Consider the following 57,671-nt stretch of genomic DNA (forward strand, 5'->3'; position numbering starts at 1 on the left):
ATCAACACCAGCTTCTTTACGTTGCTGTGCAGTAATTGGTGCAGGAGCCGCTGTTAGCGGGTCAAAGCCGTTACCAGTCTTCGGGAAAGCAATAACATCACGAATAGAATCGGTACCACCCAAAAGCTGCAGCACACGATCCCAACCGAAAGCGATACCACCCATCGGAGGCGCACCGAATGAGAACGCGTCAAGAAGGAATCCAAACTTTTCGCGAGCTTCTTCTTCCCCAATGCCCATCACAGCGAAGACACGTTCTTGAACGTCGCGCTGGTGAATACGGATAGATCCACCACCAATTTCATTACCGTTACATACGATATCGTATGCGTACGCGAGAGCTTCACCAGGATTTTGGTCAAAGCTCTCTAAGAACTCCGGTTTAGGTGAAGTAAATGCGTGGTGTACTGCAGTCCATGAGGAGTTCCCCAGCGCTACGTCACCGGAGGCGGTAGCATCAGCTGCTGATTCAAACATGGGTGCATCAACAACCCAGACAAAAGACCATTCTCCGTCTTTAATAAGGCCGGTCCGATGCCCAATTTCGACACGTGCCGCGCCAAGCAGAGCACGAGAGGCTTTAGCTTCACCTGCAGCGAAGAAGATACAATCGCCAGGTTTCGCGCCAGTAGCTTCTGCTAGACCAGCACGCTCCGCTTCAGTGATGTTCTTTGCAACAGGGCCCGTAAGTTCACCGTCTTCTTGAATTAGGACATAAGCTAGTCCCTTTGCGCCACGTTGTTTAGCCCACTCTTGCCATGCGTCAAGAGTGCGGCGAGGCTGAGAGGCGCCACCAGGCATAACAACAGCACCAACATAAGGAGCTTTAAAGACTCGGAAAGTCGTGTCTTTAAAATAGTCTGTTAGTTCTGTTAGTTCCAGACCGAAACGCAAGTCGGGTTTATCTGAACCGTATTTTTCCATAGCGTCTTTGAACGTAATACGTTCAATAGGACGTGGAACTTTGACGTCAATGAGGTTCCATACGGCTTCAACGATGCGTTCACCAAGATCAATAATATCTTCTTGGTCAACGAAAGATGCCTCAATATCAAGCTGAGTGAACTCCGGTTGACGGTCTGCACGGAAGTCCTCGTCACGGTAACAACGAGCAATTTGGTAGTACTTTTCGATACCGCCGACTTGCAAGAGCTGCTTAAAAAGTTGGGGAGATTGGGGAAGCGCATACCAAGATCCAGGTGCTAGGCGGGCTGGAACGAGGAAGTCTCGGGCACCTTCTGGTGTGGAACGAGTCAGAGTGGGAGTCTCAACTTCAGTGAATCCATCTTCTGCAAGAACATTACGTGCAACACGGTTTGCTTCAGAGCGTAGGCGCATTAAGCGTGCTGGCTCGGGGCGACGCAGGTCAAGATAACGGTATTTGAGGCGAGCTTCTTCACCAACTTCTACGTGTTCGTCGATTTGGAAGGGTAATGGCGCAGCAGTATTGAGAACTTCGGTTTCTTTAACTTCAACTTCAATCTCGCCGGTAGTTAGCTGAGGGTTCTCGTTACCTTCTGGACGTCGGGTTACTTCGCCAACAACTTTAAGAACATACTCGTTACGGAGGTGTTCAAAGTCCTGTTCATCGTGGAAAACGCACTGTGTAACGCCCTCACGGTCGCGTAAATCAACGAATGCGACACCGCCGTGGTCGCGACGGCGTGCTACCCATCCGGTTAGGGTGACGGTTTGTCCAATGTGTTCGGCGGTTAACTCGCCGAGAGTATGTGTGCGTAGCACTCGATTCCTTTCCACGGGGTATCACCTAATATTCAGGTGATATGTTCACGAAGATGTGATAGTCATTCTAGTCGTAATCTTAATATTCCTCAGCGAATGAAGAACTGAAAAATATTCAAAAAGTTATTTCTATAGAAAACTTATAGGACGTACTGTATTTAAGCGTTTTCTGTGGCAATTACGCGTACTTTAAGGTCTTCATCCGCAGGGCTCCATTGCAGGGGATCTGCTGAAACTTGTTCTCCAGAGCGAATATCTTTCACTTCATGAGTCAGTTCACCATGTTCGGATTCATATGTGAACCAGACGAACGGGATGCCACGTTTTTCTGCGTATTTAATCTGTTTACCAAATTTGGTTGCTTGTGCAGAAACTTCGCAAGCAATGCCTCTTGAGCGTAGCGCCACAGCAACATCTTGAGCTTCAGACCACATCTCTTCATGGGTGAGAGCAACGAACACAGCAGAAGGAACTTTACGGGTTGGTTCTGCCATTTTCTCTGCGATGATACGTGAGACAAGGCGTGTAACACCAATAGAAAGTCCTACTCCAGGGAAGGTTCTCTTGCCGTTAGAAGCTAGCGATTCGTAACGCCCTCCAGAACAAATTGAACCGAGCTTTTCGTGCCCAACAAGAACTGTCTCATAAACAGTTCCGGTGTAATAGTCCAGACCGCGAGCAATCGATAAGTCTGCTATCACGCGGCCAGGGGCACGTTTTGTCGCTTCTCCAACAACTTGCGCTAATTCAGTAAGACCTTCTTCGAGAAGCTCATGGTCGACACCTAAAGCGCGCACTTGTTCAACGAATGATGTGTCTTCTGCGCTGATTTGAGCTAATGCTAAGGCAGCTTGTGCTTGTTCGTCGCTAGCGCCAAGCTCATCTTTGAGCAGCTGCGCTACTGCATCTGCACCAATTTTTTCGAGCTTGTCGATAGAGCGGAGCACCCCTGCTGTATCGTCAAGTCCGATACCACGATAGAAGCCTTCAGATAGTTTTCGGTTGTTGACCCTGAGCTTAAAGTCTCCGATATTCAGCTGCGATAGGGCGTCAACGACGACTAAAGCGAGTTCTACGTCGTAGCGGAAAGGTAGGGTACCGTCGCCTACAACGTCTACGTCAGCTTGGGTGAATTCACGGAAACGACCGTCTTGTGGTCGTTCTCCTCGCCACACTTTCTGCATCTGATAGCGCATAAAAGGAAAGTTAAGGTATCCGGCGTTCTCTACAACGTAACGAGCAAAAGGAACCGTGAGGTCAAAGTGAAGAGCTAGTTTCTCTTTATCTTTTTTTGTGCCGTTATTTGAAGCGTCATCTTCAAGAAGTCGAGAGATACCATAAACTTCTTTGTCGATTTCACCTTTACGTAGTAGCTGCTCCACAGTTTCTACCGAACGAGTTTCAATAGGCGAGAATCCATGAAGCTCGAAAGTGGCACGGAGAGTATCCAATACGTGATTCTCTACCAGGCGTTCTTCCGGAAGAAATTCGGGAAAACCAGATAGCGAAGCCTTGCGAGCCATGTGTTACTCCTATATATACGAGAAGATGAAGTCGGTGGTATTTGTTAGTTCTTCATTCTAGGGTACTCGGTTGTTTGCTATCCCCCAACATCAACAGGAGCCATCTGCCTAAAATGTAGTTTGAAACTCATTCTCATAGAGGTTTTTTCACGTGTTGCGTTGCTAGTTTTTAAAGCTGAAGGTATTCTAGAGAGGTACGCATTCGCGGTGATGTGCGCCTCTGATACGCAGAGGAACTAGCCGGAGAATGCGGCTTTTGTTTGTTTAACGCGCTTGTGCGCCTCATGTGAAAGAGTTATAGCGGTGACCACACAATCCGACGACAACACCCCAGTAGACCTCGATAAAGCACGCCAGTTTGGCCGAGTATCCGATGATGGACACGTTTTTGTCATTGTCGAGGGAGAAGAATACGCTGTCGGCCAGCTTCCAGAAGCTACCCCCGACGAAGCCCTCGCATACTTTGCTCGCAAGTTTGAAAATATCCAAGCTCAGATTTCACTTCTTGAAGCACGTGTTGAGCATGGTGCGGCTGTTTCTGATTTGCAGAAATCTGTAGAGCAGCTCGGCGCTCAGGTTGCTGTTCGCAACATGGTTGGCGATTATGCAGACTTGCAGCAGCGCCTTATTGCTATTACCGGAAAAATTGCTGAACGTGCAGTTATTGAAAAAGAAGAACAGGCAGCGGCACGCGAGGCTGCTCTTCAGGCTCGTGAAGAAATTGTGAGCGAAGCAGAGTCTATTGCTTCTCAAGATATTGAGAAGACCCATTGGAAGAACTCTCATGCTCGCATGAACGAACTATTTGATGCGTGGAAAACTACTCAGCGCACTCACCATCTACCCAAGAGTGTAGAAGATAGCTTGTGGACTCGTTTCCGTTCTGCTCGTACAACTTTTGACAAGCATCGTCGCGCACATTTTTCCTCTCTCGATGAGGCGAATGCTAAAGCTAAACGTATTAAAGAAGCGCTCATCGCAGAGGCAGAAGAACTTTCTACTTCTACCGATTGGGCAGCTACTGCAACAAAGTACCGTGACCTCATGGACCGTTGGAAGAGCTCCCCGCGTGCTTCTCGCCGTGAAGATGACGCTCTTTGGACTCGTTTCCGTGCCGCACAAGATCGTTTCTTTGAAGCTCGTAAAGTAGCTCATGCAGAACTAGATAAAGAGTTTGAAGCTAACCTTGAGGTCAAGGAGAAACTTCTAGAAGAAGCACGAGCCATTTTACCAGTCACTGATGTGAAAGCTGCAAAAGCTCAGTTCGAAGCTATTGCAGACCGTTGGGATGCGGCTGGTCGTGTGCCTCGCCATGCAGTACGTCGCATTGAAGGTGAACTTAAAAAGGTTCAGGACGCTATCTACAATGCGGAACATGCTAAGTGGTCTAAGAGCGACCCTGAGAAGAAAGCCCGTGCAAACTCCATGCTTGCTCAGCTAGAGGATTCTATCGCAGGTCTTGAAGAAGATCTGAAGAAAGCAGAAGCAACGGGTAATGCTCAGAAGATTAAGAAAGCTCAAGAAGCTCTCGACGCGCGTCGTACATGGTTGAGCACGTTACAGGCATCTTCTGCAGATTTTAACGCCTAAAAAATAGTTTTCTGTACGGGAGTAACGGGCACACAACACCTCCGAAAACCCATACCGAAAACATGCACCGAAAAGGCTCCCCAGTAAACATACAAGGGGAGCCTTTTCGCACGTGTTATCAAATGACACTATTAAATATCATTTATATGGTCTTATGGGCGATGGTGGGGTCTAGTCGTCACGTGTAGGCCCCACCATTACCCATAGGTAGAAAAGAAGATATCCACAGATCTTTTTCTACTCATAGTTTCGCTCAGAACCACCACATAATAAGTGTATGAGCAAATCACCGACCTCTTCTCAATCTTCTGTTTCCCTTCTTCAATCATTGCCCTGCCCCTTGTTCATCGAGAAACACCCACGACATGTTTTAGGAATAGAACATCAACAAGGTCTTAGACCTCCAACAACACCTATAGTTTGTTCTTCGCTAAGTTCTGAGCAACAAATGAAATTATATTGTTCTCAACTTCTCAATAAAGATACGTTTAACGGCACTCTGCAAGAGCTAAGGGTTTTCGCTCAGGAACATCGCTATCAGGAATTACTCCCCCATATTTACGCTCCTTCAGCTTTACGTCTCACCCCTTTATTGAGAGTTAGCGCGCTGAGCTTAAAAATCCCCCATCGATATTTTGCAAGAGGCAGAATATCTCGTTATAGTGCAGCCTTGGTATGGGGTTGTGTGCCCTCTCCTTGTCATGATATCTATATAGATTTTGATTGTCGTTCAAGAATCAATACTCGTAAAGCTCAAGAAGAGAACATTATCACTCATCAAAACCAGTTCTCGACCACCGACTACTTGGCTTTAGGACAAGTGCATGTCACTACCCCACTACGAACTGCACTAGATTTAACGATTCATCACCACGACGAGCCCATTGCCCGTCGCAGCGTTGAACAATTCTTATCTGCACCATCTTTTTCAGGGTGCACAGTCGAAGCCATGCACACGTACCTTGAGCATAAGAAATATCTTCCTCACCGTCGAAAAGCTCAACAGGCTCTTCAACAAATATCCCAGAACATCCCGACCTCACATCCTATGAAAGTTTAACTGGTAGAAGATTTTTCGTGTACGGGCTTTGCTCCTGTGAGACGATACACCTTATAGACTCCTTCAACATTCTTAAGAACATTAAGAACATGATCCAACATATACCGGTCACGTACTTCCACCGAAAAACGGTTAATAGCGAAGCGATCTTCACTTGTCATCACTCGAGCATGACAAATATTAATATGGTTCTCACCGATGGCTCTGGTCAGATCCATCAACAAGGATTTACGGTCTATCGATTCAACCTGAATATTGACCCGATAGACAGCCTGAGAACTTGACGCCCACTGAACCTCAGTTACTCGTGGTTCGTCCCCCATATTGCGCATATTAGGGCAGTCTGTTCGGTGAACCGATATTCCGCTAGTACGCGTGACGACACCAAGAATTTCATCCGGTGGGACAGGGTTACAGCACTTAGAAATTTTCGTCAAAATACCATCTGCACCGGGAACAACGATTCCGTTATCGCTGACTGTGCGACGAGAAGAGAACATATCTTCATCAAAATCGGATGGCAATACCTCAAGGTTATCGTCCTCATCGCCATAGTAGATATTTACGAGGTTTGAGATGACATCTTGAGCTTTGATATTTCCTTCGCCAATGGCATGGTACAAAGAAGCACCATCATTTTGGTGGAAAGTATGGGCTACTTGCATCAATAAATCTGCAGTCAGCATCTTTTGCAGAGGCAACTCATGCTGACGCATTGCCTTAGTTAATGCGTCGCGGCCTTTATCAATAGCTTCTAATCGACGACCTTTAGCAAAATACTGACGAATTTTTTGGCGAGCTTTAGAAGAACGCACAAATTTTAGCCAGTCTTCACTGGGCTCTTGCTGAGGGCTCTTTGACGTACGAATCTCGACAACATCGCCAGAGTTTAATCCCGTATATAAGGAAGCTATCTTTCCGTTCACGATAGCGCCAACAGTTTTCTCGCCAACCTCAGAATGGATAGCATAGGCGAAATCTACCGGTGTGGCTCCAACAGGTAAGATAATGCCGTCACCATTAGGGGTCATCACCACAATCTCGTCAGTCTCTAAGTGATAAGCTAACTCTTCAAAGAACGCTACAGGCTCTGGTGTTGAATTCGATATCTCTGCGATATTTTGTAAAATTCCAGCATTAAAAGTAGAAGATTTATTCTCTGATTTTTTACGACCAGAAGCATCAATTTTTCCAAGATCTTCACCACGAGAAGCAGCCTTATATCTCCAGTGTGCAGCAACACCATACTCTGCTTCTTCATGCATCTTATAGGTTCGTATTTGAACCTCGAGAGGAAGATTTCCTGGACCAACAAATGTTAGATGTATCGATTGATAATGATTATTTTTAGGAGATTTAATATAGTCCTTAAAGCGTCCCTGATCCGAGGTCCATAACGACATTACGTGCCCTAATACGCCATAACAAGTGTCTTCATCATCGACAAGGATACGAACAGCTAAGATGTCATGAATTTCGTCAAAGCTCTTATTTTTCGACTTCATTTTCTGATGAATAGAATAATAATGCTTAGGACGCCCATGAACAGTAGCTTTAATACCAACTTTGGCAAGACGCTGTTCAATCGTCGTTTTGGCTTCATCCAAATATTTTTCGAGTCTAGGTGTGCGGTCCCCCACCATGCGCACAATTTCACGATAAATCTCTGGAGACATCGCAGCGAAAGAAAGATCTTCTAGCTCCCATTTAAGAGCACTCAAACCAAGCCGGTGCGCTAAAGGAGCATAGATTTTTAGAGTCTCTTCAGCTTTTTTAGCTGCAGAGCCAGAGGGAACAAAACGCCACGTGCGAGCATTATGCAATCTATCAGCAAGTTTGATCAATAAGACGCGAATATCTTTACTCATAGAAAGCACTAATTTACGAATCGTCTCTATCGAGGCGTATTCCCCGTAAGTTACTTTGTCTAATTTCGTGACGCCATCAACAAGATAAGCAACTTCTTCACCAAAGTCTTCGATGAGTTGTTCTTGCGTATACGGAGTATCTTCTACGGTGTCGTGTAGTAGCCCAGCCACAAGAACAGGACCAGTGGCTCCCATCTCAGCAAGAATTGTGGTGACGGCAACGGGGTGAGTGATGTAGGGGTCACCGCTTTTACGTTTTTGCCCTTGGTGATATTTATCGGCAACGGTAAAGGCCCGTTGTATTACATCAAGATCCTCTTCGGGATGAAATTTTTTAACAGTGCGAATCACTGGAGCAAGTACTGGTGAATAACGTGTAGGACTTGTTCGTGAAGTCTGAACAGAACGTCCGAAAACATGACGAGTAGGAATACGCTCTGAGGCAGACATCACCCGATGTGATCCTCCAAGAGTCGTAGGAAGAAGGTTACCAACAACCTTTTGTGAAACAATATCTTGTGCTGTGTGTGCTGAATCCGCCATAGTGTTCATCCTTCCAAGGCTAGTATGGCTATTTTAGCCTTATATTGTTCGCACTATAACAAAAATAAAAAATCGGTAGCTATTTCTTTTCATAGCTACCGATTTTTAACAAAAACTATAGTTATTGTCTAATCAACGTTAACGATCCAATGAAATCGTGTTGACTTCAATGCGTATCTCGTTGAGAGAACTCTGCTCAGAAGTCTCAGAAGCATCTTCTGGTTCAATAACTTTTCCAGAACGAATATCTTCTACCATCTGTGTATGCTCACGAATTTCTTTCTCACCTAGACGCAACGCCGCATACATCGGTGCAGAAACATAGAGTGTTCCAATCGTTCCCACAATAATGCCGACGAATAAAGCTAACGAAAGGTCTTGCAGAGTTCCAGCACCAAGCATGAACGCACCAATGAAAAGAATTGCACCAACGGGTAATGCGCCCACAACAGAAGTATTAATGGAACGAACGAGAGTTTGGTTCGTTGCAAGGTTAATCTGTTCACCGTAGGTGAGGTCACGGCGTTTTTCAATGCCTTCGGTATTCTCACGAATCTTATCGAAAACTACCACAGAGTCATAGAGTGAGTAGCTCAAAATGGTTAAGAAACCGATGATTGCGCTAGGCGTCACTTCAAAGCCTACTAAAGCGTAAATTCCGATTGTCACGATTACGGTGAAAAGCAATCCCGCAATAGCAGATAGAGACATCTTCCACGTACGGAAGTATAAAGCCATACCGATAAGAGCAAGAAGGACGAACGCGACAAGTCCGTAAAGTGCTTGTCTGGTCACATCGGCGCCCCACCTTGGCCCGACAAAGGACGAGGTGACGTCGTCTGCAGAAACACCGTACCCCTCTTGAAGGGCAGTTTTTACCGCAAGAGTCTCTTCATCGTTAAGCTGGCTCATTTGCGCCCTGATAGTTTTCGCAGCGATATGAGTCACTCGAACATCAGAGGCTTCAGGGGCGTGCTCTGCAATAATTTTTTGCCCTACCGAAATATCGGTATTTGAAGTATCAGAAATCGTAAACTCTGAACCGCCTCGGAACTCAATACCTAGATTGAACCCTCCTTTGACGACGGGAATGAGAAGGGACAAAACAACGAGAACCATTGCAATGCTTAACCACAATCTACGTTTTCCAACAAACTGGTATGAACGCTGTCCAGAATGTAAATCGTTACCAAAACGAGCAAGTGCGTTAGCCACAATTACCCCTCCTTCTGTGTGCTCTGAGAAGCCTCTACTTCTTGAGCGTTTTCTTGGGCGCGAGCAGCAGCTCGACGACGTTCAGCGATACTCATATGCTCAGATTCTTCTGCAGTGCGCAAACGACCAGCGCCTCGATATAACGGTGTAGCACCAAGGGCAACAGGATCTAGGCCAGAGAATCGTCCACCCTCACCAAAGTATCTGGTGCGAGCAAGAAGCGTCAGAACAGGATGTGTAAAGAGGAACACAACGATGAGGTCGGCGATAGCGGTCAAACCTAAGGTGAACGCAAATCCACGAACCGAACCGACGGAGAAGATGTACAACACCACTGCTGCAAGGAGATTGACTGCTTTAGAAGCAAGAATCGTGTGTTGAGCACGACGCCAGCCATGATCTACTGCAGCGGGGATAGTGCGACCCCCACGAATTTCATCACGGATACGTTCAAAGTACACGATGAAGGAGTCAGCAGTCTGCCCAACAGCGACGATTAAACCAGCAATACCGGCAAGGGAAAGACGATAGTTAATAGACCACCCAAGCAAAATAATTGCCAGATAAGAGATAACACCAGCAACAATCAGCGATGCAATTGTGACAAATCCTAGTAAGCGGTATTGGAAAAGTGAATAGACGAAGACCAATAGCAAACCGATGACACCAGCAAGTAGTCCCATCTTGAGCTGGTCAGAACCTAATGTTGCAGAAATCTGCTGTTCGGATTGAATGGTGAAGCTAATAGGTAGAGCCCCGTATTTGAGCTGCTGGGCAAGAGACTGTGCACTTTCTTCTGTGAAGTTACCGGTAATTTGTGGGTTACCGTCGGCAATCACTGCTTGAGCTACTGGTGAAGAAAGAACTGCGCCGTCGAGCATAATCGCAAAACGGGCACGTGGGTCTTGCTGGTTTTTTCCGTAGATTCCATAAAGACGAGTAGTGATGTCTTTAAACTTTTCGCGGGCCTTTTCATCAAAGTTGATGTTAACGCCCCATTGTCCCGTTGATACACCATTACTATTGGTCACTTGAGATGCTGTCGCATTCGCAATATCTGAACCGCTCAATTCGACAGGTCCAAGAATATATTTTTCATGCCCAGATACTGCACAAGCCACAATAGCTTGGTGAGGGTCTTGGTGTTCGGCGTTAGGACTTTTCCCGCTTGTGCAGTCAGTTGCTTCATATTCACGCCAGAGTTCTGGGGTGACCCACCGTATATCGGAACCGTCTGTTGCTTCGCCTTCGGGGTGGGGAAGTTTATCGTCAGCGAGTTTCTTCTCGTCTGTAACAGGCTCTGGAGAAGTCGAGTAAATTACTGCACGAAAATCCATTTGTGCAGAGGCTTGGATGAGCTCACGTGTTTTCTGATCAATGGTTCCTGGTACTGAAACAACAACATTACGCCCAGATTGGGTCGTCACTTCTGCTTCGGACACACCGGATCCGTCAACACGTTGACGGATAATTTCAACAGCTTGTTCTAGTTGTTCAGCAGAAACTGTTTGGTCTTGTGCCCCGTTGACTTTAGGCGCAAGAATCATTTGTGTTCCGCCAGAGAGGTCTAAAGCAAATTTAGCTCGCCATGACCCTCCGTAGGATGTGCTAGCAAAGATTCCAGCACATAAAGCCACGACTATCACAGCCATGGCAATCAGCGCTCTACTCGCTTTAGCTCGTTGGCTTCGCTTAGCCATACCGCCCCTTTACTCTCCCGACCTACATGCGTTAACTTCTTGATACTCAGCAAACGATGTGCTTAACATATTTATTCGTATTTGGTAGAACTTTTCTTCTGATGGTGAGTATCTACAATGTTCGATAACTGTGCATGTCATCACTGAAACCAAGAGGTATTTATCAGAAAATACTTCTTGGCAGAAAAGTTTCCACGCTCTATCGTAGTTCACGAACGAATAATCCGCATAGGTTGATGAGTCTACAGGGCATAAATTCAGACATATTTATGAAGATATGGCACCATTCATCATTTGTAACTACTGGTGGATACAAACATATAGGAGCAAGGATGACAATATATCAACACTTACCACAGTAGAGTGATGACTACATGATGACCACTACGACAGTGATCAAGGCACCCATACTCGTAGAAAATCAGCCATACTGTAGCTCATGATATTTTGGAGGAATCATGGAAAATCACGAAGGTGATAACATACCAGTTCTGTGGCAAATGTCCGATATTGCTGATTATGCAGGTTTTACTCGTAAGAATGTGAGTGTTCATATGAAGGCTCGCCCGTTAAAAGCTGATTTCGTGTTACCTAACGGTAAAGCACTTTATTTGCCTGAAAATGCGAAAGAGTGGATTGATTCTCAGCCAAAACGTGGGAGCTATCGGCGATAATATTTTTTATTGTCCCTTTTACCATCAAGAAGACTAAATAGAAAAGTAGGTAACAAAACCCTCCCGCTCCTGAATACAACTACTACTCAGGGGCGGGAGGGCGTTACCCCCGACTCTATCACAAAGGAAAAACATCATGACAGATAAACAAAAAATTGCATTATTTGCAACCATCGGCACAGTAGCATTCCTCATCCCAGCCGTACTAGGTCACCCCTGGTATTTCCTCCTATCAGCCGTCATGGGAGGGGTCGCCTACACCGCCCTAAAAACCAACAAATAAAAAAGAGGCGGGGCTGAGCACCGCACAAAGGTGATATTCAGCCCCGCCTTATATATTAGCCAAGCTGAATAACAATAACCTGACCAACGTCAATTACATCGGGGGTAGCAATACCGTTAAGCTCAGTAAGGCAATTGGGTAAAACCACATATTTATCTTATGAGAGTTGTTCTGGAGGTTCTATCCCCAGATGCTCCCAAGCAGCTGAAAGCGCTACTCTGCCTCGGGGTGTACGACCAATCATCCCCTCACGGACAAGATAAGGTTCTGCGACCGTCTCTACTGTTTCAACTTCTTCGCCTACGGCAATAGCAAGAGTTGACAGCCCAACAGGACCACCACCAAACTTATGAATAAGAGATTCAAGGACGGAACGATCTAAGCGGTCAAGCCCCCGCGAGTCTACTTCATACATGTCAAGAGCTCGTCCAGCTTCTACGGCGCTGATATGAGGGATATCGTGCACTAATGCCCAGTCTCGTACACGACGCAGAAGACGATTAGCGATACGAGGAGTGCCACGAGAACGTCCTGCAATTTCCGCAAAACCTTCAGCGCTAATATTCATATCCATAAGTCCAGCGGACCGGCGCAACACTTTTTCCAGTTCTTCTGTTGAGTAATACTCTAAGTGTCCGGTAAAACCGAATCTGTCTCGTAGAGGCCCCGGCAAAAGACCAGCCCGAGTAGTTGCCCCCACTAACGTAAACGGTGGAAGTTCCAGAGGAATAGACGTAGCGCCAGCACCTTTCCCGACCACAATATCTACACGAAAATCTTCCATCGCCATATACAGCATTTCTTCTGCTGGACGAGACATACGGTGTATCTCATCTAAGAATAAAACTTCACCGGGAGTCAAAGAAGAAAGAATAGCAGCCAAATCTCCGGAATGTTGGATGGCTGGCCCTGAGGTAATACGCAAGGGCGCGTCCATTTCTGCGGCAATAATCATCGACAAGGTTGTCTTTCCTAAACCGGGAGGTCCAGATAACAGCACATGGTCTGCTGACTTACCGCGCAGTTTTGATGCTTCGAGAAGTAGTGAGAGCTGCTGTCGGACACGTTGCTGACCTACAAAATCATCTAATGATTGGGGACGCAAAGCGGCTTCAATCATTTTTTCTTCAGGTTCTTCTTCTAACCCGACGAGCCGTTGCTCTCGATATTCAGGTTCTGTTGCGCGATGGTTCACCAAAGTATCCGTTCTTCATTCTTGAGGCGATAATGTTCGTGAGTGCTAATGACGGGTGCTGTGTTGCTGCCCTAATGTTGCGAGGACTTCTTTGAGGGCTTGTGGCACAGATAGCTTCTCAGGATGTGCACTCTTTTTTAGATACGACTCCACCGAACGTTCTGCGTCTTTTTCGCTCCACCCTAATCCTATGAGCGCTTCGAGAACGGGAGATTTCCATGCTATGCCAGTGTTAAGCGGTAGCTGATCTGTGTCGGAGTTCGCGTTGAGAATCAGCTTTCCGGCAAGTTCTAAAACAATTCTTCGAGCAGTTTTAGGGCCGACACCAGGAACTTTAGTGAACGCTTTATCGTCTCCTGTGGCAATAGCTCGTTCAATATCTTGGGCCGTATGCACCGACAATGCTGCTAAGGCGATACGCGGACCGATACCAGAAACTGATAGTAAAAGGTCAAAGGCTTCACGCTCAGCCGGTTCTAAGAAGCCGTAAAGAGTCATGGAATCTTCACGAACGATAAAGCTTGTTAAAAGAGTAGTTGTCTCCCCTTGCGAAAGCTGAGAGAGTGTTCGAGCTGGGGTATGTACCATCAGCCCCCAACCATTGACGTCAAGGATGAGGCTATTGAGGGAAATCTGAGTCACGGTTCCCGTGAGGGTGCTAATCATAATCTCTATCTTATTCGAATATATGTACTATTTCCATTGTCCTCGCCCACGACGAGCACTTTGAGCTTCTGCCGCTTTCCACGCTCTTTGGGCTGGGGTTAGCGCACCCATCTGAGGGCGAGGCCGCGAACCTTGATGAGTTTGCACACCAGCGCTCATATCAATACCAGAGCCGACCGTTGCACCACGCCACCCATGACAAATAGCAATAGCTAAAGCATCTGCGGCATCAGCAGGTTGAGGTAGCCTCTCTAATTTAAGGATACGCGTGACCATTCTTCCTACAGAAGCTTTATCTGCTTTACCGGAACCAGTTACAGCCGCTTTAACTTCTGAAGGAGTATGAAAATATACGGGGATGGAACGTGCAGCAGCGGCAGCAATCACAACACCAGAAGCATGAGCAGTTCCAATCACCGTATTGACTTGCTCTTGCGCGAATACTCGTTCAATGGCTAAAGCATCTGGCTGATACACCTCTAGCCATTCTTCTGCCGCCTGAAAAACAGTGAAAATACGTTGGTCAAGTTTCTGGGCGGGGGCGCTTCCTGCCACACCAACTTTCACATAGCGGGCTTGGCGGTTAGCGGTCATATCGATAACACCAAAACCGCACCGTGTCAGCCCTGGGTCTACTCCAAGAATACGGGCAGCGCCCGGAACTCGCGGAATACTCGCAAGTTTCGGGCGCTGTGTTGTGGATAGGGGCATTGTGCCTACTATCTCCTTAGTCTGCGTTAAGTTCTTCCATAACAGCTTCGTTAATATCGGCGTTAGAATAAACGTTCTGAACGTCGTCAAGTTCTTCAATAGCATCTGCTAGTTTGAGGAATTTGCGAGCACCTTCAGCGTCAATTTCGACATTCATGGTAGGACGGAAAACAGGGTCGTCATTGTTATATTCAAGTTCTGCTTCAGTCAGTGCTTGGCGGATGGCTGGAAGATCAGTTGCTTCTGATACGACAGTAAAAATATCGCCTTCATCAATAACTTCTTCAGCTCCAGCATCAAGTACTGCCATGAGGACGTCGTCTTCGGTAAGACCTTCGGTTTTGGTCACTTCGGCAACGCCTTTGCGTTCAAAGAGGAACGCTACAGATCCCTGATCGGCCATAGTGCCACCGTTGCGAGTAACGGCAGTACGAACTTCTGCTGCTGCACGGTTACGGTTATCGGTCAAACATTCAATATAAAGAGCTGTTCCTTGAGGTCCGCGGGCTTCATACATGATTTCGGTGTAGTCGATGGTTTCACCGGTAAGACCAGCACCACGTTTGATAGCACGGTCAATGTTGTCGTTAGGGACAGAGTTTTTCTTAGCTTTAGAAACAGCGAGGTCTAGTGCAGGGTTACCGGATACGTCTGCGCCACCCATACGAGCTGCAACTTCAATAGCTTTGATAAATTTGGCAAATGCTTTTGCACGTTTAGCGTCGATAGCTGCTTTTTTGTGCTTGGTTGTTGCCCATTTGGAATGACCTGACATACGTTGTCTCCTTTTGTTGCTGTGCGCTGATGTGGCTCATCAGCGCAGGTTCTCTTTAGATACTAGGTTCTATTGTAAACAGTTTCAATGACACCGCATTAACGGGGTCGATTCATGGCGCTTTCACGTGCACGGTCAATAGTCGTGTCATCTATTGTTTGAGGGATAAATTCCCCATATTTTTTCTTGGCAGCTTCTGCAATTAAGAAGTCAGAGACGGCAGGGTTCTTCGGCAAGAGTGAGCCGTGTAGATAGGTGCCGATGACATTGTATTTGCGAGCGCCTTCGGTGGTGTCGGTGGTGTTGTTTCCTTCGCCTTTGGTAACGGTGGCTAGGGGGCGGGTGCCGTCGGAGAGTGTGGTGATTCCGGAGTGGTTTTCGTATCCGATGAGTGTTCCGAATTCTTCGGATTCTTCGACGATATTTCCAATCAGTCGTTCTTCTCCGCCGATTGTGATGGCGTCAAAGATGCCGATGCCTTGGAGTGTTTCTCCTTGGTTGGTGCGGAATTCTTGTCCGAAGAGTTGGTAGAGTCCGCAGATGACGAGCATGGGTGTGCCGTTTTCTGCGAGTTCTTTGAGTTTGGGGGCGATGGCGTGAAGGTCCTCTTGGATGATGCTTTGTCCGGAGTCTTGTCCGCCTCCGCCGAGGATGATGTCGGGGTTTTCGGGGAAGGTGTCGGAGGGGTTGTAGTCGATGATTTCGGGGGTGTATCCGTGGGCTTTTGCTCTACGTGCTAGGGCGAGGGTGTTGCCCCAGTCTCCATAGATGTTCATATCTTGTGGGTAGAGTTGGACGATGGTGAGTGTTTTGTTGCTCATTAGGAGATGTCCTCTACGTTGGTGATTTTGGAGAGTTCTTTACGGATGGCAAGCATGGCGGTGTAGGTGCAGAAGATGCGCATGGGTTTGCCATGGGAGTTTTTGATGAAGTGTTCTAGTGCTTCGGTGAGGTTTTCTTCGACGTGTTCGGTGGTGATTTCGTCGTGTTCTAGGCGTAGTGCCATATCCCATGCGCGGGTTCCGGAGACGGTATTGACTCCAGTTTTTTGTAAAGTATGGAAGTCTACGTCCCAGAGCCATGAGACGTCTCTGCCGTCTGCGTACTGGTCGTTGATGGTAATCATGGTTGCGTAGTCTTGTGCGTCTGCGCTGGCGAGGGAGAGTCTAAATCCTGAGGGGTTTTTGACGAGTAGTAGTTGTAGTGTTTGGCCGTTGATGGTGAGGGTTTCGCCTCGTCCAAAAGCGGGTGTGATGTGTTGGAGTTCTTTGATGAGTTTTTCTTCGTTGAGGTTTTCTCCCATGACCGCTTGGGTGAGTGCCATTGCTGCGGCGGCGTTGTAGATGTTGTAGACGCCGTAGAGGTTGATTTTTCCTTGTGCGGTGTGTCCGTTGAGGGTGAATGTTGCGTTGGTTCCGTTGAAGTCGTTGAGAGTGACGGTGGCTTCTGGGAGGTTTTCTTTAGTGCTGGTGCGTTGTTGCGAGCGCATTTCGTCGTCGGAGGGGAACATGGTTCGGAGTTTTTGGCTGAGTCCGAAATAGTTGGTGTGTGTTCCTGTTTTAATGTGTTCTGCGATGCTGAGGATGCGTGGGTCTTCTCGGTTGAGTACGACGGTGTTGGTGGTTGCTTCTGCTACGGTGGTGAGCATTTTTCGGGTGGTGTCGATTTCACCGAAGCGGTCGAGTTGGTCGCGTAGGACGTTGAGTAGTAGTGCGTAGTGTGGTTTGACTTTTTTGACGAAGTGTACGGCGTGGGCTTCGTCGAGTTCGAGGACGGCGATGTCTGCGTCGAGTTTTCCGGTGAGGCTCATTTCTGCGAGGAGTGAGGCGGCAACTCCTCGAACGAAGTTTGATCCTGTTTTGTTGGTGAAGACTTTGAGCCCTTGGGCTTGGAGTAGTTGGACCACCATTTTTGTGGTGGTGGTTTTTCCGTTGGTTCCAGAGACGACGACTACGCCGTGAGGTAGTTTTGCGAGTTCTTCGGGGACGAAGTTGGGGTGTAGTTTTTCCATGACGAGTCCGGGGAATGCGGATCCGCCTCCGCGGAGTTTGGTGGCGTAGCGTACGCCTTGGCCGATGAGTCGTGTTATGGGTCTAGACATGTTTTTTATTTTATAGGTGTTTGGTTGAATCCTCCGGTAAGGGATAGGGCTGTTATGTGTGGTTGTTGTTTTTTGAGGGTGTGGACGATGAGTGCTGAGCGTTTTCCGCTGGCGCAGTAGAACACTGGTGTGGTCTTGTTTTTGAGGTGTTTGGTGAGGGTGTTGTTGATGTTTTCTAGGGGGTTTGGAGTGTTGTTGATGAGGGTGAGGAGTTCTTGGTGTGGGATGTGTGCGTGGTCTTGGTAGTGTCCGTTGTTACGTTCGTGGTGTTCGCGTACGTCGATGAGTGTGTAGTGTTCGGGGTGTTGGTTGATTTCGTGGAGTGTGATTTCGGGGACGTTGAGGGGTTGTGGTGTTGATTGTTGTATTTGTTGGAGTGTTTCGGTCAGTGGTGTGGGTGTGCGGTGTGGGTCGGGTGTGATGTTGAGAGTTTTGGTGGTGTGTGTTCGGCTGTCGTACATCCAGAGTTTTCCTAGGAGTGGTTCGGGTACTCCGGTGATGAGTTTGATGGCTTCGGTGGCCATGATGGAGCCGATGGTTCCGCAGAGGGATCCGAGTACTCCTGATTGTGCGCAGGTGGGGATGGAGTCTGCTGCTGGTATTTGTGGGTAGAGGTCTCGGAGGGTGGTTCCTTGGGTGTGTTGGGTGGTGTTGAGGTGTTTGGGGTGTGCCCAGAAGAGTGAGATTTGTGCGGTGTATTGGGAGATACTCCCCCAGATAAGTGGTTTGTTGAGGTGTTCGCAGATGTCGTTGGTGAGGTATTTGGTGGCAAAGTTGTCGGATCCGTCGATGATGAGGTCGTAGTTTTTGATGATGTTTTCGGCGTTGTCTGCGTTGAGTTTTTCGTGGTAGGTGTGGACGTTGGTGTGTGGGTTGAGTTCGTGGATGCGTTGTTGTGCGGAGTGTGTTTTGGGTGTGTTGATGGTGTTGTTGTTGTGGATGATTTGGCGTTGGAGGTTGCTGTATTCGACGGTGTCGTGGTCGATGATGCCGAGGGTTCCGACTCCTGCTGCGCTGAGGTAGAGCAGTAGGGGTGAGCCGAGTCCTCCGGCTCCGATGCTGAGGACTTTTGCGTTGGCGAGTCGTCGTTGTCCTTCTTCTCCGATACCGGGCAGGGTGAAGTGTCGCCCGTAGCGGAGTTGTTCTTGTGTGCTGAGTTGTTTTTTGGGTGTGGTCAGTGGTGCCAGTGGCATGGTTGGGGTGCTTTCTTCGTTGAGGTTAGGTGGTGAGGTCTTCTTGGGTGGGTGCTCCGGTGAGGATTCGTCCTTCGGTTGGTGATGAGGCCTGCGCGTGGGTTCGGGTGGGGATGCGTCCAGCATGGTAGGCGTGGTATCCGGCGTGTACTGCGTATTTCATGGCTTCTGCCATTGCTACGGGGTTTTGGGCTCGGGTGACGGCTGAGGCGAGGAGGACAGCATCGCAGCCTAGTTCCATTGCTTGTGTTGCTTGGCTGGCTGTTCCGATGCCGGCGTCGATGATGACGGGAACGTCTAGTTCGCTGGTGATGAGTTGGATGTTGTGTGGGTTGAGTATTCCTAGTCCTGTGCCGATGGGTGCGCCGAGGGGCATGACGGCGCTGGCGCCTGCATTTTGTAGGTGTCGTGCGGTGATGGGGTCGTCGTTGGTGTAGGCGAATACGGTAAAGCCTCGTTCGGCGAGTGTTTCGGTGGCTTCGATGAGTTCGTAGGTGTCGGGTAGGAGTGTTGTTTCGTCTGCGATGACTTCTAACTTAATCCAGTGTGTTTGGAGTGCTTCTCGGGCAAGTTCTGCGGTTAGTAGTGCGTCTTTTGCGGTGTAGCAGCCTGCGGTGTTCGGCAGAATTTTGATGTTGTTGCGTTTCAGAATGGAGTAGAGAGATTCTTTTCCGCTGGGGTTGTATCGTCGCATGGCGACGGTGGTCAGTTCTGTTCCTGAGCTGAGGAGTGCTTCTTCGAGGTGTTGTAGTGAGGTGATTCCTCCGGTGCCCATGATGAGTCGTGAGTTGAGGTCTACTCCGTCGATGTTCAGTGGTGGAATGTTTGTTGGTGTCATGTTCTTTTTATCTCGAGTTTGTTGTTTGTGCTGGTGGTGTTATCCGCCTTGTACGGCGGTGATGATTTCTAGCCTGTCATGGTGGTTTGCGGTGGTGTGTGCCCATTGGTTGCGTGGTAGTACGGTGTCGTTGAGTGCTACGGCGATGCCAAGGGGTGTTCCGTCTTGGGCGTTTCCTTGGTCGTTGAGGGCGGTGTTGATGGTGTCTTCGACGAGTTTTTTGATGGTTTGTGGTGTCGTATAGGTGTGTTCTGCACCGTTAATTGTGAGGGTGATGTTCATTGGGGTTTTCCTCTGTTGGTTTAGGGTTTTGTTGGGTTGGCGTGAAGCGTTGTGGACGGCAAGCGTAGAGGTCTTTTCTGTCGTCTTCGGTGAGGGTTTCGGTGATGAGGTGTTCTACGAGTTCTGCTGCTCGTGTTGAAAGCAGTATTCCGTGACGGAAGTAGCCGTTTGAGAGGATGAGGTTTTTGAGTGCTTTACCGTGGTGTTCGATTGTGCCGATGAGGGGCAGGTCGTCGGGTGTTCCGGGGCGTGCTCGTGAGATTATTTCGTAGAGTTCGAGTTCTGTGATGGCGGGGATAAGTTCTCTTGCATCACGTAGTAGTTGGTATATTCCGCCAGCGTTGATACCGGGCATATGGTCTTCACGTGATGTTGCACCGATAACGACGGTGTTGTCTTCACGGGGAACTATGTAAACAGGTTGGGAACGGACGATACCGCGAATTGTTGAGGTGATGAAGGGGCGCTGGTTTTCAGGTACGCGGAGACGAAGCACATCACCGTAGACGGGTCGTAAAGGGAGTTCTTTGAGCGCTGGTATGCCTTGAAGTTCTAAGGTTCCGAGGCCGTTAGCGACGATGATATATGTTGCGTGGAGTTCTCCGGTGTGCTGTTGCCCTGTCGTGGGGTTTTGGTATTCCCAGTAGATGCTGCGGGCGTGTGTTTGGTCTGCGTCGAGAAGAATTTTTTGGGCTCTCACAGGGTAGAGCTGTTCGTGTAAGAGGTGTATGAGCCCTTGGCAGTACCAGCGCGGGTTAATCTGGTGGTCGCCGGCTATTTCCACGACTCCTGCAAGACGCGATGAGAGGCTTGGTTCTTGAGAACGAGCTTTTCGGATGGATATTTTTTGGGTTTCTAAACCTAGCTCTTGTTGATATTGTTGGAGGTCTTCTAGAGCATTTTTATCAGCATGATCGTAGGCGCATACGAGGGTTTTTGTTTCTTGTCTACCGACATGAATACCGGATTCTTCTTGAATGTGTTGTGCAAATGATGGGTATAGTTGCGCTGCCCGTTTCATCAGTTGAACTAATGGTTCTTGGCGAAATTGTGTTTCAGATGCTGGGGCAAGCATTCCGGCGGCTGCTCGTGTTGCTTCTGAAGCGGGTTGTGGGTCTAAGATAGCAACGCTATACCCTATTTTTTGGAGACGGTACGCGGTCGATAATCCGATAATTCCTGCACCGATGACTGCAATATCTACTGTTGAGGGTGGTTCTTTGGATAGTTCGGGTATATATTGATGAATAGTTGAATCTTCATCGTGCGGGTTAAACAACGTCGCACCCATGACGAACACTTCCTTCCGGCGGCATAACCCGCATCAAGTAAGACGGTCGGCTCTCTTAGCCCTCTCAGCGTCGTGAAGATATATCTACTGTGATATGGCGCGATATATCTGACGCTCCCGTAGGTCACTCTAAGTATAAGCCTCAATCTTTTTGATACAAGGAGACCTCAAAACTATGTCCATTTATGAACAACAGCCTTTCGCCACTTCTTTCGTGGATTCTTCTTCAACGCTTCGTCGCGAGCGCCTTGAAAAGCTTCAAAAAGCACGCTTGTACTTGTGTACGGATGCGCGTTTATCTCGTGGAGATTTAGAGTCTTTTCTGGATGAAGCCTATAGTGGCGGTGTCGATATTATTCAGCTGCGTGATAAGAAGATTTCTGTGCAACAGGAGCTAGCAGCTTTAGAGGTTCTCAAAAAGGTGGCACGTCGTCACGATAAGCTTTTTGCGGTCAATGACCGTGCTGATGTTGCTGCTCTTATGGGTGCTGATATTTTTCATCGAGGTCAAGACGATCTTTCTGCGGTGCAGGCGCGCAGGTTGTTAGGCGCCGATGTTCTTGTAGGTGCTTCAACACATGGGGTGTCTCAGGGGCAGGAGGCTGCTGCCGATAAGAATATTGATTATTTTGCGTGTGGGCCGGTGTGGCCGACGCCGACGAAGCCGGGGCGTGCAGCAACAGGCGTGGAGTATCTTGAGCAGGTTGCTCAGTTTGCCGGTCAGAAACCGTGGTTTGCTATTGGTGGCGTTAACGTGGATACGGTGTCAGAGGTTTGTCAGGCAGGTGCCTCACGTATTGTTGTGGTGCGTGCTTTAACCGAAGCTGCTGATGTTCGTAGCGCAGCAAAACAGCTGAAGGGTGCGTTAGAAGTTGTTTAGCCTTCTCTAAAGAGTTTTGGCTGTCGTTGAAAGGTATTCTTCCCACCCTTGTTTTACGAGAGTGTGTATCTGTCCTAGTGTCTGTGACATGGTTTTTGTGTGGGCGATAATCGGTAAGAAATTGGTGTCGCCGGACCATCGTGGGAGGATATGCTGGTGTAGGTGATCGGCTATTCCGGCTCCCCCAATTTTGCCTTGGTTCATCCCAATGTTGAATCCGTCTGTTTTGCTGACTTGACGTAGCACACGCATCGCTTGTTGGGTGAGAATCCCTATTTCGGTTAGTTCTTCGACGGTTGCGTCATCGTAATATGGGATATGCCGGTAGGGCAGAATCAGCAGGTGCCCTGGGTTATATGGGTAGAGGTTTAAGATGGCGTATGCGTATTTACCTCGATGAACAATCAGAGATTCTTCGTCGGAGCGTTCGGGAGCACTACAAAAGGGGCACGTCTGTTCTTGGTAGTCTTTTTGCCCTCCGCTGACGTATGCCTTACGGTGAGGTGTCCAAAGCCGTTGGAAAGCATCTGGGACTTGTGGCAGTTCAAAGCTATCGGTGGTGTACTCCATGGTCTTTAGTGTACCTGTAGGCTCATACGCTCTATGTGAATGTTGCTAAAAGATTCTTGTGGATGCTACCGGATAAGTCTTTTCCGGTAGCATCCACACAGATTATACGAGTGTGATACTCCTAGCAGAATAGGTTCTAACTATTCTTCAAGTAGTCCACGTCGACGTAATAATGGTTCAATTCGTGGGTCTCGTCCTCGTAACTGTCGGAAGGACTCTGCCGGGTCTTGGCTATTTCCTGTTGCGAGAATAGCGTTTTTGAAGGTTTCACCGTTGTGGCGGGTTGCTCCCCCGGATTCTTCAAACCAATCAACAGTTTCTGCGTCCATCATCTCGGAGTAGATGTAAGCATAGTATCCGGCGGCGTATCCTCCACCAAAGATGTGTTTGAACATTCCGGTAAGGTAGCGCGGAGATACTGGGTATTGGTCGAAGCCATAACGTTTGAGCACTTCATCTTCAAAGGCTTTAGCATCTTCACAACTGTCGATGAGCCCGTCTTCAATGCTGTGGGTGTGCCATGCCATATCGAGGAGGGCGGCTCCTAGATATTCGCTGGTGGCAAATCCTTCTCCCCACTGTTCGCTAGCGCGTAGCGCATCAATATGTTCTTGTGGGAGTGTTTCTCCTGTATCAATATGGCGTGCGTAGTTCCCTACTACTGCTGGGTGGAACATCCACATCTCATTAACTTGTGAGGGATATTCAACAAAGTCACGGGGAACGTTCGTACCAGCAACAGAAGGATACTTAGCGGTACTTAACAAGGAATGTAGTGCGTGGCCAAATTCGTGGAAAAGTGTCCGTACGTTATCAAGGGTCAGTAGTGCCGGTGCACCTTCAGCAGGTTCTGCAATGTTGAGGGTGTTGAGCACTACTGGCACTTGTTGGATGCGTTCATCACGTGGTACGAGGTCGTTCATCCATGCTCCACCTTGTTTGGTGGCGCGAGCATACGGGTCAAGAGCAAAAATACCGATAAGAGTGCCGTTCTCATCTTTGACATCCCACACCCGCATATCAGGGTAATAACTCGATAGTTCGGGGTGTTCGGTGAAGCTGATTCCGTAAAGAAGTTCTGCTGCATAGAAGACGCCTCGTTCTACTACAGAGTTAAGCTCAAAGTAGGGTCGTAGAGCTTGTATATCGACACGATATTTCTCTTCTGCCACACGTTTGAGGTAGTAAGGTACGTCAGCAGCATGGATGTCTTCAACAGGCACTCCCGCAACTTCTGCCATGGTTTCTAGTTCTTTACGGAAGTTTGCTAATGCTTGTGGCAGCATCTTTTCAAGCATCGCTAATGCTTCATCAGATTTTTGTGCTACAGCTCGGCGAATGGTCAGTTCTGCGTGGTTCTTTGCTCCGAAGAGTGCTGCTCGTTGCGCTCGCAGGTATGACATTTTTGCGCCAGTTTGGATGGTTTGTGGTGTATCTGCGCTACCGGCATCGCGAGTGTGTGCTCGTCCACGGTTGATGGAGTTTGCATAATATTTTTCGCGGGTCGCGGGGTTCTCTAGTGATGCAAGGAGCGCAGGTGCAGCAAAAAGGTCTTGAGGAAGGAGGAAAGCTCCTTCGTGTCCGTTCTTTGTAGCGTTGAGGGCAAGACGTTCTCGGGTGCTTTCGTCAAGTCCCGCAAGTTCTTCTTCATCACGAATGAGAAGTGCTGCTTGTTGCGCTCCGGTCAGCAGTGCTTTAGAGAATTCTGCACTCAGTTTTGCTAGTTCGGCGTCGAGTGCTGCGAGCTGTTGTTGTGCATCTTTGCTGAGGTATGCTCCTGCGTCGGTGAATGTTTCTTTCCAGAGCTTGAGCACTCGTTGTTGTTCTGGGGTGAGATTATTGTGTTTAACGTTGGCAATGCGAGTGGCAAGAGACTCATTATTCGCCATGGCAGTTGTGTGTTCGGCGAGTTTAGGCTCCCAGTACTCGCTGAGTTCTAGTATTTCTGGTGTTCCCATAGATGACAGATATGTGTAGTAAATACCTGTTGCTCGAGAGAATTCTCGGTAGCTGTCTTCTAGCGGTTCAATAGTGTTTTCGAAGGTTGGTGTTTCGTTATTTGCACAGATATTGTTCCACGCAAGCTTTTGAGCCTGTACGGCTTCTTCTAACGCTTGGTGTATGTCATGGCTGGTGGTGGAGGCTAGTTGTGGGTATCCCCCGATATCTGATGATGCTTGTAATAGTTTATGTGTCATAGTTCTCTATTTTAGCGGTGGTTTTTTCCTCCTGTCTGCTGTGTTAAAGCAAACTGTCGCTATTGTAAAGTTTTTCCTTGTCGGAAGGATTCTTTACAAGAGCGACAGTTTCAACACATGAGATGTCTTGGCTGTATAGGTTTTTCTTCTATTCTGCCGGTGTTTCAGTTGTTGCGCGAGGGTCTTCGTTCACACGGTTCTTGATGTGTTCAACAATGCGTTGGATAGCTTCTGCTACGGGCACACCATTTTCTTGGGAGCCATCACGGTAGCGGAACGACACTGCCCCATTTTCTGCGTCTTCTCCGCCGGCGATGAGAATAAACGGTGTTTTCTCTTTGGAAGCGGTACGAATCTTTTTGGGGAAACGATCAGTTCCGTAGTCGACTTCTACGCGAACCCCTTCAGCTCGAAGCTTGGTAGCAATATCTGCCATATAGTCGTTGAAAGCTTCTGCTACGGGAACTGCTACAACTTGTACGGGCGATAGCCATGCGGGGAAGGCACCTGCATAATGTTCTGTGAGCACACCAAGGAAGCGCTCAAAAGAACCAAACTTGGCAGAGTGAATCATGACAGGTTCTTGACGTGTTCCGTCTGAGGCTTGGTATTCTAACCCGAATCGTTGTGGCTGGTTGAAGTCATATTGAACAGTAGACATCTGCCAGGTACGGCCGATGGCGTCTTTCGCTTGTACGGAGATTTTAGGTCCGTAGAATGCTGCTCCACCTGGATCTGGTACAAGTTCTAGACCGGTTTCGGAGGCGACTTGTTCAAGGACTGCTGTTGCTTGTTCCCATTGTTCGTCGGTGCCGATAAATTTGTCTTTTTTATCGCCTTCTGTGTCTCGGGTAGACAATTCGAGGTAGAAGTCTGTCATACCGAAATCTTCTAGCAGGCTGAGCATAAATTTGAGCAGATGACGAATCTCATCGGGTGCTTGTTCTTTAGTGACGTAGCTGTGTGAGTCGTCTTGGGTAATCATACGAACTCGGGTGAGTCCTTGTAGTACACCTGATTTTTCGTCACGGTAGACGGTTCCAAATTCGAATAGTCGTAATGGTAGCTCTCGGTAGGAGCGTCCTCGTGATCGGAAAATCTCATTGTGCATGGGGCAGTTCATGGCCTTGAGACGGTAGTTTCCGTTATCGAGTTCCATGGAGGGGAACATACCGTCTGAGTAGTATGGCAGGTGCCCAGAGGTGTAGAACAGGTCTTCTTTGGAGATATGAGGAGTGCTGACGTATTGGAAGCCTTCTTGGATGTGGCGTGTGCGTACGTAGTCTTCCATCTCACGTTTGATAATGCCACCTTTGGGGTGGATGACGGGTAGACCGGGGCCGATGTTTTTAGGGAAGGAGAAGAGGTCTAGTTCTTCTCCGAGTCGTCGGTGGTCGCGTCGTTCAGCTTCTGCGATACGTTCTTTGTAGGCTACAAGCTCTTCTTTGCTAGGCCATGCAGTTCCGTAAATGCGTTGGAGCATAGGGTTTTTTTCAGAACCGCGCCAGTAGGCTCCACCTGCACGCATGAGGGCGTACCCGTTTCCGATAAGTTTTGTGTTGGGTAGGTGTGGGCCACGGCAGAGGTCACGCCATACGGTTTCCCCAGTTTTGGGGTGAACGTTGTCGTAGATGGTGATATCGCCGGCGCCGACTTCTACGGAGGCGCCTTCTGCTGCGTCAGCCCCAGAACCGGGACCTTGGCTGAGGCTCAGCAATTCGAGCTTGTAGGGTTCTTGCGCCATTTCTTGCGCTGCTTGTTCTGGGGTCACAACGCGGCGTACAAATTTTTGTCCTGATTTGATGATTTTGATCATCATTTTCTCAATTTTTTTGAGGTCTTCAGGGGTGAAGGGGTCTTCAACGTCAAAGTCGAAGTAGAAACCGTCGGTAATATATGGTCCGATGCCGAGTTTTGCGTCTTTTCGGTACTCTTGGACTGCTTGAGCCATGACGTGCGCGGCGGAGTGACGGAGGACTTCTAGACCTTCTTGTTCGTGGATGCTGACGGGGACGATAGAGTCGCCCTCGTGTAGGGGTGTTGAGAGGTCTACGAGTTTGTCGTTAATACGGGCAACGACAATATCGCGGTCTTCGGTGAAGAGTTCGGCGGCTGTAGTGCCGTCTTCAATGGTGCGTTTTTCTCCGGCAACGTCTACAGAAATATGTGCGACAGACATCTGTCTCCTTGTTTGTGTGTTGTGCACGCCCGTACTAGGGGCATGCTCGGTATCTACCGTGCGCGGTACAAGAGCGCACATTGTCTTTAGTGTACATGCGTTTTTTAGTGTTGTTATAGCTCTTAGTTCATGTGATAAGGCTAGTGTCTTGTGGAGTGTCTAACATTCATAAAAATTTTTTTATACATTATCGAACAACCCCTTGACCCACAAAGAAATCTTTATATAAAATTTCTTTTATGGATAGCGAGAAGACGTGGGAAACAGAGTACAGTGGCTCCGTTGCACTCTTTGCAGCATTAGCACACCCTTTGCGTTTAGCTTTGACACATCATCTATCCAAAGGGTCACACACCGTCAGCGAACTCTTCACCTGTATGGGAGTCTCGCAACCTCTCGTCTCCCACCACCTCAAAATCCTCAAAGAAGCTGGAGTTATTACCAGCACACAGACAGGACGTAGCATCATGTACGAAGTAGCGGACCATCACGTCACGCACATCATTAACGATGTCTACGAACACACCAAGGAGAATAACTCATGAGTACCGCAACTTTACACCACGAATCAGAAGCACATGCACACACCCACGGACCAAACTGTGGCCACCTCGCAGTCATCCACCACGACCACGTAGACTACATCCACGGCGACCACGTACACCGTGAACATGATGGACACTACGACGAATGCGTCACCTGCGAATGTGGCGACTGCAATGACAGCTGTGCAACCTGCGAATGCGACAACTGCAACTGCCCCACATGCAACCACGCAGTATGTGAATGTGGCGACTGCTCAGATGCTTGCGTCAACTGCGTCTGCGAAAACTGCCAGTGCGCAACATGCAACCACGCAGCATAAACATATAGCTAACACACAGGCTAAAACGTGGTGGGTGATAAGGACTTAGTCCTTATCACCCACCACGTTTTAAAATCACGAAGACACCACCGATGGGCTATTCCGCTTAAGAGAAATATCCGTTAGCCTGTTTACATACATGACGTTGCCCACAACATTTAGGACTTGCCATGGAAAAGTACATCACCCTCATCACCAACACCATCACTCCACTGCGCAAATCACCTCAGCGTCTCAACCTACGCCCTACCAGCCAAGAAGACCGTGAAGCCATTGCGCGTCTCCTCTTTAGCGCATACGATGAATCAACTTTCCCCACCCAAGAAAACGCCCAACACTACGTAGAAACGATACTCAACGGAACACACGGAGAGTTCTACCCCGAAGCCTCCCCCATCCTCATCGACGATAACGGTCGAGCAGTTGCTGTTCTCCTCAGCCTCAAAAACCGGGTAGACCATAACGGTCCAGAAAACACACCCACACTACTAGAACTTATTACTGCACCTTCACGACGCCGTGAAGGAATTGCCGAAGAACTCATTACCTATGCACTTGATGTGATGCACACGCAACATCATGAGGCTGCAAGCACCCACATCAGCGAAACAAATGCTGCAGCGCTTGCTCTCTACCTCACCCTTGGATGGCAACGCTGGACACCTCAGGACGACACATTCCTACCCGCATAAGGCAAACGCATTCTATGGATTACCCCATAATCTTATAGCCTACGGGATTCAATAATGCTTTCTGTCCAGAACTTCTCATACCCTTCAAGGACAGCGTCCTCAACATCTTCAACCTTGATTTGAGGAATAACATCGCTCAACGCCCCGACAGTATTCGGCTCTAAAGGTATCGCTAAATGCCGGTAGACTTCTGCGGTAACTTTTCTCAACGGAGCAGAATCTTCTACCACGATCCCTGTGCTAAACCACCATGCGCCAGAAACAACGCGCTGAGCTGTGCCAACAATTTTGAGACGCTCTCCTTCTCCAGCATGGATAAACACTGAATATTCTCCAGGGCAATACTCCCCCGGCAACTCACCCACTTCTGCACAAAAACCTAACGAAGAAAGTATTTGAACAAAAAATTGTGCAAAAAACTCAAAACGACGATTGTTCCCACTAATAGCATCAGCAGAGGGCGCAAAATGGTCAATCACTAAAGAACCCGCATGATAAGCAGCAGCATGACCGCCCACAGGTCGCACCTGCGGTAAAAACCCTAAACGGCGAGAGGCTTCAGCTGCATCCTCAAAAGAAGGATTATGTTTGTCTCGTCGCCCAAACGCCATATTTGGTGCAGGACGATAGAGGCGAAGTGTCTGTTCGTCTTCTCCGCGCGCAACACGTCGTAAGAACTCCACGGACTCTGAGAACGGATGAATATGTTCTCCAGGGCGTTCAGTATCAAGAATAATACGCACAGCACAGACCTCTTAACCTCATATCAACAATATATTTATCTCTATCATCGCTGATAAAACGCATGGTGTCTTCGGGCAAGACACAAGATATCCGATGTCTTCTGCAGATTAAGAAAAGTGGTGTGCTTTCCTCCCGTTCAGATAGAAAGCACACCACCATGAGTTTTAACCTCTTCAAACTGGTTTAGAAATCCCAGTCATCGTCCTCAGTGTTAACAGCTTTACCAATAACATATGAAGAGCCAGACCCAGAAAAGAAGTCATGGTTTTCATCAGCGTTAGGAGACAGCGCCGAAAGGATAGCAGGGGAAACATTTGTTACCGATGCAGGGAACATTGCTTCGTACCCAAGGTTCATCAACGCTTTATTAGCGTTATAGTGCAAGAATTTCTTAACATCTTCGCTCAAGCCCACAGAATCGTAGAGAGAATGAGTGTATTGAACTTCGTTCTCGTACAGTTCATAGAGCAAGTCAAAGGTGTAGTCCTTGAGTTCTTGCTGACGCTCAGGAGTTTCTTTTTCTAGACCGCGCTGGAACTTGTAGCCAATATAGTATCCGTGGACGGCTTCATCACGGATAATCAGACGAATCAAATCAGCAGTGTTCGTGAGCTTCGCGTGGGAAGACCAGTACATCGGAAGGTAGAAACCAGAGTAGAACAAGAAAGATTCTAGCAATGTAGAAGCAACTTTCTTCTTCAAGGGGTCTTCACCTTGATAGTAGTCCATCACAATATTTGCTTTTTTCTGCAAGTGTTCGTTCTCTGCAGACCAGCGGAACACCTCGTCAATCTGTTTAGTTGAGGCAAGCGTCGAGAAGATTGAAGAATATGATTTCGCGTGGACTGATTCCATGAACGCAATGTTGGTGTACACCGCTTCTTCGTGGGAAGTCACAGCATCAGGTAGCAAAGAAACTGCACCAACAGTACCTTGAATGGTATCGAGCAAAGTCAAGCCCGTGAAGACTCGCATGGTGAGTTGTTGTTCTTCAGGAGTGAGCGTCTTCCACGACTGAACGTCGTTAGAAAGTGGAACTTTCTCAGGCAACCAGAAATTAGCGGTTAGGCGATCCCACACTTCAAGATCTTTTTCGTCTTCAATACGGTTCCAGTTAATAGCTTCAACGTGGTGAATCAGTTTCACCTTTTCACTCATCATCATTGTGTTCTCCTTATCGATGAACTGTTCTTCACAATCTCATGTGATGTATGTGTTGTTGCTCTGGTGTGGGGCAGTTCGAGTGCTACTACCCCACACCATCATAGTTTATGCGCGCACAGCGACATTAGAGCATGCAGGAAACGCAACCTTCAACTTCTGTTCCTTCAAGAGCCATCTGCCGGATACGTGAGTAGTAGATCGTCTTGATGCCTTTACGCCATGCGTAGATTTGTGCCTTGTTCACGTCACGAGTGGTAGCTGTATCACGGAAGAACAGCGTTAGTGAAAGGCCTTGATCGACGTGTTGTGTTGCCACAGCATAGGTGTCAATAATCTTTTCGTACCCAATCTCGTATGCGTCCTCGTAGTATTCGATGTTCTCGTTTGAAAGGTAAGGAGCTGGGTAATAGACGCGCCCGAGCTTACCTTCTTTACGAATCTCGATTTTTGAGGCGATTGGGTGGATGGAAGATGTTGAACCGTTGATATATGAGATAGAACCTGTAGGCGGAACAGCCTGAAGATTCTGGTTGTACATACCGTATTGTGCAACATCAGCTGCAAGAGCTTTCCAGTCCTCTTGGGTGGGGATGCTGTGTCCTGCAAAAAGTTCACGCACGCGTTCAGTTGCAGGTTCCCATTCTTGTTGGATGTACTTCTGGAAGAACTCTCCGCTAGCATATTTTGATTTCTCAAAGCCAACGAAGGTTTCTTGGCGTTCACGCGCAATTTCCATTGAGGCTCGAATCGCGTGGTATGTGACCGTATAGAAGTAGATATTGGTGAAGTCTAGAGCTTCTTCTGAACCATATTTGATGCGTTCACGACCAAGATAACCGTGCAAGTTCATCTGGCCAAGTCCCACGGCATGGCTCATCGAGTTACCGCGTTCGATGGAGGGCACGGAACGAATATCTGAAAGGTCAGATACTGCGGTAAGAGAACGAATTGCCGCGTTAACGGTTGAGCCGATGTCTTTGCCGTCCATCGTCAACGCAATGTTGAGAGAGCCAAGGTTACAAGAGATGTCTTTACCAATGGTCTCGTATCCTAGGTCAGCATTGTAATAGGACGGTTCTGATACCTGAAGAATCTCTGAGCAGAGGTTTGACATGATGACTTTACCGTCAATGGGATTTGCACGGTTAACGGTGTCTTCATACATGACATAGGGGTATCCGGATTCGAACTGTACTTCTGCGAGAGTTTGGAAGAATTCACGGGCATTAATCTTGGTTTTCTTAATGCGGGCGTCATCGACCATCTCGTAGTACTTTTCGGTGACAGAAATATCAGAGAGTGGTTTGCCGTATACTCGTTCAACATCGTACGGAGAGAAGAGGTACATGTCCTCGTTCTTCTTTGCCAGCTCAAAAGTGATATCGGGGATAACAACACCGAGAGAGAGCGTCTTAATACGAATTTTTTCGTCCGCGTTTTCACGCTTGGTGTCAAGGAACGAGTAGATGTCGGGGTGGTGAGCGTGCAGGTATACTGCACCAGCACCTTGACGAGCACCTAGCTGGTTTGCGTAGGAGAAAGAATCCTCAAGAAGTTTCATCACGGGGATGACACCAGAGGACTGGTTCTCAATCTTTTTGATAGGTGCACCAGCTTCACGAAGGTTTGTCAAGGCGAAAGCAACACCGCCACCACGTTTAGATAGTTGCAAAGCGGAGTTGATGGAACGTCCGATGGATTCCATATTGTCTTCAACACGAAGGAGGAAGCAAGAGACGAGCTCGCCACGTTGTTTTTTACCTGCGTTTAAGAAGGTTGGGGTTGCTGGTTGGAATCGTCCGGAGATGATTTCTTCAACAATTTTGACGGCTAGTTCTTCGTTACCTTCAGCAAGGAGCAATGAGACCATGACAACGCGGTCTTCGAAGCGTTCTAGGTAGCGCTGACCGTCAAAGGTTTTGAGAGCGTATGAGGTATAAAACTTGAATGCACCCAAAAAGGTAGGAAACCGAAACTTTTTGGAGTACGCCAATTTAGAAAGAGATTTAATGAACTCGAAGTCATACATCTCAAAGATGCGTTCTTCATAGTATTGGTGTTTGACGAGGTAGTCCATTTTTTCTTCCAAGTCGTGGAAGAAAACGGTGTTGTTATTGACGTGCTGGAGAAAGTATTGGCGTGCGGCTTGACGATCAGCGTCAAACTGAATTTGTCCGTCTTCATCATAAAGGTTGAGAAGAGCGTTGAGTTCGTGATATCCAAGTCCGCGGAACTTTTCTGGCACGGTGGGATCTTCGTGTCCAGGTTCGTGGCTCATGCCGGGCACAGGGAGTTTTGAATCCAAAATTTTTCCAATCCTTCTTGAACGTTAGTGACGTCTTCGGGTGTTCCCATCAGCTCGAATTTGTAGAGGACAGGAACCTGACATTTTGCTGACACAATATCTGCGGCGACGCAGTAGAGTGAGCCAAAGTTGGTGTTTCCCGCTCCTATGACTCCGCGCATTAGGGCACGGTTTTCTGGAACGTTAAGAAACTTTGTGGCTTGCGGTGGAACAGAGCCTGATCCGCCGGGTCTGCCGTAGCTCGGAACGCAGAGTACGTATGGCTCGTGTACTCGTGGTGTCTCTTCGCTAGTTTTTAGGGGTAAGCGTATAGCTCGAACCCCTGTTTTGAGAATAAATTTATGAGTATTTTCAGAAACCGATGAGAAGTAAACAACCAGAGGGCTACCAGATGTGGTGGTCACGGTGGAGTCTGCTTCGCGTGTTTGTTGTTCCATGAGAAGCTCCAACCTTATCTATGCGGTTTAGGGTGCGGTGATGAGCCAGAGGTGATGCGAGGTTCAAAGGTTTATGCGCTCAAGGAGCTGATGAGATCTGGGCGGAAGCCTGACCAGTGTTGGTCTCCAGCAATAACGACGGGGGCTTGGAGATAACCGAGTTTTTTGATGTCTTCGAGCGCTTGCTCGTTTTCGGTGATGTCTACGATGTTGTACTCGATACCGTTTTTCTCTAGTGCACGATATGTCATATTGCACTGCATACAAGCCGGTTTAGTGTACACCGTTACTGACATTGTTATCTCCTTGGTATCACCAGCAGGTGGCGATAGGTTCTCGTCGTAGGGCTATAGATTATGGGTTCGTTGTGGTGAGCTCTTTGAAGACTAGTGTTTATCAAGTCTGTGAGCAACGAACGGATTAATACTACATCTAGTGTGCGAGGACTTCTAGATGCCCTAGATAGTGTGGTCTACTCGCCATTTCTCTTAATCCACAGCATTTTTCGCTTATTTATAGGGCTTATGGCAGTTATCCACAATTCCATTTAAACACCTGTCTAGACACCCTTCTTTTGGAGGTCTCTAACACACCGGCAAAAAGGTGTCACCAATGCGCCCCGTGTTCTCAACGGAGGAGATTCAACCCAAACCTGAACTTTGCTGTTACCGGCACTTCTGAGAGAAATTTTTAACGCTTTTTTGCTCTTGGTGTGTCGCCTAGGATGAAATATCACATCCCCCGTTGAGGGGTCAAGCAGCCTTTTACAGGAGCTTCTTAACCCCTCTTGTAGAACCTTCAAACACGACTCAACGCCCCAAAATACTAGGTAGCTCGAATTACACCTCTAGTCTTTGAGAAGCCCTCTATTTTGCAATTCACGAATAAGGCTCGCTCCGTCATTAGCTTCAGACCAACTCTTACCTTTAGTAATTTCTTGAGCGCGGCTATCCCCCCATACCCGCCCAGAAGCTAAGACAGACTCACCAATCGTCAAATTACGAATCAAGATAGCGGCAACATTCTGAGGGTAACGCACCGCAAACCCGCTATAAATCTCAGGATCTCTTTGCCCATCATCCCCAATAAGAATCCACTTCATCTCAGGGAATTCTGCAGCAAGACGCTTAAGCGAATCCACCTTATGTTCTGTACCGGAACGGAACCAATATTCAGGGGTCGGGCCCCAATCAGTTAGCAGAAATGTTCCTTTAGGGTAAGCGTTACGGGACAGGAAACGTTGCAATGTAGGCGTAATATTCCACGCCCCCGTTGATAGGTACATAAACGGGGCATGAGGATGTTCACGGTGGATACGATCTAAAAGAACAGACATACCGGGAGTTGGAATACGAGCGTGCTCATTCAAAACAAAAGAGTTCCACGCAGCTAGGAGCGGACGAGGAAGAGCTGTCACCATGACAGTGTCGTCGACATCGCAAATAACACCAATTTTTTGGTCTGGTGGAACAACATACACAGTTGTTTCTGCGCTCTCTCCCCCAAGAACTGACATAATCACCTGATGTAAACCAGGTTCTAGAGAGATTTCTAGTTGTGCGTCTAGTACACCGCCACGGTCTGTTCGCAATAAGAATGTCTGTGAACCAATCTGAACCGACACTTCAGCATGAGCAATCGCTATTGCGGTGAAAGAACGCCAACCACGGATTTTTTGTTCGGGCGCATCATCATGCCCTGCATCAAAAAACTTTTCGAAGAGATCAGTTTTATAGAGTGCTCGCCCTAGGACACGAACCCAGCGTGTTGTGCCATAGCCAACGCTAGGAACAAAAACAGGTTCTTTATCTGCTCTGCGCGCTCGTTTTTCTCTCCATTGGTGGATATAACCCGCCACACGATATCCCAGATGAGCAGCACCATCAGCTGCTTCACTCGCCATCTGACGTAGGTCTTGAGTGCCTAATGAATCCATACCTCTAGTTTTTCACATTAACGAAACAATGGTGTGAAGATTCGTCTTATAACGAACCTTCACACCATTAAAAAGTTTTTCTTTTAGTGCATTGTCAAAACACAGTGGGCAGCACCTTTACCTTCTGCTTCAGCAGATTCTACAGGCTCAAAAATTCCCATCGATTTGATAGCGCACCGAACAGTCTCTTCAGGTGTTTTAGCATAAACAGATACCGCAATAACATGACCTGATAAGTCATGAATGTCGTCTGCGTTAACTCGGTAGAAAGTTGGCTCTGCGCCAAAAGAATGTTCGTTACCAGAGAATTCTTTCTGATCGATAAAGAAACGCGCTGTACCAGGTTGTGGCTTTTCGCCGATTTCTGCATTGCCAGTGACCACTTCTGTCTCAATAACCACGAAGTCACGATTTTCTTCGAAACCTGAGGTCTTTTCGATGGTAAGACCAGGAACTGATCCTTCAGCGCAACCACTAAGTAGAGCCGTTGCGACCAATGCAATTGAAGCGAAAACTGATTTATTAGCCATACCCAAAAATATAGCGTGTTCCGAGTAAAATACGGGGTATATTTCAGGTATTTTGCGACAGTTCGTCAATAAATTTTGCGGGTGAACCTTTCTCTTCAAGTATCCCCCCAACATACTATTCCCAGCAAACCTATCAGATCTACAGTCATCACGGCTCAAACCTTTTACCCTGATGACAAAAAATGCTGGCTCGGACTATGTCCAAACCAGCACCTAAGTGGTGGAGATAAGGGGACTCGAACCCCTGACCCCTTGCATGCCATGCAAGTGCGCTACCAGCTGCGCCATATCCCCATATATATTTTTCTTGTACCGAAGTACTCACCTATCATACACGACAAAAAAGATAGGAGGCAAATATCTTGAGAAGATTTTTGCTATGATTCTTTGTCTCCAAAGACCCTCTTACAGAAGCTAAAGTACCTCAAACTGTATGCTTACTCTACGTTTAGCCTCTGCAAGAAAGATGACCTCAAGCTTTAGAGCTCATCCTCACGAATCATTTGCTGATCTTTTTCTTGATCGACCTCTTCTAACGCTGGCGCTTCGCTTTCTAACCCAAGGGGAATACGCGGAGCGTCAGACCACAAACGATCAAGAGCATAGAAAGCACGGTCTTCTTCATGCTGAACATGAATCACGATATCTTCAAAATCTAGAAGAACCCAACGCCCACCAGAACGGCCTTCACGCCGAGTGGGCTTCATGTCCATCTTTTCACGAAGGTCATCTTCCACTGCATCAACAATGGCGTTCACAAGGCGCTCATTATGCGCAGAAACAACAAGGAACCCATCAATAAGGCCCATTCTCTCGGCAGTATCTACAGCAAAGAGGTTTGTCCCTTGTTTGTCCTCAGCAGCTTGAGCCGCAATTTTCAATGCTTCGACGGATCGAGGGGAAGCAGTCATCGTGTCCTTTCATGACACTTCATATCCACTAAAACCGAGGATACGAATCATCTAAGAATAAAAATTATTGAAAGAATACAAACCATACAGCAATAACAGCCACAAGAACAAGAGCCAGCACAATAAAGAGCCAAATCTTAGAAGAAGACTCTACTTCACTCTCTGCATTCTCAGGTGCTGAATAATCCACATTCTCGGAATCTTCTACATTTACTGGCGAGGAAGCGTCATGATGATGTTCCGCACTTGAAGCAGCAAGCTGTTCACGAATACTCAATGTCTCTTGCTCTACAACAGAACTCTGACTAAGAGCTTCTTGCCCTTTAGCTGTTTTCTGAGCGATAGAGGCAACGTCGTCAGCAAAGTTTGTTGGTTCAGAGGAAGTATCTTTCCTTGCAAGAGGAAGGACTCCCACAAAACTTTCCTCTTCCTCAGACTCTACAGTATCTTCTAGAGTCAAGGCTGTTTCTTCAGCCCCAGCAGAATCTGCGGAAGCTTCCTGCGCAGAAGACGAAAGAGTACCTTCCCACGGAATAGAAGTATTAGAATCTTCTGTCTGCTGCACAAGAGAATCCTCTTCCCCAGCAGAAGAGACATCTTCTGACAGATGATAGTCACAAGATTCTAAATCTAAGCCGTGTGCATCTACCGCTGCCACCGGCTTGGGCAGGATTGGCTCTTCACGGTATTCTTCTACTTCATCTTCAGATGTTGATTCAGATAAAGCGTCTGAAAGAGAAGGCTCGTCAACATCCGCCACTAACGCATCAGTTGTTTTGGAGTCATCAAAATCTTCTACGCTGACGAGTTCATCATCAAAAGAATAGTCACTTGCAGAAACAGCATGCGTAGAAGCATCAGGGGTATCTTCTTGCTCGCCTTCTGATGGCAAGGAAGAAACCTCTTCACCGGGAGTAGCCGCTATCACGCCAACATCTGCACGCGTATCATTCTCGCCAGTGAACTGTTCGCCGTTTAAATCATCATGAGCGCGAATGTCACCTTGTTCAGCTAACGCAGAAAAGCGTTGTTGAACAGACAAAGCCTCATCACTAATCGATGTTTCAGGTGAGCTAACCTTGGTAGCTGGCATGTATGCAACAGGTTCTTCAGGCAATTCAGTTCCGTCGCGTAAAGCACGCAAATATGCTGCGGCATCAATGCGATAACGCGCAAGACGACGTGGCCCCATAGGGCGAGTAGGAGGCGGAACCTCAATTCCGTCTTCGGTCACAAAGGATTCGAAGAGGTAAGAGTCCTCGACTGAATCTTTCTGTTCCTCAGCGTTATGTTCTGTCACTGATTCCCCTCAAACTATTAGCATCAAATAGATAATATTCTTTTGAAGATTTTACCAACTACTATAGTGCAGCACGATCTTTATCTCATTATATGTTCATAAGAAAAGAACAGCTGCTACTTCTGTGTTGGTGTCTTGTTTATTCTCTTGCGCAATACTGAACAGTAAAAGATACCAACATTTTAGAAAACCTATGGTGAAGACCAATTCTCTGCACGATAACGCATGAGCAGAATTCTTTTACGGTTCTAACGTATTCTTTTCATCCAAAGATTTTCCATCATATAGATGATGTTTATCGATATATCGCACAACACCGTCAGGAACCAGATACCAAATAGGTGCTTGCGCCATCGCCCTATCCCTAATATCCGTTGAAGAAATGGCCAATGCAGGAACTTCCATCAACGCATAGTTTTGTTGATCAACCTTTGGTTTTTCTAGCTCATGACCAGGACGGGTCACCCCCACAAAATACGCAAGATCCCATAACTTATCTGCGTCTTTCCACGTCAAAAGTTGGTTCATAGCATCAGCACCAGTGATAAAGAACAAATCACAATCAGGACGTTGTGCTCGTAGCTCCGTCAACGTATCAATCGTATACGTTGGGCCAGCTCTATCTATATCAATCCGACTCACCGTAAACATAGGGTTAGAGGCAGTCGCAATCACCGTCATTAAATAGCGGTCTTCGGGAGGAGTTACCGTCCGCTGCTTACTTTTCTGAAGAGGTAACCCCGTCGGAACGAAAGTGACTTCATCTAAATCTAAACGAGCAGCAACCTCACTAGCTGCCACCAAGTGACCATGATGAATGGGATCAAAAGTGCCACCCATAACCCCCAGCCGAGTACGGCCGGGGACACGAAAATGCATATTTTTTGGGGCTGGTTGACCAGCATTTTCCTGCTGCACAGGACTCCTTGAAATGAAAGCTATGCTTCATCAGCTCGAAAGCTACACCAAGTTATAGCTCATGAGCCAAAGACGCAAAGACTAGTGACCATGCTTTGCGTGATAATCAGCAAGTGCTTCAACTTCATCGCTACCAATATGGTTAGGAGCATGTTCAGGACGAACAAGACCACGACCACTAAAAGAAATGCAAATAAAGAACATTACGGTAAAGGCAATCACAGCTAATGCTAGATACACATAGGTTGGGATGCCATATACAAGATGTTCAGCGTGTTCGCCGTGTTCACTCGCTAAAATTAGTGCCTCACGCATATTCGAAGTTCCTTCCATCAAAGTATTATTGTGCGGTGCAGGCTCAAAGCCCACTCATATGCTACCTGTTATCTCACTCTTAATGTGAGATAACACCAATGAGAAAATAGAATCTTAGCAATTATGCGCTCTGCGAAGACACTCTTATACGACAAAGAAAGCCCAGAAAATTAGCTATTTTTTTTCTTAGCATCAACAGATTCTGTCCAAACCCCCGCTGCTCTTTCAGCCTCAAGCTCTGCACGAGCAGCAGCCTTAGCGTCCATACGTTCTTTGTACTCAGCTCGTTTCTCAGCACGGGTCGGACGAACAATTTCTTCAAGACGCACATCGGTTCCACGAGGAGAGGTCAGAAGTTCTGCACCGCCAACCATCGTAGGTTCCCAGTCAAAGATAACAGAATCGTTTGATTCTCCAATCACAACAGCATCTCCAGCGCGAGCACCCTGTTTGAAGAGTTCTTCCTCAATACCCAGACGAGCAAAACGATCAGCAAGGTAGCCGACAGCTTCATCATTATTAAAGTCTGTCTGTAAAATCCATTTTTCAGGTTTCTTACCAATCACACGGAACAATGGCTCAAGGTTTCGTTCTTCGCGACGAATTATGAATTCTTGCTGTTTACGATGGCGGAATCCTTTAGGACGAATCACCGCGATATCTTCACCAGCTTGTTCTTTTTCTGCAGCTCTTTGGTCTCTATCTTCTTGAACAATTTTTGCCATCGCAAAAGTCAGTTGACGTAGCCCCTCATGCGAGGCAGTAGAAATCTCAAATACTTCGTAGCCGCGCTCTTCAAATTCAGGACGAACAAAATCAGCCAATTCACGAGCTTCAGGCACATCAATTTTATTCAACACAACGATTTGAGGGCGTTCGTGCAAAGGAACTGTCACACCAGCGGTCGGATCAACTTCGTAGTTTTCAAGTTCACCGCGAATAATGTCAAAGTCAGAGATAGGGTCACGGCCCGGCTCTAAAGTGGCGCAGTCGATGACGTGAACAAGAGCAGAAGAACGTTCAACATGGCGCAGGAAACGATGTCCTAACCCTTTACCGTCTGAAGCACCTTCAATGAGGCCAGGAACGTCCGCTACCGTATAGCGAACGTCACCAGCTTGTACTACACCGAGGTTAGGAATAAGGGTGGTAAAAGGGTAATCAGCAATTTTAGGGCGAGCAGCAGAGATAGCTGCAATCAGCGAAGATTTACCCGCTGATGGAAAACCGACAAGGGCAATATCTGCAATTGATTTGAGTTCGAGAACGATGTCGCGTTCTTCACCGGGGATACCCAATAAAGCAAATCCTGGTGCTTTACGCTTTGCTGACGCTAAGGCAGCGTTCCCTAGTCCGCCTTGTCCCCCGCGGGCAGCAATAAATTCATCGCCAACGTGCAATAAGTCCGCAAGAACGTTGCCATCTTTATCTTTGACGACGGTTCCTTCAGGTACTGATAGTACGAGATTTTCCCCGTTAAACCCATGGTGCATATCGCCTCGTCCAATATCTCCATGAGGGGCACGCTGGTGTGGAGTATGGTGATATTCCAATAGAGTAGTGGACTGCCCGTCAACGGTGAGAATAACGTCTCCGCCGTTACCGCCGTTACCGCCGTTAGGCCCACCCAGTGGTTTGAACTTCTCGCGACGAACAGATACGCAACCGTTGCCACCATGGCCACCAGATACATGTAGTACAACGCGGTCAACAAATTCTGCCACGAAAAATTCTCCTTGTTTCGTTGAGACACTATTTCTCGTATATTTCGCCTATTGACAATAGTGTCTTGATATTTAACGCTATACCTCTGAAGGTTAACAGCTTACTATATGCAAAAGAGGGCAAACACAAGGTGTGCATGCCCTCTTCTATTCATTCTGTAATAGCTAAGATTACTCAGCTACTTCGAGAATGTTGACAACTTTACGGCCCTTACGGGTACCGAACTCAACCTGACCTGCTGCCAAAGCAAACAGAGTATCATCTCCGCCACGGCCAACATTGTTGCCGGGGTGGAAATGGGTGCCGCGCTGGCGGACGATAATCTCGCCTGCGTTGACGGTCTGACCGCCATAGCGCTTAACACCGAGGTACTGGGGGTTAGAGTCACGGCCGTTGCGGGTGGAGCTTGCGCCCTTCTTATGTGCCATCTGTGCCTACCTTAGGTAAAAGATTATGTGAAAATCCGGGACGTTGGGAACTTACGCGTTAATCGCAGTGATTTTAACGGTAGTAAGTTCTGCGCGGAAGCCCTGACGCTTCTTATAACCGGTCTTATTCTTGTACTTCTGAATAACGATTTTAGGACCGCGGAGGTCTTCAATCTTTTCAGCAGTTACCTTGGCGGAAGCCAGGGTCTTTGCATCTGCAGTGACCTTGTCCCCATCTACCAGCAGCAGTACAGGTAGCTCAATGGTGCTACCGGGCTCGCCAGCGACGCGGTCAAGGGTAACGAGGTCTCCTACGGAAACCTTTTCCTGGCGGCCGCCAGCGCGGACAATCGCGTATGCCACTTGGGAACTCACTTCTCTCGACGTCTTTATATTGAACAATTTTTCGAAAGAGCGCAGATCCTGGTACCAAAACATGTAGTGCAACAAGACTCTGAGAAGATTTCTCGTTGAATCTTGAGCTTTCTAAGGATTCGCGCTCATCGAGCATATCTAGTAGTTTCCTACCAGTGGTATCTCCCTCAGGTTCGAACGTGTAAAACGAACTTAAGAAGCACCGAAAGACAAGACTACGACAACTACCCCCGCAAGGGCAAGTGACACGCCGAAATTGGTTCTTCAAAGAAACGTAGCTCTAGCCAACAAGCCCTCAAAAACGCGTTTTTCATGCAGATAAGCTCGTAATCTGGCACTATTCTAGCTATTTTGTTGACGAACTTCACAGCCTGCTGAGCTGATGTCTGAAACTCCTCCGAAGAGTACGCTTCAAGCCATTCCCCGTAGGGGTGCTTTCCCTCATACTCCTGATAAGCAGTATATAAGTTTTTCCCAATCTCAGCGTATAACCAATAGCACGGTAGAACAGCAGCCGCACCAACACCATAACTTTCACCAGTACGCGCTAGAAGAAAATCGGTATAAGCCTCTGTCGTCGCACTTGGGATACCCGTAACATACGCAGAATCACTAAAACGGCTCACCCAGCGACGATGCAATTCAGATTCAACTTCAACAGCCTCCACCGCCCCATGAGCAAAGAACATCCGTGATTCAGTATCTGACGCAGCGATACCAACCTGACCTAACGCCCGAGAATATTCCTTAAGATATAAACCATCTTGGTCTAAATAATAAATAAAAGCGTCCTGAGATAAAGACCCATTACCAAGACCTTCAACAAAAGGACAGCTGTTAACCTGTTCTCTGATAGAGGTACTTAACTCCCATACATATTCAGAAAAGCTCTCACGCAACCGAACCATATCGACCTCCTGTGCATGCAGAAGGTACCTATCAAGGTCGCTTAGTCGCGCACTTTGTTCAGAGATTACAGAATGAACATGATAAAAATGGTCAATCGGCCCGTTGCCGCCACCAACATCAAGTTTTTCGCCATTTTTAATAGCCCCAGTAATCCACCGCTTGACGCGTTCCAAGGCCGTTTGCCAACATCCTGTACGCGCAAGCTCGGTAGCCAAAGCAGCAGAGAAAGAACAACCAGTACCGTGTGTCGTGCGAACCTGCACACGTTCAGCGTATCCAACCCATACTGGTTCACTATGACCTGGCATCATCAGCGCATCAGAAGTCCACTCCCCTGAACAATGGCCACCTTTAACAAGAACTGCAACCTCATGACGATCAGCTAGGCGCTGCCCCTGAGAACATAGCACTTCCCATTGCTCCGTAGCGTCTTCACCTAAAAGGACAGCCATCTCATGTGCATTAGGAGTGATGACATCAGCATAAGAAAATAATGAAGAAAGCTCTGATACGGATTCTTCTTCTGCTAGAGAATCTCCACTTGTAGCTACCATGACAGGATCTAATACCACAATAGGAGGACGATATTTCTGTAACCATGAACGAACCGCAGTAATAACCTCAGAAGTTCCCAACATGCCAATCTTGACAGCATCGATATCAATATCAGCGCTAATTGCTTCTAACTGTTCGGATAGAAACTGTGCAGGAGGGAAAAAGGCCTGTTGCACACCACGAGTATTTTGAGCAGTCAACGCAGTAATAGCGCTCATACCATACCCGCCATGGGCTGCAATAGATTTTAAATCAGCTTGGATACCCGCCCCACCGCCAGAATCAGAACCGGCAATGGTAAGCACCCGTGGATACTCACGTTTTTGGGTAGAAAGACTATGTGATGTTAAAGTGTCGCCCATAAAATCGACATCCCTTCGCTTGTACTAACAAGAGCAGGTTCTGCGGGTTTTTCTCAGCTCTCAACAGAGAGCACCCCGTGTCCTGATATTCACGCACCTATAGTAAAAGTGCTTAAACCTAGCCTAGAAAAAATAGCTTCTACCAGCTAGAGTTTTCAGCGAAGACAACGATTATGACTCTTCTTTACAAGCAGATAAAACAAAGGTGGTGCGCTCCATCTGAAGCACACCACCTCTTTAGCGTTTTAAAACGATAGGATTATTGTCCCTCACGCTTAATCTGGTCAGCTGAAACACCAACACCAAGCATTACCGTATGCTCTTCGTGCGATGAAGTCGTTGAAACTTCGGTGACAGAAGCAACAACACTTTTAGCTGCATGCCCTTCTGAGAGTTCTTGACGCGTAACCGCAGAACCTACACCAGCACTTACCGCACGACGAGAACGACGCTTCTTGCGAGGTGCTGGCATATTCTCAGCAGATTGTTCAGAAACTTTGCCCTCTTGAGCAGTTCCTTCCTCAACAGACTGTTGGCGACCAGGTTGGGCAACACCAGTGACTCGAGGCTCCTGAACCTCTTGTGCTTTAGCCCCCGTAGATACGCTCACTGCCACCGATGCTCCAGCAGAAGATACCGGTGCAGAAGCACGACGAGAACGACGACGCTTCACCGGAGCATCGTCTTTCTGAGCAGAGTCTTGCTCTTCTTTACGTTGCACGTCTCGTCCAGCTTTTTGTGCCGCACGAGCTCGCGCCTCCCCCGCCTGAATGGCAGCTAAACGCTCTGAGTTTTGAGTAAAACGGGAAGAAACGTCTTCATCATTGTCAGACTCATTGATATCAGTGGAATTAGGCTGTTGTCCCTCTTTAGAGTCAAAGATTTGTTCCAAAGACTCCAAGGTGAAGGAGGAATCTTCCGGTGAAGACTCCTGTTCTTCTACATGATCATGCGCATGAGGAAGTTCAACGACTTCCCCACCGATAGTCAGCACCAACTCTGATGAGTCCTCTAACGGTTCGGTATTCTTCGTATCCGCATCACGGCGTGAGGCTTTACGACGTTTCCGTTTACGATGATTCTTAGGTTCGAAGGATTCTTCAGAAGAGTCATTTTCATGTGTTGCAGCAGCAATAGAAGCAACTGCGGCGCGACGAGACTCTTCACGATGTTCCTGTTCAAGGTTGGACTCTTCTGCAGGAGTCTCAACATGAGATTCGCGGATACGCGCAGACTTCTGATGACGAGCACGGCGACGATCTTCACGATCGGTACGTTCATAACGATGAATATAGTCTGATGCGCCGCCGGAGCGTCCTTTAAGAGGTTGGTCATGAACAAGTAGTCCGCGTCCAGAGCAGTGCTCGCAAGCTTCTGAGAACACTTCAAGTAGCCCAGTTCCCATACGTTTACGTGTCATCTGTACCAGACCCAAAGATGTCACTTCAGCAACTTGGTGTTTGGTGCGGTCACGGCCAAGGCACTCTACCAGACGACGCAAAACCAATTCACGGTTTGATTCTAGAACCATGTCGATGAAGTCAATGACGATGATTCCGCCGATATCACGCAAACGTAGCTGACGAACAATCTCTTCAGCTGCTTCAAGGTTATTTTTCGTAACGGTTTCTTCGAGGTTTCCGCCAGAGCCAATGAACTTTCCGGTGTTAACGTCAACAACCGTCATCGCTTCGGTCCGGTCGATGACCAAAGAACCGCCAGAAGGCAAGAAAACTTTACGATCGAGAGCTTTATGAAGTTGTTCTTCAATACGGTAGTGCTCAAAAACGTCTTCTTCGTTATCCCAGCGTTGTAGACGGTCTACGAGATCCGGTGCCATATAAGTTAAGTAAGCTTCAATAGAGTCCCACGCAGAGTCTCCTTGAACAACCATGGCACTAAAATCTTCGTTGAAGACATCACGAACGGTCTTAATAGTCAAATCTGGCTCTTGATACAACATCTCAGGAGCCAAGGTTTTGGGCGCTTCAGCAAGGTTCTTAATATCTTCCCATTGAGCACGCAGACGATTAATATCGTGTGTGAGCTCATCTTCAGAAGCTCCTTCAGCAGCAGTGCGCACGATAACGCCGGCACCTTCAGGAAGTTTATCCTTGAGAATTTTCTTAAGACGAGCACGTTCGGTATCGGGCAGTTTACGGGAAATGCCGGTCATAGAACCGCCAGGAACATATACCAAGAAACGCCCTGGTAACGATACCTGGCTCGTCAAACGAGCGCCCTTATGGCCTACAGGGTCTTTGGTGACCTGTACAAGTATGGAATCACCTGATTTGAGGGCATTTTCGATTTTTCGTGGAGTGCCTTCTAATCCGGAGACATCCCAGTTAACTTCGCCGGCGTAGAGTACTGCATTTCGTCCACGTCCGATGTCGATGAAGGCTGCTTCCATGGAAGGAAGAACATTCTGAACCTTACCAAGGTAGACGTTACCGATGAGAGAATCTTGTTGAGTTTTTGAGACAAAATGCTCTGCTAGTACACCGTCTTCGAGAACACCAATTTGGATTCGGTCATCTTTTTGGCGGACAATCATCTGGCGTTCAACAGATTCACGGCGCGCGAGGAATTCTGCTTCGGTGATACCGCGTTGACGACGTCCTGAATGGCGTGATTCACGGCGACGAATTTTCTTAGCTTCAAGGCGAGTAGAGCCACGGACTCCGGTGACACGGTTGGTGGTGTGTGAGTCTGATAGGCGTGGGGTGCGTACCTTGGTGACGGTGTTTTCGGGATCGCCTTCAGTACCACCTTCAATTTCGATATCTTGCTCTCCACGGCGGCGACGGCGACGGCGACGCGAGGTAACTTCGTCGTCGTCAAGATTAATTTCTGCGAGTCGACGTTGACGGCGTTCTGCTTCAAGCGCTTCACGGCGAGCTTCACGTTCTGCACGCGTCTTTTCCGCAATTTCTTCAAGATTTGGTGAGAAGAACAGCAGATTTGAGGTTGAAGCTGCAGCAGTAAGGTTTTTGAGTTCTTCTGCGAGAATTTCTTTTTGTGTTTTAGGTTGAGATTTTTCTTCTGGCTCAGCTTCTGTTTCAGAAGAATCTTCTGCTTCAGAATTCTCAAGTTCTGAGGTGTGTTCTTCCTCAGTCTTGGGAGTTTGCGTTTCAGTTTCAGAGGTTTCTTCTGCTACTGGAGTTTCTTCTAAATCCAGTGTTAACGAGTTATCCTCTGACACGGTTTGTGATGATGAGTCCGCTTCGGTTTCATTCACCTCAACATCATTTTTGATGTTTTCACTCATAGTATGTACATTCTCCTGCATAAGGAACTAACCGCATTTAGTTCTTACGCTTCAGGTGAGAAAATCTCACAAAAGCTTATTCTTACTCAGCTCATTTCAAACGTTATAGCAACGCTATTATTCGTTATGTGATACAAGGTCTAGCGTGTCATATCTTCACCTTAGAACACATCTGAAGGCATATTACAGGTTTTCACGCTATGAGCTGAGCCAGTAGTTTCCCCGAGTCTGTGCGTTGTGCACTGAACTTTTAAGCGTTATGTCTAAAACTGATTAACGCAGTGTCGGTACCACCTACTGGATAGCTACTTCTGTATGCGGGCAGAAGACTACCACTGCTCATTCTCTCATATACTTCCCAAAATAAGTGCCCTTAAAGCATTCTTTCGAGAAAAGAAAAGCCAATATCTAGATTCACACAGTAGGATAGTTAACGTTTTGTACCCCCATGCGGAGACTCCCGTGACCTATACCTCAGAAGAAAACATGATCGATAACGGCTCTTTAACAATGAACGCCACAGAACAGGCAAATTTTGACCGTAGACTCGCCTTTTTGATGCTGATTGCCGGTGCAGCTGCTTTTATATCTTCATGCATGCTTGTTTTTGAACGTCTACAAATTTATATCGACGCTTCACATGTTTCTTCCTGCGATGTTAACGCGCTACTCAATTGCGGCACGGTCATGCGCACACCCTATGCTGAGGCTTTTGGGTTTCCTAATCCATTTATTGGGTTAGTCGGTTATGCCATTGTTCTTACTATTAGCACCGCTATTTTGGCAGGTGCCCGTTTTCATCGCTGGTACTGGTTAGCCATGAATATCGGGCATTTATTAGCAACGTTCTTCGTCTTTTGGCTCTGGTATAACACCACGTTCAAAATCAATGCTTTGTGTCTTTTCTGTATGTTTGTGTGGGTTGCCCAAATAATCATGACAGGCAGGGTTACTGCACGAAACGTTATTGCGGGGGTTATACCAGCTCCTTCTCATTTGCGTGAGAGCGTCGCTGGATGGTCTTGGTTTGCTATCGTTTTAGTTTTTGTTCTCATCTTCGGAATCATTTTTATCCGATTCTCCGACATTATTCTTGGAATGTTCTAAAACGTTACTAATACCGATAGACAAGAGCGGGTGGGGACAACCAAAATTTTGGTTGTCCCCACCCGCTCTAAGGTTATTAGCACGATACTGGCTTAGGAATTAAACCAGATAGCAATCTCACGCTCAGCAGATGCCACAGAGTCAGAACCATGAATTAAATTCTGTTGCACAGAGGTGCTCCACGCCCGTCCATAATCTCCACGAATCGTTCCGGCAGGGGCACTCACGGGGTTAGACGGTCCCATGATAGTTCGGATAGCTTCTACAACCTCCTCACCTTCAAAAACAGCTGCTACCACAGGACCAGAGAGCATAAACTCTAGAAGCGCCGGATAAAACGGTTTTTCAAGGTGTTCACTATAGTGCTGTGCCAAAAGACTTTCAGTGGGCGTGAGCATTTTCATCTGAGCTAGAGTGTATCCTTTTCGCTCAATACGATGAAGAATCTCACCGACCAGTTGACGTTTGACACCGTCAGGTTTAATCAGAATCAGAGTACATTCGCTCATGAACGGAACCTTCCTTGTGAAGCAACATCTTGCAACCTAGTGTAACAGGGGTTACAGGTTTTTCTGCTGCTTCTCCCATTCAAGCTGTTCACGTTCACGCTCTTTATTCTCACGGTCAAGACGCTCCCCCGTACGTACCGCATACCAATACGTAGCCGTAAAGCACAACCCGATAAATATCAAAGACGGCAAAGCCACACCAGCAAGAATCAACAAACCTTGCAAAGCCCAACCAAAGGTATAGCCCCACGGTTTACGTAAAAACGCTGGCGCAGCTAAAAATGCGCCAATCAAAGCAAGACCTAGCACCCAGATTATGATTTTATAGATGAGAGGGCTATTAAAATTTAGTCCAAAAATCGCCAACGTCGCAAAGAACGCCACAAAAGCTTCCAGTGTTAGCACCGTAGAAGAAAACATCACTTTGATAGAGCTTGGTTTCTTTACCTGCCCTGGTCGCCACTGGCGTTGAGCCTTTGTCAAACGAACCATTATGATCCTTCCCCATCAGGTAACCATGACGAACGCACCTGACCGATAACGGTAATTGAACCGGTAATAAGAATCGCTGAAGAATGCTCCTCATGCTCTAGACTCTGGTCCACCGCAGCATTCAAAGCATCGTCAAGGTACTCGTACGTCTGCACATCATATTCTGAGAGCCCAGCATCAAGAGCCATATCTTTAAGGGTTTCTACGTCAATGGCCCGAGCAGATTCAGATGCGGTGAGGTATAGCTTCGTCTGGAAATCAGCAGAATCAAAGTATTCTTCACGAATCGCTTCAAAAATACCTACTGCGTCTTTTTCTCGTAAAATGCCGATGACAATACCTAAAGAACCGACAGCAAAAGATTCTTTAAAAGCGTGGGCAGAAGCCCGAATACCATGAGGGTTATGAGCTGCATCAAGAATAATCGTTGGAGCAGTTTTAAGAACCTCCAGACGTCCAGGAGAAGTCAACTCCTCCCATCCTTGTCGAATCAGCTCAACATTAAGAGGCTTTTCAGCTCCTCCCAAGAATGCCTCAACAGCTGCAATAGCTACCGCAGCATTCTGGCTTTGGTGCTCGCCAAAAAGAGGAACGGGAACATCCGTATACGTATCTGCTAATCCACGGATATCTACCATTTGCCCACCAACACCAGGGCGACGAGCAAGAACACCGAATTCTACTCCCTCAAAACGATAGCCAGCAGAAACTTCTTGAGCACGTTCTAAGAGAACCTGAGCAGCTTCGGGGTCTTGCACAGCGCTAATGAGCGTACCTTGTTCTTTGATAATGCCGGCTTTTTCAGCAGCAATATCAGCCAATGTTGACCCCAAAATATCAGTATGGTCATAGGAGATAGGTGTTACGACAGAAACTTGAGCTTGCGCAACATTCGTAGCATCCCAAACCCCACCAATACCTACTTCAAGGACAACCACGTCCACCGGCTCATCAGCAAAAATAGCGAAAGCAAGAATAGTCAACGCCTCAAAATAGGTGATACGAGGTTCACCAGCAGCACCCAACTGGGTGTCAATCATGTCCAGATACGGGCGAATTTCTTGCCAGATACGCACAAAAGTTTCATCTGATACCGGACGGCCGTCGATACTAATACGTTCTGTTACTTTGCTCAAATGCGGGCTAGTGTATCGCCCTGTTCGTAAATCATGAGCAATTAACAAACGCTCAATCATCCGAGCTGTCGATGTTTTGCCGTTCGTGCCGGTGATATGAATAACCGGAGCCGCCTGATGAGGCGCACCCAAAATATCTAGGGCGTCCTGAACGGCGTTCAACCTTGGTGCCATCGCATTTTCGGGGGCTCGAGAGAGTAACTCTTGATAAACGTCCTCAACGCCGTAGCTACCTTCATCAGAAGTAGCTACGGCGTTTGAGGTGTTCAACAAGGATTGAGAATCCATGTTTTCTGACAAATTAGGCCTTCTTCACGGTAATAGAAAGTTCTGAAGCGTCCTGATAGTGTACCGAAGTTGCAAGGGTCTCACCAGCAACTAGCTGTTCAAAGCTCTGAATAGCTTGGCGAGTTCTCTCGGGTGCGGCAACAGTTAGCTCGATACGGTCAGAAACTACGAGCTGGGCATCCTTACGAGCCTGCTGAATTGTACGAATCGCATCGCGAGCAATTCCTTCTGCTTCAAGCTCTGGAGTTAACTGAGTGTCGAGAACGAGGAAACCACCACCAGGAAGAACAGACACTGCTTGATGGGACTGCCCAGCCGTTTCATCCACAATAGTTTGCAACTCATACTCATGAGATTCTAGTGCGATAGACCCTCCAGCTACAGTGACTGTTCCGTCCTCTGCAACGGACCAGTCTCCGGTTTTAGCCGCCTTAATCGCTTGTTGCACATTTTTGCCAAGACGAGGCCCAGCTGCACGAGCGTTAACCTTAAGCTGCTGCGAAATACCAAAATCTGTTGGTTTCACATCAGCAGCGTCAAGAAGTCGCACTTCTTTCAGGTTCAGTTCATCAGCAATGATGTTCTCATAGACACCAGATAGTGCTGCACCGTGAGTGACGGCAACAGTCATTGAGCGTAGAGGCTGACGAACACGTAGTTTATGAGTCTTACGGAGGGATGAACCTGCCGAGCAAATCGAACGAGTCGTCTCCATGAGACGAATCAAATCGCTTTCGTCAGTGAATAATTCTGCCTCTGGCCAGTCGGTGAGGTGCACAGAGCGTTCCCCAGTGAGCCCACGGTAAATTTCTTCACTAACAAGTGGCAATAAAGGAGCAGCCGTTTTCACCACAGTGGTTAGTGCCGTGTAGAGCACGTCAAAAGCAACGGTATCTTCTTCAAAGAAACGTTCGCGTGAACGGCGCACATACCAGTTGGTGAGAGTGTCCGTGTAGTGGCGTAACGCTTCAGTTGCACCGCTTACATCATAAGAATCCATCGCCTCGGTGACGGTTGTGATAAGTTCACGAGTTTTACCGAGGATGAAGCGATCCATCACATGTTCAGAGGTATAGCGTAGCTGCGCCTGATATCCGGCACCTTGGTGAGCGGCGTTCGTATATAGAGCAAAGAAGTGGTAGACGTTCCACAACGGAAGCATCACCTGACGTACACCTTCGCGGATGCCTTCTTCTGTCACAATAAGGTTTCCGCCACGCAAAATAGGTGAAGAAACTAGGAACCAGCGCATTGCGTCAGAACCATCACGGTCCAGAACTTCAGAGACGTCTGGGTAGTTTCGTAAAGACTTCGACATTTTTTGTCCGTCTGAGCCAAGCACAATGCCATGAGAGATGACATTCGTGAATGCGGGACGGTCAAAAAGCGCTGTAGCGAGAATGTGAAGGGTGTAGAACCAGCCACGGGTCTGACCGATGTACTCTACGATGAAGTCAGCGGGGTTATGGCTGTCAAACCATTCTTTATTTTCAAAGGGATAGTGTACCTGTGCATAAGGCATAGAACCCGAATCGAACCATACGTCAAGGACATCCTCTACACGACGCATCGTTGACTTTCCGGTGGGATCATCGGGGTTGGGACGAGTCAATTCGTCAATGTATGGGCGGTGTAGGTCTGGTTCGCCATTTTTGTTCAGAGGCAGACGTCCAAAGTCAGCTTCGAGTTCAGCTAATGAACCGTACACGTCCATGCGAGGATAATTTGGGTCGTCTGAAACCCACACGGGAATGGGTGAACCCCAGAAACGGTTTCGGGAGATGGACCAGTCACGAGCGTTCTCTACCCATTTTCCGAATTGTCCGTCTTTAACATTTTCAGGAATCCAGTTAATCTGCTGGTTTAGTTCACTCATGCGATCTTTGAAGTCGGTGACTTTGACATACCATGAGGTGATAGCACGGTAGACCAACGGTGTGCGGCAACGCCAGCAGTGGGGGTAGGAGTGCACATAGGATTTTTCACGCAATAAAGTACCTTGCGCTTTGAGCACGTTGATGATGGTACGGTTCGCCTCAAAAATTTGTACGCCAGCGATTTCGGCAAGATCATTCTGCCCGCTCGGAGTTTTTTCGCCAAAGAGAGGTAAGAACTTTGCGCCCTCATCAATAGAGAGGATGACGGGAATACCGTATTCTTCACAGACTTTTTGGTCATCTTCACCGTAGGCGGGTGCTTGGTGAACAAGGCCGGTACCATCGCTTGTGGTGACGTATTCAGCGACGAGAATTTGCCACGCTTTATGGGTGTTCCATTTTTCGGTATCGGTGAAATAGTCCCATAGTGGCTCATATCGTAGACCTTCTAAATCACGACCTTGGTAGCGGCTAATAATAGCTTCTTGTGCCTCATGAGCCTCATCGTAGCCGAGATCTTTGCTGTAGTTGTTGAGCAAGTCTTCGGCGATAAGGAAACGACGTTCTGAGTAGTTACCGGCGCCAGCGACCACCACATAGGTGATTTCAGGACCAACTGCGAGCGCTTGGTTCGTTGGTAGGGTCCATGGTGTGGTTGTCCATGCCATGGCTTCTACCCCAGCGAGTTCTTGTGCGATGGTAGGGTTCTTCGCTAGTGAGGTGTCGTTGGTAATGGTGAACGCTACGGTAACAGATGGGTCTTGACGGTCTTTGTAGACGTCGTCGTCCATGCGGAGCTCGTGGTTGGATAGCGGTGTTTCGTCTTTCCAGCAATACGGCAGGACGCGGAAGCCTTGGTAGGTGAGGCCTTTGTCGTAGAGTTGTTTGAAGGCCCAAATCACCGATTCCATGTATTCGATGTTGAGGGTCTTGTAGTCGTTTTCGAAATCTACCCAGCGGGCTTGACGGGCGACGTAGTTTTGCCATTCATTGGTGTATTTGAGCACGGAGCTTCGTGCGGCGTCGTTGAAGCTGTCAATTCCCATGTCGAGAATTTCTTGTTTATCGGTCATTCCCAACTGTTTCATTGCTTCAAGCTCGGCGGGAAGTCCGTGGGTGTCCCAGCCAAATCTGCGTTCAACTTTGTGGCCTCGTTGGGTTTGGTAGCGGGCTACAAGGTCTTTGACGTATCCGGTGAGCAGGTGTCCGTAGTGTGGTAGTCCGTTGGCGAAGGGAGGTCCGTCGTAGAAGACGAACTCGTTGGAGCCGTTTTCTCCTGCTTCACGGTATTTGACTGATTCGGCGAAGGTTCCGTCATTTTTCCAGTATTCGAGGATAGATTCTTCAAGTGCGGGAAATGAGGGAGAAGCTTCGACGTTTTGTGCGCCGGATGCGCTAACGCGTGGGTAGATGTTGTTCGTGGTCACGAATGATCCCTTAAGTTTTGTCAGTTTATGGGTCGTGCAAGGACGCCGTTCAAGGTCTCTTGATATGGCGCGGTACCACCTTGCTTACTGATTTTACTTAACGTGCATTGTCTCCCCAACAGTCTACTGTTGGGGAGACAATGCAGTCGAGCGTTTATCAGTCGCTTCGTGACTGCTGTGACGGGCTTACCCGTCCGGTTCTACTAGGGCTGTATCTATTCCGCAGTCTATCCTCGTCGCAACGATATAGTGGTTAGGTGCAGGTACGGCCTGTTCTTCCGGATTGCTCGCCGGTGATGGCCGGGTCTTTGCAACTACCTTAATTTTAGGCAGGTTTTGGGAGTCTGTCTAACAGGGTGTTTTCTGAAGTGTTCACCTTTCTGGAGGTTATCCACAGCTAAATAGTGTTTTTGAGGTCTTTTAACCCCATATCTTGTGTCAAAGCTATGTTCGAACGCTACATAATGGTGGTTATGGAGTTTTTGGTGGCGAGCAGACTCACCCAAATTACAATTTTTGTTCTGGCGCGTTGAGCACTTTCTTGAGAAGTTTAAGAAAGATGACGAATCACTTTATATTGTGCAGCTTGAGCTACTGGGCGCATCACCACTCGGTCTAGATTGATATGGTGCGGAACGTTGACAGCAAAAGTTACGGTTTGTGCAACGTCTGCTGCGGTCAGAGGATTCTCGACACCTTCATAGACTTTTTGGGCAGCTTCAGCAGAGCCTAAACGCTTAGCAGAGAACTCTTCGGTGTGAACCATTCCTGGGCTAATTTCAATGACTCGGATATTGTGTTCTGCTTCTTCTAGACGGAGCGCTTCGGTCAGTCCACGTTGCCCAAATTTTGCGGCGTTATATCCGCCACCACCTTCATATCCAGCTTCAGCAGCAGTAGATGTGAGGTTGAGGATGGTTCCTTCTTCAGACTGACGCAGTGCTGGTAAAAACGCTTGAATCATGTTTAAAGTACCCAAGACGTTCAGTCGATACATAAAGGCCCAGTCTTCGGGGTTGCCCTCAGCGACGGAGTCGACTCCTACAGCACCACCAGAAATGTTGACGAGGGCGTGTAGCTTTCCGTCAGTTTGTTCAAGGACCTGTGTGCGAACAGTCTGAACGGCTTCACTATCGGTAATATCTAGTGGGGTGGGGATGGCTCCAGTGCGTTGAGCGAGTTCTTCAAGACGTTCAACACGACGTGCGACGGCATATACTGTCCATCCGCTAGCGCACATCTGTTCGACGGTGGCTCTACCAATACCGGAGGAAGCGCCGGTAACAACAGCAATTTTCCCGTGACGGGCTTGAGCATCAAAAGGATTTTGAGGAATATAAGTCTCTACCATATTTCCAACTTACCGACAGATAGCTCATCTTCGGAAGTTATTCCTTAAAAATGACAGAGTATTTTTTCATTTTTTGGGGGTTCACCTGCCGATATCACCTCAGATTTCCCCCAGAACAGAACCAGAGCATGAGAGAATTACCAGCATGGCTGAAAATAACCAGGGCACAGACACGCCCGTAACAATTAATGTTCCTGACCGTCCCGGCTTAGAAGGTCTCGAAAAGAAACTTTCTGAACGTTGGGCTAACGAAAAAACGTATGCTTTCAACCGTGAGACAACACGCGAAGAAGTATATTCTATTGACACCCCACCACCGACCGCATCGGGTTCTTTGCATGTGGGGCATATGTTCTCTTATACCCAGACTGACGTTATTGCCCGCTATCAGCGCATGCGTGGAAAAAATGTTTTTTACCCATTGGGTTGGGACGATAATGGTCTGCCAACTGAACGTCGCGTACAAAACTATTATGGTGTTCTTTGCGACCCAGCTATCCCCTACGACTCAGAGTTTGTAGCACCGGAAAAACCCGCAAAAAATCAGCGTGACTGGCCACGTATTTCGCGCCAAAACTTTATTGAATTATGTGAGACTCTAGCTACTGAAGACGAAAAGGTCTTTGAGCAGCTTTTCACCACATTGGGGCTTTCTGTTGATTGGTCTCATACGTATCGAACTATTGATGCTCATTCACGTAAGGTCTCTCAGCTTGCGTTTCTTAACGACCTCAAAAATGGCGATGCCTATATGGCAGAGGCACCTACGATGTGGGATGTCACGTTCCGCACGGCAGTTGCACAGGCAGAGTTAGAAGATAAAGAACGTGAAGGTGCATATCATCGTATTTCTTTCCACCGCCCCAATGGTGAAAAAGTGTGGATTGAAACGACCCGCCCCGAATTGTTGCCTTCCTGTGTAGCTCTTGTAGCTCACCCTGATGATGAACGGTACCAAGAACTTTTCGGTACTACTGTTACTTCACCGCTATTTGGTGTCAGTGTGGAGGTTAAGGCTCACCCGTTGGCTCAGCCCGATAAAGGTGCGGGTATCGCAATGGTTTGCACATTTGGCGACACCACAGACGTCACATGGTGGCGTGAACTACAGCTTCCTACTCGTGCTCTGATTGGTCGTGACGGACGTTTCAGCCGTGACACCCCCGAGTGGATTACTGACGAGCAAGGACGAGCTAACTACGAACGTATGGCTGGTGCCACCGTTTTCACTGCACAGAAAACTGTTGTTGAGATGCTTGTTGAAGCTCAAGAGATGGATGGCGAGCCACGAAAGATTACTCACCCCGTTAAGTTCTACGAAAAGGGCGATAAGCCTCTTGAAATTGTGGCAAGCCGTCAATGGTATATCCGCAATGGTGGACGTGACGTATCACGTAGAGAAGAACTACTCGAACGTGGCCGTGCGATGACGTGGTACCCCTCGTTCATGCGTTCACGGTATGAGAATTGGGTGGAGGGTCTTAACGGCGACTGGTTGATTTCTCGCCAACGATTCTTCGGTGTGCCGTTCCCTATCTGGTACACGCTTGATGAAGATGGCGAACCAAACTACGACGAGCCCATTATTCCTGATGAGCAGATGCTTCCGGTGGATCCGGCAGCAGAGCCTGCCCCTGGGTTCACCGAAGATCAGCGCGGTGTACCCGGCGGATTCGTTGCAGACCCCGATGTTCTTGACACCTGGGCTACATCATCATTGACTCCACAGATTGCTACCGGATGGGCAGTAGATGAACAGCTTCATCAGGTAACGTTCCCGATGGATTTGCGTCCTCAAGGGCATGACATTATTCGTACATGGTTATTCTCCACGGTGGTCCGTTCGCATTCTTTGGAGAACTCTGTTCCATGGGCAAATACTGCTCTATCAGGGTGGATTCTTGACCCAGACCGTAAGAAGATGTCTAAGTCTAAGGGCAATGTTGTTGTCCCCAATGAAGTCCTCGAAAAGTACGGTTCCGATGCGGTGCGTTATTGGGCTGCTTCTGCTCGTCTTGGTGCAGATACCGCCTATGACGAAGGACAAATGAAAATCGGTCGTCGTCTTGCCATCAAACTGTTGAACGCTTCAAAGTTCGTGCTCGGTCTTGGCGCTACACAAGATTCTGTATTGACTACTGCAGAACAAACAAGTGTTCTGACCAACGCTTTGGATCGTTCTCTTCTGGCAAAACTTGCACAGGTAGTAGAAGAAGCCACTCTTGCTTTTGAAAAGTACGAGTATGCTCGTGCTCTACAATTATGCGAGACGTTCTTCTGGTCTTTCACCGATGATTTCGTAGAACTTATTAAAGATCGTGCCTATGGTTCTCGCGGTGAAGAAGAACAAGCTTCTGTCCTAGCGGCTTTGGCAACAACTCTTGACGCACTATTGCGTCTTTTTGCACCGTTCTTACCCTTTGCTACTGATGAGGTCTGGAGCTGGTGGCGTTCAGGTTCAGTTCACCGTGCTTCATGGCCAACATCTGAAGGTTATAAAGCGGTGCTCGAGAACGCAGATGTTCAGGTTCTGCCTACCGTAGGTCTAGCCTTAGGTGGTCTACGCAAGGCAAAGTCTGAAGCTCAAGTTAAACAGCGTACCGAAGTGGCTACCGCAACTATTTCTGCATCGCAAGAAGTTCTAGAACAGGTTAAAGCTGGTGT

At 47.8% G+C, this 57,671-nt stretch carries 50 protein-coding genes, 1 tRNA gene and 2 riboswitches (1 of these 53 running past the window's edge); of the genes, 10 read left to right on the forward strand and 41 right to left on the reverse strand.

The genetic code is table 11. The features are described from left to right. The coding region (aspS, locus tag ACN083_RS02740; protein WP_419101307.1) for an aspartate--tRNA ligase at nucleotides 1-1,743 on the reverse strand (1,743 nt) is incomplete at its 3' end. Between the two features lie 158 nt (nucleotides 1,744-1,901). After that, nucleotides 1,902-3,266, reverse strand: coding sequence for a histidine--tRNA ligase (gene hisS / locus ACN083_RS02745; RefSeq protein WP_419101308.1), 1,365 nt, complete (start codon nucleotides 3,264-3,266; stop codon nucleotides 1,902-1,904). Between the two features lie 303 nt (nucleotides 3,267-3,569). Between hisS and ACN083_RS02750 the strand changes: the two genes are divergently transcribed. Together ACN083_RS02750 and ACN083_RS02755 are read left to right on the forward strand one after the other, a co-directional pair. Then, nucleotides 3,570-4,856, forward strand: coding sequence for a DUF349 domain-containing protein (locus tag ACN083_RS02750; RefSeq protein WP_419101309.1), 1,287 nt, complete (start codon nucleotides 3,570-3,572; stop codon nucleotides 4,854-4,856). A 685-nt stretch (nucleotides 4,857-5,541) separates the two neighbouring features. Then, the gene (locus ACN083_RS02755) at nucleotides 5,542-5,916 is read left to right on the forward strand and encodes a hypothetical protein (protein ID WP_419101310.1); all 375 of its coding nucleotides are present in this window, start codon (nucleotides 5,542-5,544) and stop codon (nucleotides 5,914-5,916) included. Here the strand turns inward: ACN083_RS02755 and ACN083_RS02760 are convergent. The 3 genes from ACN083_RS02760 to secD all read right to left on the reverse strand — a co-directional run bounded on the left by ACN083_RS02760 (nucleotide 5,913) and on the right by secD (nucleotide 11,242). Then, entirely contained in the window at nucleotides 5,913-8,234 is a 2,322-nt protein-coding gene (locus ACN083_RS02760; protein ID WP_419101635.1) for a RelA/SpoT family protein, read from the reverse strand. The genes ACN083_RS02755 and ACN083_RS02760 overlap by 4 nt on opposite strands. 231 nt (nucleotides 8,235-8,465) lie before the next feature. Next, entirely contained in the window at nucleotides 8,466-9,542 is a 1,077-nt protein-coding gene (gene secF, locus ACN083_RS02765) for a protein translocase subunit SecF (protein WP_419101311.1), read from the reverse strand. Between the two features lie 2 nt (nucleotides 9,543-9,544). After that, nucleotides 9,545-11,242, reverse strand: a complete 1,698-nt coding sequence (secD, locus tag ACN083_RS02770) for a protein translocase subunit SecD (RefSeq protein ID WP_419101312.1) — start codon at nucleotides 11,240-11,242, stop codon at nucleotides 9,545-9,547. 458 nt (nucleotides 11,243-11,700) lie between these two features. Here secD and ACN083_RS02775 point away from each other — a divergent pair, with 458 nt between their 5' ends. Together ACN083_RS02775 and ACN083_RS02780 are read left to right on the forward strand one after the other, a co-directional pair. Beyond that, nucleotides 11,701-11,916: a hypothetical protein gene (locus ACN083_RS02775; protein WP_419101313.1), complete on the forward strand. Its 216-nt coding sequence runs from the start codon at nucleotides 11,701-11,703 to the stop codon at nucleotides 11,914-11,916. 136 nt (nucleotides 11,917-12,052) lie between these two features. Beyond that, nucleotides 12,053-12,199 (forward strand): hypothetical protein, encoded by a 147-nt coding sequence (locus ACN083_RS02780; RefSeq protein ID WP_419101314.1) that lies wholly within the window; start codon nucleotides 12,053-12,055, stop codon nucleotides 12,197-12,199. Nucleotides 12,200-12,254: 55 nt separating this feature from the next. On the opposite strand, the gene ACN083_RS02785 is transcribed toward ACN083_RS02780, so the two are convergent. The 11 genes from ACN083_RS02785 to thiO all read right to left on the reverse strand — a co-directional run bounded on the left by ACN083_RS02785 (nucleotide 12,255) and on the right by thiO (nucleotide 21,251). After that, the gene (locus ACN083_RS02785) at nucleotides 12,255-12,347 is read right to left on the reverse strand and encodes a LysM peptidoglycan-binding domain-containing protein (RefSeq protein WP_419101315.1); all 93 of its coding nucleotides are present in this window, start codon (nucleotides 12,345-12,347) and stop codon (nucleotides 12,255-12,257) included. Nucleotides 12,348-12,356: 9 nt separating this feature from the next. Further along, complete coding sequence (gene ruvB, locus ACN083_RS02790) at nucleotides 12,357-13,319, reverse strand: Holliday junction branch migration DNA helicase RuvB (protein ID WP_419101636.1); 963 nt, start codon at nucleotides 13,317-13,319, stop codon at nucleotides 12,357-12,359. 120 nt (nucleotides 13,320-13,439) lie between these two features. Next, nucleotides 13,440-14,060, reverse strand: coding sequence for a Holliday junction branch migration protein RuvA (gene ruvA, locus ACN083_RS02795; RefSeq protein ID WP_419101316.1), 621 nt, complete (start codon nucleotides 14,058-14,060; stop codon nucleotides 13,440-13,442). A 27-nt stretch (nucleotides 14,061-14,087) separates the two neighbouring features. Beyond that, on the reverse strand, nucleotides 14,088-14,771 hold the full coding sequence (gene ruvC, locus ACN083_RS02800) for a crossover junction endodeoxyribonuclease RuvC (protein WP_419101317.1): 684 nt from the start codon (nucleotides 14,769-14,771) through the stop codon (nucleotides 14,088-14,090). 16 nt (nucleotides 14,772-14,787) lie between these two features. Beyond that, nucleotides 14,788-15,546, reverse strand: a complete 759-nt coding sequence (locus tag ACN083_RS02805) for a YebC/PmpR family DNA-binding transcriptional regulator (RefSeq protein WP_419101318.1) — start codon at nucleotides 15,544-15,546, stop codon at nucleotides 14,788-14,790. 98 nt (nucleotides 15,547-15,644) lie between these two features. Next, nucleotides 15,645-16,367 (reverse strand): type 1 glutamine amidotransferase, encoded by a 723-nt coding sequence (locus tag ACN083_RS02810; protein ID WP_419101319.1) that lies wholly within the window; start codon nucleotides 16,365-16,367, stop codon nucleotides 15,645-15,647. Next, entirely contained in the window at nucleotides 16,367-17,656 is a 1,290-nt protein-coding gene (locus tag ACN083_RS02815) for a MurT ligase domain-containing protein (protein ID WP_419101637.1), read from the reverse strand. Before ACN083_RS02815 ends, ACN083_RS02810 begins: the two co-directional genes overlap by 1 nt. Next, nucleotides 17,653-18,840, reverse strand: a complete 1,188-nt coding sequence (locus ACN083_RS02820; RefSeq protein ID WP_419101320.1) for a ThiF family adenylyltransferase — start codon at nucleotides 18,838-18,840, stop codon at nucleotides 17,653-17,655. The genes ACN083_RS02815 and ACN083_RS02820 overlap by 4 nt, the downstream gene beginning before the upstream one ends. A 25-nt stretch (nucleotides 18,841-18,865) precedes the next feature. Then, the gene (locus tag ACN083_RS02825) at nucleotides 18,866-19,678 is read right to left on the reverse strand and encodes a thiazole synthase (RefSeq protein ID WP_419101321.1); all 813 of its coding nucleotides are present in this window, start codon (nucleotides 19,676-19,678) and stop codon (nucleotides 18,866-18,868) included. 39 nt (nucleotides 19,679-19,717) lie between these two features. Next, nucleotides 19,718-19,960 (reverse strand): sulfur carrier protein ThiS, encoded by a 243-nt coding sequence (thiS, locus tag ACN083_RS02830; RefSeq protein ID WP_419101322.1) that lies wholly within the window; start codon nucleotides 19,958-19,960, stop codon nucleotides 19,718-19,720. Further along, complete coding sequence (gene thiO / locus ACN083_RS02835; protein WP_419101323.1) at nucleotides 19,938-21,251, reverse strand: glycine oxidase ThiO; 1,314 nt, start codon at nucleotides 21,249-21,251, stop codon at nucleotides 19,938-19,940. Before thiO ends, thiS begins: the two co-directional genes overlap by 23 nt. Further along, a riboswitch (TPP riboswitch) is annotated at nucleotides 21,245-21,382 on the reverse strand. Its footprint overlaps the gene before it by 7 nt. Before the next feature lie 44 nt (nucleotides 21,383-21,426). On the opposite strand from thiO, the gene thiE reads away from it, so the two are divergent. Continuing rightward, entirely contained in the window at nucleotides 21,427-22,131 is a 705-nt protein-coding gene (gene thiE / locus ACN083_RS02840; RefSeq protein WP_419101324.1) for a thiamine phosphate synthase, read from the forward strand. Nucleotides 22,132-22,137: 6 nt separating this feature from the next. Here thiE and ACN083_RS02845 read toward each other — a convergent pair whose 3' ends face one another. From ACN083_RS02845 to thrS, 3 genes are all read right to left on the reverse strand, one after another. Further along, complete coding sequence (locus ACN083_RS02845) at nucleotides 22,138-22,701, reverse strand: HIT family protein (RefSeq protein WP_419101325.1); 564 nt, start codon at nucleotides 22,699-22,701, stop codon at nucleotides 22,138-22,140. Nucleotides 22,702-22,841: 140 nt separating this feature from the next. Beyond that, nucleotides 22,842-24,899: a M3 family metallopeptidase gene (locus tag ACN083_RS02850; RefSeq protein ID WP_419101326.1), complete on the reverse strand. Its 2,058-nt coding sequence runs from the start codon at nucleotides 24,897-24,899 to the stop codon at nucleotides 22,842-22,844. 148 nt (nucleotides 24,900-25,047) lie between these two features. Beyond that, complete coding sequence (gene thrS, locus ACN083_RS02855) at nucleotides 25,048-27,078, reverse strand: threonine--tRNA ligase (protein ID WP_419101327.1); 2,031 nt, start codon at nucleotides 27,076-27,078, stop codon at nucleotides 25,048-25,050. Nucleotides 27,079-27,317: 239 nt separating this feature from the next. On the opposite strand from thrS, the gene ACN083_RS02860 reads away from it, so the two are divergent. The 3 genes from ACN083_RS02860 (at nucleotide 27,318) to ACN083_RS02870 (ending at nucleotide 28,635) form a co-directional block, all read left to right on the forward strand. Further along, a complete protein-coding gene (locus tag ACN083_RS02860) occupies nucleotides 27,318-27,623 on the forward strand; it encodes an ArsR/SmtB family transcription factor (protein ID WP_419101328.1) in 306 nt (101 codons plus the stop codon). Beyond that, nucleotides 27,620-27,943 (forward strand): hypothetical protein, encoded by a 324-nt coding sequence (locus ACN083_RS02865; protein ID WP_419101329.1) that lies wholly within the window; start codon nucleotides 27,620-27,622, stop codon nucleotides 27,941-27,943. Before ACN083_RS02860 ends, ACN083_RS02865 begins: the two co-directional genes overlap by 4 nt. Nucleotides 27,944-28,113: 170 nt before the next feature. Further along, nucleotides 28,114-28,635: a GNAT family N-acetyltransferase gene (locus tag ACN083_RS02870; protein ID WP_419101330.1), complete on the forward strand. Its 522-nt coding sequence runs from the start codon at nucleotides 28,114-28,116 to the stop codon at nucleotides 28,633-28,635. A 32-nt stretch (nucleotides 28,636-28,667) separates the two neighbouring features. Here ACN083_RS02870 and ACN083_RS02875 read toward each other — a convergent pair whose 3' ends face one another. From ACN083_RS02875 to ACN083_RS02955, 17 genes are all read right to left on the reverse strand, one after another. Next, the gene (locus ACN083_RS02875; protein ID WP_419101331.1) at nucleotides 28,668-29,378 is read right to left on the reverse strand and encodes a lipoyl protein ligase domain-containing protein; all 711 of its coding nucleotides are present in this window, start codon (nucleotides 29,376-29,378) and stop codon (nucleotides 28,668-28,670) included. A gap of 184 nt (nucleotides 29,379-29,562) precedes the next feature. After that, nucleotides 29,563-30,561: a class 1b ribonucleoside-diphosphate reductase subunit beta gene (gene nrdF, locus ACN083_RS02880; protein WP_419101638.1), complete on the reverse strand. Its 999-nt coding sequence runs from the start codon at nucleotides 30,559-30,561 to the stop codon at nucleotides 29,563-29,565. Between the two features lie 106 nt (nucleotides 30,562-30,667). Continuing rightward, complete coding sequence (gene nrdE, locus ACN083_RS02885; protein WP_419101639.1) at nucleotides 30,668-32,821, reverse strand: class 1b ribonucleoside-diphosphate reductase subunit alpha; 2,154 nt, start codon at nucleotides 32,819-32,821, stop codon at nucleotides 30,668-30,670. After that, the gene (nrdI, locus tag ACN083_RS02890) at nucleotides 32,818-33,285 is read right to left on the reverse strand and encodes a class Ib ribonucleoside-diphosphate reductase assembly flavoprotein NrdI (RefSeq protein WP_419101332.1); all 468 of its coding nucleotides are present in this window, start codon (nucleotides 33,283-33,285) and stop codon (nucleotides 32,818-32,820) included. The genes nrdE and nrdI overlap by 4 nt, the downstream gene beginning before the upstream one ends. A 71-nt stretch (nucleotides 33,286-33,356) precedes the next feature. After that, nucleotides 33,357-33,581, reverse strand: a complete 225-nt coding sequence (gene nrdH / locus ACN083_RS02895; protein WP_419101333.1) for a glutaredoxin-like protein NrdH — start codon at nucleotides 33,579-33,581, stop codon at nucleotides 33,357-33,359. Between the two features lie 551 nt (nucleotides 33,582-34,132). Beyond that, a complete protein-coding gene (locus ACN083_RS02900; RefSeq protein WP_419101334.1) occupies nucleotides 34,133-35,221 on the reverse strand; it encodes an App1 family protein in 1,089 nt (362 codons plus the stop codon). 83 nt (nucleotides 35,222-35,304) lie between these two features. Beyond that, nucleotides 35,305-35,751 carry a hypothetical protein gene (locus ACN083_RS02905; protein ID WP_419101335.1) on the reverse strand — a complete coding sequence of 149 codons (447 nt, stop codon included), beginning with the start codon at nucleotides 35,749-35,751 and terminating at the stop codon, nucleotides 35,305-35,307. Nucleotides 35,752-35,969: 218 nt separating this feature from the next. Further along, a tRNA-Ala gene (locus ACN083_RS02910) sits at nucleotides 35,970-36,045 on the reverse strand. 185 nt (nucleotides 36,046-36,230) lie between these two features. Continuing rightward, nucleotides 36,231-36,662: a ribosome silencing factor gene (rsfS, locus tag ACN083_RS02915; protein ID WP_419101336.1), complete on the reverse strand. Its 432-nt coding sequence runs from the start codon at nucleotides 36,660-36,662 to the stop codon at nucleotides 36,231-36,233. A 64-nt stretch (nucleotides 36,663-36,726) separates the two neighbouring features. Continuing rightward, nucleotides 36,727-37,962 carry a hypothetical protein gene (locus ACN083_RS02920; RefSeq protein ID WP_419101337.1) on the reverse strand — a complete coding sequence of 412 codons (1,236 nt, stop codon included), beginning with the start codon at nucleotides 37,960-37,962 and terminating at the stop codon, nucleotides 36,727-36,729. A 240-nt stretch (nucleotides 37,963-38,202) separates the two neighbouring features. Next, the gene (gene nadD, locus ACN083_RS02925) at nucleotides 38,203-38,841 is read right to left on the reverse strand and encodes a nicotinate-nucleotide adenylyltransferase (protein ID WP_419101640.1); all 639 of its coding nucleotides are present in this window, start codon (nucleotides 38,839-38,841) and stop codon (nucleotides 38,203-38,205) included. A 120-nt stretch (nucleotides 38,842-38,961) separates the two neighbouring features. Beyond that, entirely contained in the window at nucleotides 38,962-39,195 is a 234-nt protein-coding gene (locus ACN083_RS02930) for a hypothetical protein (RefSeq protein WP_419101338.1), read from the reverse strand. Between the two features lie 170 nt (nucleotides 39,196-39,365). After that, nucleotides 39,366-40,919 (reverse strand): GTPase ObgE, encoded by a 1,554-nt coding sequence (gene obgE / locus ACN083_RS02935; protein WP_419101339.1) that lies wholly within the window; start codon nucleotides 40,917-40,919, stop codon nucleotides 39,366-39,368. A gap of 171 nt (nucleotides 40,920-41,090) precedes the next feature. Further along, complete coding sequence (gene rpmA, locus ACN083_RS02940) at nucleotides 41,091-41,348, reverse strand: 50S ribosomal protein L27 (protein ID WP_419101340.1); 258 nt, start codon at nucleotides 41,346-41,348, stop codon at nucleotides 41,091-41,093. Between the two features lie 51 nt (nucleotides 41,349-41,399). Further along, on the reverse strand, nucleotides 41,400-41,711 hold the full coding sequence (rplU, locus tag ACN083_RS02945) for a 50S ribosomal protein L21 (RefSeq protein ID WP_419101641.1): 312 nt from the start codon (nucleotides 41,709-41,711) through the stop codon (nucleotides 41,400-41,402). A gap of 236 nt (nucleotides 41,712-41,947) precedes the next feature. After that, the gene (locus ACN083_RS02950; protein WP_419101341.1) at nucleotides 41,948-43,549 is read right to left on the reverse strand and encodes a bifunctional hydroxymethylpyrimidine kinase/phosphomethylpyrimidine kinase; all 1,602 of its coding nucleotides are present in this window, start codon (nucleotides 43,547-43,549) and stop codon (nucleotides 41,948-41,950) included. After that, nucleotides 43,543-43,637: riboswitch (TPP riboswitch) on the reverse strand. (Overlaps the previous gene by 7 nt.) A gap of 171 nt (nucleotides 43,638-43,808) precedes the next feature. After that, entirely contained in the window at nucleotides 43,809-46,820 is a 3,012-nt protein-coding gene (locus tag ACN083_RS02955) for an Rne/Rng family ribonuclease (protein ID WP_419101342.1), read from the reverse strand. A gap of 462 nt (nucleotides 46,821-47,282) precedes the next feature. Between ACN083_RS02955 and ACN083_RS02960 the strand changes: the two genes are divergently transcribed. Then, nucleotides 47,283-47,927, forward strand: coding sequence for a vitamin K epoxide reductase family protein (locus ACN083_RS02960; RefSeq protein ID WP_419101343.1), 645 nt, complete (start codon nucleotides 47,283-47,285; stop codon nucleotides 47,925-47,927). A gap of 92 nt (nucleotides 47,928-48,019) precedes the next feature. On the opposite strand, the gene ndk is transcribed toward ACN083_RS02960, so the two are convergent. The 5 genes from ndk to ACN083_RS02985 form a co-directional block, all read right to left on the reverse strand. Then, nucleotides 48,020-48,436 carry a nucleoside-diphosphate kinase gene (gene ndk / locus ACN083_RS02965; RefSeq protein WP_419101344.1) on the reverse strand — a complete coding sequence of 139 codons (417 nt, stop codon included), beginning with the start codon at nucleotides 48,434-48,436 and terminating at the stop codon, nucleotides 48,020-48,022. A 51-nt stretch (nucleotides 48,437-48,487) separates the two neighbouring features. Then, nucleotides 48,488-48,928: a DUF4233 domain-containing protein gene (locus ACN083_RS02970; protein WP_419101345.1), complete on the reverse strand. Its 441-nt coding sequence runs from the start codon at nucleotides 48,926-48,928 to the stop codon at nucleotides 48,488-48,490. Continuing rightward, on the reverse strand, nucleotides 48,928-50,352 hold the full coding sequence (locus ACN083_RS02975; RefSeq protein WP_419101642.1) for a bifunctional folylpolyglutamate synthase/dihydrofolate synthase: 1,425 nt from the start codon (nucleotides 50,350-50,352) through the stop codon (nucleotides 48,928-48,930). The genes ACN083_RS02970 and ACN083_RS02975 overlap by 1 nt, the downstream gene beginning before the upstream one ends. Nucleotides 50,353-50,365: 13 nt before the next feature. Then, nucleotides 50,366-53,656, reverse strand: a complete 3,291-nt coding sequence (gene ileS, locus ACN083_RS02980) for an isoleucine--tRNA ligase (protein ID WP_419101346.1) — start codon at nucleotides 53,654-53,656, stop codon at nucleotides 50,366-50,368. A 550-nt stretch (nucleotides 53,657-54,206) separates the two neighbouring features. Then, nucleotides 54,207-55,007 (reverse strand): SDR family oxidoreductase, encoded by an 801-nt coding sequence (locus ACN083_RS02985; protein WP_419101347.1) that lies wholly within the window; start codon nucleotides 55,005-55,007, stop codon nucleotides 54,207-54,209. A gap of 145 nt (nucleotides 55,008-55,152) precedes the next feature. Between ACN083_RS02985 and valS the strand changes: the two genes are divergently transcribed. Further along, nucleotides 55,153-57,671: the 5' portion of a valine--tRNA ligase gene (valS, locus tag ACN083_RS02990; protein ID WP_419101348.1), read on the forward strand. It continues 109 nt past the right edge of the window; 2,519 of the gene's 2,628 nt are visible here — the first part of the coding sequence; it begins with the start codon at nucleotides 55,153-55,155; its stop codon lies beyond the right edge, outside the window.

Origin of the sequence: Rothia sp. CCM 9418 (assembly GCF_048512825.1) — a bacterium.
In the GTDB taxonomy this organism is placed as follows: Bacteria; Actinomycetota; Actinomycetes; order Actinomycetales; family Micrococcaceae; genus Rothia.

Excerpts from the sequence above, each read along its gene's own strand:
- rsfS (WP_419101336.1), bottom strand. The coding sequence starts at position 36,662 with ATGACTGCTTCCCCTCGATCCGTCGAAGCATTGAAAATTGCGGCTCAA.
- ruvC (WP_419101317.1), bottom strand. The coding sequence starts at position 14,771 with ATGCCCCTATCCACAACACAGCGCCCGAAACTTGCGAGTATTCCGCGA.
- ACN083_RS02825 (WP_419101321.1), bottom strand. The coding sequence starts at position 19,678 with ATGACACCAACAAACATTCCACCACTGAACATCGACGGAGTAGACCTC.
- thiS (WP_419101322.1), bottom strand. The coding sequence starts at position 19,960 with ATGAACATCACCCTCACAATTAACGGTGCAGAACACACCTATACGACA.
- nrdE (WP_419101639.1), bottom strand. The coding sequence starts at position 32,821 with ATGAGCCACGAACCTGGACACGAAGATCCCACCGTGCCAGAAAAGTTC.
- ACN083_RS02950 (WP_419101341.1), bottom strand. The coding sequence starts at position 43,549 with ATGGGCGACACTTTAACATCACATAGTCTTTCTACCCAAAAACGTGAG.
- secD (WP_419101312.1), bottom strand. The coding sequence starts at position 11,242 with ATGGCTAAGCGAAGCCAACGAGCTAAAGCGAGTAGAGCGCTGATTGCC.
- ACN083_RS02975 (WP_419101642.1), bottom strand. The coding sequence starts at position 50,352 with ATGGATTCTCAATCCTTGTTGAACACCTCAAACGCCGTAGCTACTTCT.
- ACN083_RS02900 (WP_419101334.1), bottom strand. The coding sequence starts at position 35,221 with ATGGATTCATTAGGCACTCAAGACCTACGTCAGATGGCGAGTGAAGCA.
- ACN083_RS02845 (WP_419101325.1), bottom strand. The coding sequence starts at position 22,701 with ATGGAGTACACCACCGATAGCTTTGAACTGCCACAAGTCCCAGATGCT.
- ruvA (WP_419101316.1), bottom strand. The coding sequence starts at position 14,060 with ATGATTAGCACCCTCACGGGAACCGTGACTCAGATTTCCCTCAATAGC.
- ruvB (WP_419101636.1), bottom strand. The coding sequence starts at position 13,319 with ATGATTGAAGCCGCTTTGCGTCCCCAATCATTAGATGATTTTGTAGGT.
- ACN083_RS02775 (WP_419101313.1), top strand. The coding sequence starts at position 11,701 with ATGGAAAATCACGAAGGTGATAACATACCAGTTCTGTGGCAAATGTCC.
- ACN083_RS02865 (WP_419101329.1), top strand. The coding sequence starts at position 27,620 with ATGAGTACCGCAACTTTACACCACGAATCAGAAGCACATGCACACACC.
- ACN083_RS02985 (WP_419101347.1), bottom strand. The coding sequence starts at position 55,007 with ATGGTAGAGACTTATATTCCTCAAAATCCTTTTGATGCTCAAGCCCGT.
- thiO (WP_419101323.1), bottom strand. The coding sequence starts at position 21,251 with ATGGGTGCGACGTTGTTTAACCCGCACGATGAAGATTCAACTATTCAT.
- nadD (WP_419101640.1), bottom strand. The coding sequence starts at position 38,841 with ATGCATTTTCGTGTCCCCGGCCGTACTCGGCTGGGGGTTATGGGTGGC.
- ACN083_RS02850 (WP_419101326.1), bottom strand. The coding sequence starts at position 24,899 with ATGACACATAAACTATTACAAGCATCATCAGATATCGGGGGATACCCA.
- ACN083_RS02760 (WP_419101635.1), bottom strand. The coding sequence starts at position 8,234 with ATGTCTGCCTCAGAGCGTATTCCTACTCGTCATGTTTTCGGACGTTCT.
- rpmA (WP_419101340.1), bottom strand. The coding sequence starts at position 41,348 with ATGGCACATAAGAAGGGCGCAAGCTCCACCCGCAACGGCCGTGACTCT.
- ACN083_RS02870 (WP_419101330.1), top strand. The coding sequence starts at position 28,114 with ATGGAAAAGTACATCACCCTCATCACCAACACCATCACTCCACTGCGC.
- ndk (WP_419101344.1), bottom strand. The coding sequence starts at position 48,436 with ATGAGCGAATGTACTCTGATTCTGATTAAACCTGACGGTGTCAAACGT.
- ACN083_RS02905 (WP_419101335.1), bottom strand. The coding sequence starts at position 35,751 with ATGGCTAATAAATCAGTTTTCGCTTCAATTGCATTGGTCGCAACGGCT.
- thrS (WP_419101327.1), bottom strand. The coding sequence starts at position 27,078 with ATGTCTGTCGCACATATTTCTGTAGACGTTGCCGGAGAAAAACGCACC.
- ACN083_RS02810 (WP_419101319.1), bottom strand. The coding sequence starts at position 16,367 with ATGAGCAACAAAACACTCACCATCGTCCAACTCTACCCACAAGATATG.
- ACN083_RS02970 (WP_419101345.1), bottom strand. The coding sequence starts at position 48,928 with ATGGTTCGTTTGACAAAGGCTCAACGCCAGTGGCGACCAGGGCAGGTA.
- nrdH (WP_419101333.1), bottom strand. The coding sequence starts at position 33,581 with ATGTCAGTAACGGTGTACACTAAACCGGCTTGTATGCAGTGCAATATG.
- nrdI (WP_419101332.1), bottom strand. The coding sequence starts at position 33,285 with ATGGAACAACAAACACGCGAAGCAGACTCCACCGTGACCACCACATCT.
- ACN083_RS02820 (WP_419101320.1), bottom strand. The coding sequence starts at position 18,840 with ATGCCACTGGCACCACTGACCACACCCAAAAAACAACTCAGCACACAA.
- hisS (WP_419101308.1), bottom strand. The coding sequence starts at position 3,266 with ATGGCTCGCAAGGCTTCGCTATCTGGTTTTCCCGAATTTCTTCCGGAA.
- ACN083_RS02860 (WP_419101328.1), top strand. The coding sequence starts at position 27,318 with ATGGATAGCGAGAAGACGTGGGAAACAGAGTACAGTGGCTCCGTTGCA.
- ACN083_RS02955 (WP_419101342.1), bottom strand. The coding sequence starts at position 46,820 with ATGAGTGAAAACATCAAAAATGATGTTGAGGTGAATGAAACCGAAGCG.
- thiE (WP_419101324.1), top strand. The coding sequence starts at position 21,427 with ATGTCCATTTATGAACAACAGCCTTTCGCCACTTCTTTCGTGGATTCT.
- ACN083_RS02780 (WP_419101314.1), top strand. The coding sequence starts at position 12,053 with ATGACAGATAAACAAAAAATTGCATTATTTGCAACCATCGGCACAGTA.
- ACN083_RS02930 (WP_419101338.1), bottom strand. The coding sequence starts at position 39,195 with ATGCGTGAGGCACTAATTTTAGCGAGTGAACACGGCGAACACGCTGAA.
- ACN083_RS02805 (WP_419101318.1), bottom strand. The coding sequence starts at position 15,546 with ATGTCAGGTCATTCCAAATGGGCAACAACCAAGCACAAAAAAGCAGCT.